The 55,580-nt window shown below is 53.0% G+C and carries 57 protein-coding genes (1 of these 57 running past the window's edge); 38 read left to right on the top strand and 19 right to left on the bottom strand.

The window, feature by feature from the left end; genetic code table 11:
* The 3 genes from OGY06_RS22875 to OGY06_RS22865 form a co-directional block, all read left to right on the top strand.
* Window positions 1-406, top strand: the 3' portion of a protein-coding gene (locus tag OGY06_RS22875) for a DUF1190 domain-containing protein (RefSeq protein ID WP_003830472.1). It extends 230 nt beyond the left edge of the window; only the last 406 of its 636 coding nucleotides appear in the window; the start codon falls outside the window, past its left edge; the stop codon is at window positions 404-406.
* Between the two features lie 2 nt (window positions 407-408).
* A complete protein-coding gene (locus OGY06_RS22870; protein WP_003830470.1) occupies window positions 409-1,575 on the top strand; it encodes a glutathionylspermidine synthase family protein in 1,167 nt (388 codons plus the stop codon).
* An 84-nt stretch (window positions 1,576-1,659) separates the two neighbouring features.
* Entirely contained in the window at window positions 1,660-3,282 is a 1,623-nt protein-coding gene (locus OGY06_RS22865; protein ID WP_286605978.1) for an isovaleryl-CoA dehydrogenase, read from the top strand.
* A gap of 86 nt (window positions 3,283-3,368) precedes the next feature.
* Here the strand turns inward: OGY06_RS22865 and yjfN are convergent, their stop codons facing one another.
* On the bottom strand, window positions 3,369-3,644 hold the full coding sequence (gene yjfN / locus OGY06_RS22860; protein ID WP_003830465.1) for a DUF1471 family protease activator YjfN: 276 nt from the start codon (window positions 3,642-3,644) through the stop codon (window positions 3,369-3,371).
* A 147-nt stretch (window positions 3,645-3,791) separates the two neighbouring features.
* Complete coding sequence (gene bsmA, locus OGY06_RS22855; protein ID WP_057066585.1) at window positions 3,792-4,121, bottom strand: biofilm peroxide resistance protein BsmA; 330 nt, start codon at window positions 4,119-4,121, stop codon at window positions 3,792-3,794.
* A 181-nt stretch (window positions 4,122-4,302) separates the two neighbouring features.
* On the opposite strand from bsmA, the gene yjfP reads away from it, so the two are divergent.
* Window positions 4,303-5,052, top strand: a complete 750-nt coding sequence (yjfP, locus tag OGY06_RS22850) for an esterase (RefSeq protein WP_063941654.1) — start codon at window positions 4,303-4,305, stop codon at window positions 5,050-5,052.
* Here yjfP and ulaR read toward each other — a convergent pair.
* Both ulaR and ulaG read right to left on the bottom strand, forming a co-directional pair.
* On the bottom strand, window positions 5,049-5,804 hold the full coding sequence (gene ulaR / locus OGY06_RS22845; protein ID WP_003025646.1) for an HTH-type transcriptional regulator UlaR: 756 nt from the start codon (window positions 5,802-5,804) through the stop codon (window positions 5,049-5,051). The two genes, yjfP and ulaR, sit on opposite strands and share 4 nt — an antisense overlap.
* A gap of 106 nt (window positions 5,805-5,910) precedes the next feature.
* Window positions 5,911-6,975 (bottom strand): L-ascorbate 6-phosphate lactonase, encoded by a 1,065-nt coding sequence (gene ulaG, locus OGY06_RS22840; protein ID WP_003025649.1) that lies wholly within the window; start codon window positions 6,973-6,975, stop codon window positions 5,911-5,913.
* A gap of 367 nt (window positions 6,976-7,342) precedes the next feature.
* On the opposite strand from ulaG, the gene ulaA reads away from it, so the two are divergent.
* The 6 genes from ulaA to OGY06_RS22810 are packed head-to-tail and all read left to right on the top strand — an operon-like array spanning window position 7,343 to window position 11,752.
* On the top strand, window positions 7,343-8,740 hold the full coding sequence (gene ulaA / locus OGY06_RS22835) for a PTS ascorbate transporter subunit IIC (protein ID WP_003830456.1): 1,398 nt from the start codon (window positions 7,343-7,345) through the stop codon (window positions 8,738-8,740).
* Window positions 8,741-8,755: 15 nt separating this feature from the next.
* The gene (gene ulaB / locus OGY06_RS22830; RefSeq protein ID WP_003025655.1) at window positions 8,756-9,061 is read left to right on the top strand and encodes a PTS ascorbate transporter subunit IIB; all 306 of its coding nucleotides are present in this window, start codon (window positions 8,756-8,758) and stop codon (window positions 9,059-9,061) included.
* A gap of 10 nt (window positions 9,062-9,071) precedes the next feature.
* Window positions 9,072-9,539, top strand: coding sequence for a PTS ascorbate transporter subunit IIA (gene ulaC, locus OGY06_RS22825; protein WP_003830454.1), 468 nt, complete (start codon window positions 9,072-9,074; stop codon window positions 9,537-9,539).
* Between the two features lie 12 nt (window positions 9,540-9,551).
* Window positions 9,552-10,202, top strand: coding sequence for a 3-keto-L-gulonate-6-phosphate decarboxylase UlaD (ulaD, locus tag OGY06_RS22820; RefSeq protein ID WP_003025660.1), 651 nt, complete (start codon window positions 9,552-9,554; stop codon window positions 10,200-10,202).
* Window positions 10,203-10,211: 9 nt separating this feature from the next.
* Window positions 10,212-11,066, top strand: coding sequence for an L-ribulose-5-phosphate 3-epimerase (locus tag OGY06_RS22815; protein WP_206160196.1), 855 nt, complete (start codon window positions 10,212-10,214; stop codon window positions 11,064-11,066).
* Window positions 11,066-11,752, top strand: a complete 687-nt coding sequence (locus OGY06_RS22810; RefSeq protein WP_063941652.1) for an L-ribulose-5-phosphate 4-epimerase — start codon at window positions 11,066-11,068, stop codon at window positions 11,750-11,752. The genes OGY06_RS22815 and OGY06_RS22810 overlap by 1 nt, the downstream gene beginning before the upstream one ends.
* A 131-nt stretch (window positions 11,753-11,883) precedes the next feature.
* Here the strand turns inward: OGY06_RS22810 and yjfY are convergent, their stop codons facing one another.
* Window positions 11,884-12,159, bottom strand: coding sequence for a DUF1471 family protein YjfY (gene yjfY / locus OGY06_RS22805; RefSeq protein ID WP_003025668.1), 276 nt, complete (start codon window positions 12,157-12,159; stop codon window positions 11,884-11,886).
* Between the two features lie 299 nt (window positions 12,160-12,458).
* Here yjfY and OGY06_RS22800 point away from each other — a divergent pair, with 299 nt between their 5' ends.
* From OGY06_RS22800 to OGY06_RS22770, 6 genes are all read left to right on the top strand, one after another.
* Window positions 12,459-13,223 (top strand): TSUP family transporter, encoded by a 765-nt coding sequence (locus OGY06_RS22800; RefSeq protein ID WP_003830447.1) that lies wholly within the window; start codon window positions 12,459-12,461, stop codon window positions 13,221-13,223.
* A 158-nt stretch (window positions 13,224-13,381) separates the two neighbouring features.
* Window positions 13,382-13,777 carry a 30S ribosomal protein S6 gene (gene rpsF, locus OGY06_RS22790; protein ID WP_003025672.1) on the top strand — a complete coding sequence of 132 codons (396 nt, stop codon included), beginning with the start codon at window positions 13,382-13,384 and terminating at the stop codon, window positions 13,775-13,777.
* Window positions 13,778-13,783: 6 nt separating this feature from the next.
* A complete protein-coding gene (gene priB, locus OGY06_RS22785) occupies window positions 13,784-14,098 on the top strand; it encodes a primosomal replication protein N (protein WP_003025674.1) in 315 nt (104 codons plus the stop codon).
* A gap of 4 nt (window positions 14,099-14,102) precedes the next feature.
* Window positions 14,103-14,330 (top strand): 30S ribosomal protein S18, encoded by a 228-nt coding sequence (gene rpsR / locus OGY06_RS22780; protein WP_000135199.1) that lies wholly within the window; start codon window positions 14,103-14,105, stop codon window positions 14,328-14,330.
* A 41-nt stretch (window positions 14,331-14,371) separates the two neighbouring features.
* Window positions 14,372-14,821, top strand: coding sequence for a 50S ribosomal protein L9 (gene rplI / locus OGY06_RS22775; protein WP_003025676.1), 450 nt, complete (start codon window positions 14,372-14,374; stop codon window positions 14,819-14,821).
* A 142-nt stretch (window positions 14,822-14,963) separates the two neighbouring features.
* Window positions 14,964-15,887, top strand: coding sequence for a DMT family transporter (locus tag OGY06_RS22770; RefSeq protein WP_008786017.1), 924 nt, complete (start codon window positions 14,964-14,966; stop codon window positions 15,885-15,887).
* Between the two features lie 64 nt (window positions 15,888-15,951).
* Here OGY06_RS22770 and OGY06_RS22765 read toward each other — a convergent pair whose 3' ends face one another.
* Window positions 15,952-16,602, bottom strand: coding sequence for a LysM-like peptidoglycan-binding domain-containing protein (locus tag OGY06_RS22765; protein WP_003830442.1), 651 nt, complete (start codon window positions 16,600-16,602; stop codon window positions 15,952-15,954).
* 219 nt (window positions 16,603-16,821) lie between these two features.
* On the opposite strand from OGY06_RS22765, the gene bamJ reads away from it, so the two are divergent.
* Entirely contained in the window at window positions 16,822-17,442 is a 621-nt protein-coding gene (gene bamJ / locus OGY06_RS22760) for a BamJ family beta-barrel-assembly machinery protein (RefSeq protein WP_032934269.1), read from the top strand.
* A gap of 308 nt (window positions 17,443-17,750) precedes the next feature.
* Window positions 17,751-19,160, top strand: coding sequence for a D-serine/D-alanine/glycine transporter (cycA, locus tag OGY06_RS22755; protein ID WP_003830438.1), 1,410 nt, complete (start codon window positions 17,751-17,753; stop codon window positions 19,158-19,160).
* Between the two features lie 158 nt (window positions 19,161-19,318).
* Here cycA and ytfE read toward each other — a convergent pair whose 3' ends face one another.
* On the bottom strand, window positions 19,319-19,981 hold the full coding sequence (gene ytfE, locus OGY06_RS22750; protein WP_003025690.1) for an iron-sulfur cluster repair protein YtfE: 663 nt from the start codon (window positions 19,979-19,981) through the stop codon (window positions 19,319-19,321).
* 244 nt (window positions 19,982-20,225) lie between these two features.
* Between ytfE and OGY06_RS22745 the strand changes: the two genes are divergently transcribed.
* Window positions 20,226-21,797, top strand: a complete 1,572-nt coding sequence (locus OGY06_RS22745; RefSeq protein WP_126957068.1) for a methyl-accepting chemotaxis protein — start codon at window positions 20,226-20,228, stop codon at window positions 21,795-21,797.
* A 68-nt stretch (window positions 21,798-21,865) separates the two neighbouring features.
* On the opposite strand, the gene OGY06_RS22740 is transcribed toward OGY06_RS22745, so the two are convergent.
* The 3 genes from OGY06_RS22740 to OGY06_RS22730 form a co-directional block, all read right to left on the bottom strand.
* A complete protein-coding gene (locus OGY06_RS22740) occupies window positions 21,866-22,831 on the bottom strand; it encodes a DMT family transporter (RefSeq protein WP_063941648.1) in 966 nt (321 codons plus the stop codon).
* A 76-nt stretch (window positions 22,832-22,907) separates the two neighbouring features.
* Window positions 22,908-23,732 carry an AraC family transcriptional regulator gene (locus OGY06_RS22735; RefSeq protein ID WP_126319443.1) on the bottom strand — a complete coding sequence of 275 codons (825 nt, stop codon included), beginning with the start codon at window positions 23,730-23,732 and terminating at the stop codon, window positions 22,908-22,910.
* A gap of 81 nt (window positions 23,733-23,813) precedes the next feature.
* Entirely contained in the window at window positions 23,814-24,662 is an 849-nt protein-coding gene (locus OGY06_RS22730) for an SDR family oxidoreductase (RefSeq protein WP_063941647.1), read from the bottom strand.
* A 90-nt stretch (window positions 24,663-24,752) separates the two neighbouring features.
* Here OGY06_RS22730 and OGY06_RS22725 point away from each other — a divergent pair, with 90 nt between their 5' ends.
* Window positions 24,753-25,133: a winged helix-turn-helix transcriptional regulator gene (locus tag OGY06_RS22725; protein WP_032934267.1), complete on the top strand. Its 381-nt coding sequence runs from the start codon at window positions 24,753-24,755 to the stop codon at window positions 25,131-25,133.
* A 47-nt stretch (window positions 25,134-25,180) separates the two neighbouring features.
* Here OGY06_RS22725 and cpdB read toward each other — a convergent pair whose 3' ends face one another.
* A complete protein-coding gene (cpdB, locus tag OGY06_RS22720; protein ID WP_286605977.1) occupies window positions 25,181-27,124 on the bottom strand; it encodes a 2',3'-cyclic-nucleotide 2'-phosphodiesterase in 1,944 nt (647 codons plus the stop codon).
* 188 nt (window positions 27,125-27,312) lie between these two features.
* On the opposite strand from cpdB, the gene cysQ reads away from it, so the two are divergent.
* On the top strand, window positions 27,313-28,053 hold the full coding sequence (cysQ, locus tag OGY06_RS22715) for a 3'(2'),5'-bisphosphate nucleotidase CysQ (RefSeq protein ID WP_003830423.1): 741 nt from the start codon (window positions 27,313-27,315) through the stop codon (window positions 28,051-28,053).
* On the opposite strand, the gene OGY06_RS22710 is transcribed toward cysQ, so the two are convergent.
* Window positions 28,043-28,600, bottom strand: a complete 558-nt coding sequence (locus tag OGY06_RS22710) for a YtfJ family protein (protein ID WP_003830421.1) — start codon at window positions 28,598-28,600, stop codon at window positions 28,043-28,045. The genes cysQ and OGY06_RS22710 overlap by 11 nt on opposite strands.
* Before the next feature lie 328 nt (window positions 28,601-28,928).
* Here OGY06_RS22710 and OGY06_RS22705 point away from each other — a divergent pair, with 328 nt between their 5' ends.
* The gene (locus tag OGY06_RS22705) at window positions 28,929-29,135 is read left to right on the top strand and encodes a DUF1107 domain-containing protein (RefSeq protein ID WP_003025710.1); all 207 of its coding nucleotides are present in this window, start codon (window positions 28,929-28,931) and stop codon (window positions 29,133-29,135) included.
* Window positions 29,136-29,201: 66 nt separating this feature from the next.
* On the opposite strand, the gene paeA is transcribed toward OGY06_RS22705, so the two are convergent.
* Window positions 29,202-30,542, bottom strand: a complete 1,341-nt coding sequence (gene paeA, locus OGY06_RS22700; RefSeq protein ID WP_003830418.1) for a polyamine export protein PaeA — start codon at window positions 30,540-30,542, stop codon at window positions 29,202-29,204.
* Window positions 30,543-30,814: 272 nt separating this feature from the next.
* Complete coding sequence (msrA, locus tag OGY06_RS22695) at window positions 30,815-31,453, bottom strand: peptide-methionine (S)-S-oxide reductase MsrA (RefSeq protein ID WP_003830412.1); 639 nt, start codon at window positions 31,451-31,453, stop codon at window positions 30,815-30,817.
* A 212-nt stretch (window positions 31,454-31,665) separates the two neighbouring features.
* Here msrA and tamA point away from each other — a divergent pair, with 212 nt between their 5' ends.
* The 3 genes from tamA to OGY06_RS22680 are packed head-to-tail and all read left to right on the top strand — an operon-like array spanning window position 31,666 to window position 37,519.
* On the top strand, window positions 31,666-33,399 hold the full coding sequence (gene tamA, locus OGY06_RS22690; RefSeq protein WP_003025718.1) for an autotransporter assembly complex protein TamA: 1,734 nt from the start codon (window positions 31,666-31,668) through the stop codon (window positions 33,397-33,399).
* Entirely contained in the window at window positions 33,396-37,172 is a 3,777-nt protein-coding gene (gene tamB, locus OGY06_RS22685; protein ID WP_286605976.1) for an autotransporter assembly complex protein TamB, read from the top strand. Before tamA ends, tamB begins: the two co-directional genes overlap by 4 nt.
* Window positions 37,173-37,174: 2 nt before the next feature.
* A complete protein-coding gene (locus OGY06_RS22680) occupies window positions 37,175-37,519 on the top strand; it encodes a gamma-glutamylcyclotransferase family protein (protein WP_003025723.1) in 345 nt (114 codons plus the stop codon).
* 57 nt (window positions 37,520-37,576) lie between these two features.
* Here OGY06_RS22680 and OGY06_RS22675 read toward each other — a convergent pair whose 3' ends face one another.
* From OGY06_RS22675 to ppa, 3 genes are all read right to left on the bottom strand, one after another.
* Entirely contained in the window at window positions 37,577-39,586 is a 2,010-nt protein-coding gene (locus OGY06_RS22675; protein ID WP_218667663.1) for a TonB-dependent receptor domain-containing protein, read from the bottom strand.
* A gap of 84 nt (window positions 39,587-39,670) precedes the next feature.
* Window positions 39,671-40,741, bottom strand: a complete 1,071-nt coding sequence (gene yncE, locus OGY06_RS22670) for a 7-bladed beta-propeller protein YncE (RefSeq protein ID WP_191221902.1) — start codon at window positions 40,739-40,741, stop codon at window positions 39,671-39,673.
* Between the two features lie 199 nt (window positions 40,742-40,940).
* The gene (ppa, locus tag OGY06_RS22665) at window positions 40,941-41,468 is read right to left on the bottom strand and encodes an inorganic diphosphatase (protein WP_003025726.1); all 528 of its coding nucleotides are present in this window, start codon (window positions 41,466-41,468) and stop codon (window positions 40,941-40,943) included.
* A 309-nt stretch (window positions 41,469-41,777) separates the two neighbouring features.
* Between ppa and ytfQ the strand changes: the two genes are divergently transcribed.
* From ytfQ to OGY06_RS22640, 5 genes are all read left to right on the top strand, one after another.
* A complete protein-coding gene (ytfQ, locus tag OGY06_RS22660; protein WP_003025728.1) occupies window positions 41,778-42,734 on the top strand; it encodes a galactofuranose ABC transporter substrate-binding protein YtfQ in 957 nt (318 codons plus the stop codon).
* A gap of 103 nt (window positions 42,735-42,837) precedes the next feature.
* Window positions 42,838-44,340 carry a galactofuranose ABC transporter, ATP-binding protein YtfR gene (gene ytfR, locus OGY06_RS22655; RefSeq protein ID WP_191221901.1) on the top strand — a complete coding sequence of 501 codons (1,503 nt, stop codon included), beginning with the start codon at window positions 42,838-42,840 and terminating at the stop codon, window positions 44,338-44,340.
* A 13-nt stretch (window positions 44,341-44,353) separates the two neighbouring features.
* The gene (gene ytfT, locus OGY06_RS22650) at window positions 44,354-45,376 is read left to right on the top strand and encodes a galactofuranose ABC transporter, ATP-binding protein YtfT (RefSeq protein ID WP_286605975.1); all 1,023 of its coding nucleotides are present in this window, start codon (window positions 44,354-44,356) and stop codon (window positions 45,374-45,376) included.
* A complete protein-coding gene (gene yjfF, locus OGY06_RS22645; RefSeq protein WP_003830394.1) occupies window positions 45,363-46,364 on the top strand; it encodes a galactofuranose ABC transporter, permease protein YjfF in 1,002 nt (333 codons plus the stop codon). Before ytfT ends, yjfF begins: the two co-directional genes overlap by 14 nt.
* Window positions 46,365-46,467: 103 nt before the next feature.
* Window positions 46,468-47,580, top strand: a complete 1,113-nt coding sequence (locus OGY06_RS22640) for a methyl-accepting chemotaxis protein (RefSeq protein ID WP_286605974.1) — start codon at window positions 46,468-46,470, stop codon at window positions 47,578-47,580.
* A gap of 76 nt (window positions 47,581-47,656) precedes the next feature.
* Here the strand turns inward: OGY06_RS22640 and fbp are convergent, their stop codons facing one another.
* Window positions 47,657-48,655 (bottom strand): class 1 fructose-bisphosphatase, encoded by a 999-nt coding sequence (gene fbp, locus OGY06_RS22635; RefSeq protein ID WP_003830390.1) that lies wholly within the window; start codon window positions 48,653-48,655, stop codon window positions 47,657-47,659.
* Window positions 48,656-48,830: 175 nt separating this feature from the next.
* On the opposite strand from fbp, the gene mpl reads away from it, so the two are divergent.
* Window positions 48,831-50,207 carry a UDP-N-acetylmuramate:L-alanyl-gamma-D-glutamyl-meso-diaminopimelate ligase gene (mpl, locus tag OGY06_RS22630; RefSeq protein ID WP_003830388.1) on the top strand — a complete coding sequence of 459 codons (1,377 nt, stop codon included), beginning with the start codon at window positions 48,831-48,833 and terminating at the stop codon, window positions 50,205-50,207.
* Window positions 50,208-50,306: 99 nt separating this feature from the next.
* Here the strand turns inward: mpl and yjgA are convergent, their stop codons facing one another.
* Entirely contained in the window at window positions 50,307-50,858 is a 552-nt protein-coding gene (gene yjgA / locus OGY06_RS22625) for a ribosome biogenesis factor YjgA (RefSeq protein ID WP_008786039.1), read from the bottom strand.
* A 95-nt stretch (window positions 50,859-50,953) separates the two neighbouring features.
* On the opposite strand from yjgA, the gene pmbA reads away from it, so the two are divergent.
* The 7 genes from pmbA (at window position 50,954) to OGY06_RS22590 (ending at window position 55,550) form a co-directional block, all read left to right on the top strand.
* Window positions 50,954-52,306, top strand: coding sequence for a metalloprotease PmbA (gene pmbA / locus OGY06_RS22620; RefSeq protein ID WP_003830385.1), 1,353 nt, complete (start codon window positions 50,954-50,956; stop codon window positions 52,304-52,306).
* Between the two features lie 86 nt (window positions 52,307-52,392).
* Complete coding sequence (gene cybC, locus OGY06_RS22615; RefSeq protein WP_003025756.1) at window positions 52,393-52,779, top strand: cytochrome b562; 387 nt, start codon at window positions 52,393-52,395, stop codon at window positions 52,777-52,779.
* A 331-nt stretch (window positions 52,780-53,110) separates the two neighbouring features.
* Window positions 53,111-53,419: a glycine dehydrogenase gene (locus tag OGY06_RS22610; RefSeq protein WP_003025758.1), complete on the top strand. Its 309-nt coding sequence runs from the start codon at window positions 53,111-53,113 to the stop codon at window positions 53,417-53,419.
* 10 nt (window positions 53,420-53,429) lie between these two features.
* Window positions 53,430-53,792 (top strand): SFCGS family glycine-rich protein, encoded by a 363-nt coding sequence (locus tag OGY06_RS22605; RefSeq protein ID WP_003830384.1) that lies wholly within the window; start codon window positions 53,430-53,432, stop codon window positions 53,790-53,792.
* A gap of 2 nt (window positions 53,793-53,794) precedes the next feature.
* The gene (locus OGY06_RS22600) at window positions 53,795-54,094 is read left to right on the top strand and encodes a DUF4312 family protein (protein WP_003025762.1); all 300 of its coding nucleotides are present in this window, start codon (window positions 53,795-53,797) and stop codon (window positions 54,092-54,094) included.
* Between the two features lie 23 nt (window positions 54,095-54,117).
* On the top strand, window positions 54,118-54,894 hold the full coding sequence (locus tag OGY06_RS22595) for a DUF4311 domain-containing protein (RefSeq protein ID WP_193134938.1): 777 nt from the start codon (window positions 54,118-54,120) through the stop codon (window positions 54,892-54,894).
* 11 nt (window positions 54,895-54,905) lie between these two features.
* Window positions 54,906-55,550: a DUF4310 family protein gene (locus OGY06_RS22590; RefSeq protein ID WP_003830379.1), complete on the top strand. Its 645-nt coding sequence runs from the start codon at window positions 54,906-54,908 to the stop codon at window positions 55,548-55,550.
* The last annotated feature ends 30 nt before the right edge of the window (window positions 55,551-55,580 follow it).

Here is a 55,580-nt window from a genome sequence, read left to right as displayed (position 1 = left end):
TGACGATGGCAATAGCGCCACCGTTTGTGCCGATGGCTGGAACAATGCGAAAGCAGAGTTCTACTCTAACCTGCCAAAGCAAATGAGCAAGCAGAGCTGTCAGACACAGTTTGGCGACTGTTATCTCGACAGCATCGATCAAAGCTGGGTGCCGATATTCTCCGGTTTTTTACTCAGCCGCGTCATTCGCAAAAATCGCGACGAACAATATGTTTATAGCAGCGGCGGTTCTTCCTATGCTTCGCGCCCGGTCTGGCGTACAACTTCCGGGGATTACAGTTGGCGTTCCGGTAGTGGAAAACATGATACTGCAACCAGCCATAGTTATACGACGAAGAAAGTCTCGACGGTTTCACGCGGCGGCTACGGGCGTTCGTCCAGCGCGCGTGGGCACTGGGGAGGTTAACGATGCTGCGACATGATGTCCCTGTTCGTCAGGATTTGGACCGGATCGCCTACGATCACGGCTTTGATTTTCATATTATCGATAACGAGATTTACTGGGATGAGAGCCGGGCATACCGCTTTACGCTCCGGCAAGTGGAAGAGCAGATCGAAAAACCCACTGCGGAACTGCACCAGATGTGTCTGGATGTCGTCGAACGAGCAGTTAACGACGAACAGATTATGCAGCAACTGGCGATCCCGCCGCTGTATTGGGACGTTATTGCCGAAAGCTGGCGCAATCGCGATCCCTCCCTGTACGGCCGCATGGATTTTGTCTGGTGCGGAAATAACGCCCCGGTCAAGCTGCTGGAGTACAACGCGGATACACCAACGTCGCTTTATGAGTCAGCGTATTTCCAGTGGCTATGGCTGGAAGATGCGCGTCGCAGCGGGGTGATCACACGCGACGCCGACCAGTACAACGCCATTCAGGAGCGGCTAATCTCCCGTTTTGCTGAGCTTTATAGCCCGGAGCCCTTCTATTTTTGCTGCTGCGAAGATACTGACGAAGATCGTACCACGGTGCTGTATTTACAGGATTGCGCGCAGCAGGCTGGGCAAGAGTCACGGTTTATTTACGTCGAAGATCTGGGGCTTGGCGTTGGCGGTGTTCTCACGGACCTGGATGATAACGTCATTCGTCGCGCCTTTAAGCTCTATCCCCTGGAGTGGATGATGCGAGATGAAAATGGCCCCTTACTGCGCCATCGCCGCGAACAGTGGGTTGAGCCGTTATGGAAGAGCGTACTCAGCAATAAAGGGCTGATGCCATTGCTGTGGCGATTTTTTCCCAACCATCCCAACCTGCTGCCCGCCTGGTTTGACGGTGAAACACCACAAATTGCAGCTGGTGAAAGCTATGTACGCAAACCGATATTTTCCCGTGAAGGGGGAAATGTCACCATTTTTGATGGTCAGCAGCAGGTCGTTGAGCATGCCGAGGGTGATTACGCCGAAGAACCGATGATCTATCAGGCATTTCAGCCATTACCGCGCTTTGGCGACAGCTACACTTTGATTGGCAGCTGGATTGTGGATGATGAAGCCTGTGGTATGGGGATCCGCGAGGATAATACTTTGATCACTAAAGATACTTCTCGTTTTATTCCTCATTATATTGCTGGCTAACCGTACTTTTGTGATCTCCCTCCGTCGCGAATAATGTGGTTCTGACCATACTTAAAGCGACGGCCATTGACGGAGGGAGACACAATGCACTGGCAAACGCATACCGTTTTTAACCAACCTGTACCGCTCAATAACAGTAACTTATATTTGTCCGATGGCGCGCTGTGCGAAGCGGTTATCCGCGAAGGCGCTGGTTGGGACAGCGATCTTCTCGCCAGTATTGGTCAGCAGCTAGGGACTGCCGAGTCGCTCGAACTGGGCCGTCTGGCTAATGCTTTTCCACCTGAACTGTTGCGCTACGACCCGCAGGGGCAGCGGCTGGATGATGTGCGTTTTCATCCTGCCTGGCATTTGCTGATGCAGGGATTGTGCGCCAACCGCGTACATAATCTGGCCTGGGAAGAAGATGCGAGGCAGGGAACATTTGTTGCACGGGCCGCGCGTTTCATGCTGCATGCGCAGGTTGAAGCTGGCACGTTGTGTCCGGTGACCATGACTTTTGCCGCCACGCCGCTGTTACTTCAAATGTTACCCGCCCCCTTTCACGACTGGCTTACGCCGCTGCTAAGCGACCGTTATGACTCGCATTTACTGCCCGGAGGGCAAAAGCGTGGGCTGCTTATCGGCATGGGCATGACCGAGAAGCAGGGTGGTTCAGATGTGCTGAGCAATACCACTCAGGCAGAATGTCTTGCTGACGGCTCGTATCGGCTGGTGGGACATAAGTGGTTTTTCTCCGTGCCGCAAAGCGATGCCCATTTAGTGCTGGCCCAGGCTAAGGGAGGATTATCCTGCTTTTTTGTGCCGCGATTTTTACCTGACGGGCAGCGTAATGCTATCCGTCTTGAGCGATTGAAAGATAAGTTAGGCAACCGCTCCAACGCCAGCTGTGAGGTTGAATTCCACGATGCGATTGGCTGGCTATTGGGTGACGAAGGGGAAGGTATACGCCATATCCTGAAAATGGGGGGGATGACGCGTTTTGACTGTGCGCTCGGCAGTCACGGTATGATGCGACGTGCTTTTTCCGTCGCGATTTACCATGCTCACCAGCGGCAAGTTTTTGGCAAGCCATTGATTGAACAACCGATGATGCGCCAAGTGTTAGGTCGGATGGCGCTCCAACTGGAAGGTCAAACGGCGTTACTGTTTCGACTGGCGCGGGCCTGGGACCGTCGTGCTGATGCTAAAGAAGCGCTGTGGGCCAGGTTGTTCACGCCAGCGGCGAAATTCTCCGTTTGCAAAAGCGGTATGCCATTTGTGGCAGAAGCGATGGAAGTGCCGGGTGGGATTGGCTATTGCGAGGAGAGCGAGCTGCCGCGTTTGTATCGTGAAATGCCGGTAAACAGTATCTGGGAAGGCTCTGGCAACATTATGTGCCTTGATGTATTGCGGGTACTGACCAAACAACCCGGCATATACGAGATGCTCAGTGAAGCCTTTGCGGAAGTCAAAGGGCAAGACCGACATTACGATCGAATGGTGCGTCAGCTCCAGCAGCGTTTACGTAAACCCAGCGAGGCATTGGGGCGGGAGATTACGCAGCAGCTTTTCCTGCTTGGTTGCGGAGCGCAGATGTTGCGCTATGCCTCTCCACCAGTGGCGCAGGCCTGGTGCCAAATTATGCTTGATACGCGGGGGGGACTACGATTGTCTGAGCAGGTGCTGAACGATTTGCTTCTGCGGGCAACTGGGGGATTACGGTAATAATATGCCTGATGGCGACGCTTTCGCGTCTTATCATGTCTACAGTTCACTGTAGCTCAGATAAGTTTACGCCATCCGGCAATGTGTTAAGCATAGAGTATGGCCTGTACGCGCCAGTTGTCGGGCTGCTGATCTTCGTACATTTGAATGATCCGATACCATGAGGCACCTTGTTCATCCGCTTTTAACGCGACAACACGTTCTACATCCTGCGGATTTCCTGCAATGTTACTGACAGATATCTGGCCAATTTCGTTCAGGCCAGTAACACAGTCAGCACTGGCGAATTCGGCAGACTGCGCCGTAGTACCTACCAGTCCGGCAGAAAGCAGCAGTGAGGATAAGGCAAGTGATTGTTTCATCGTCAGCTCCATTATTCGTACCCCTACACACGGCAGGGCATTCCATCGCGATAATAAACCTCAAGCTTCCTGCTGTTGGTTTATTGTGCACAGGTAAACGCATAGGGGCGCAAAGCAATGTAAAGCTGACTAAATTTCAACCCAATGTTATTTACGATACAAAATAGCCTGTGAATACCATTGGCCTGTCACGATAGTTTCATCCACTAATAAAACCACGTAGTAATCAGCTTTAGCCGCGGCGGCTTTGGCACGGATCTCTGCCAGCGCATCATCCGGAGAGCCTCTTACCAGCGCGCTAACCGTCCCTAATCGCTGTAACCCATTACTCTGGTCACGGCGGATCTCCTGCGGGTGGTCGGCAACGGGCGGTGCGGGTTGTGGCGTTCCCTGTAGCACGCTACAGGCGCTTAAAAACATAACCAACAACAAAGAGGCAAACCGACGCATAACTCTATCTCGTTTCCTGATAGCCATAGTGTAGTGCCTTATTAATTTCCCTTTAGGGGAATGTTCCCGAATTGTTATCTCTCACGCGATTTTCGAATGAAAATGTTGCGAAAGCGTAACCCAGTTCTCAACATTATGAATCATTGCCGAACACATTCGCTTGCGTTAAGTATTGCTGCATGGCATACCAGAAAGAAAGAGGCGACAAATGATCGAAATTGAAACACGACAGTTGGCGGGTATACCTGTCCTGCACGCCGTTCCGGCTGGCAAACGCGAATGTTCACTCCCTTGTGTTATCTTCTATCACGGGTTTACCTCTTCAAGCCTGGTTTACAGCTATTTTGCCGTTGCGCTGGCTCAGGCCGGGTTCCGTGTCGTCATGCCAGATGCGCCCGACCATGGCGCTCGCTTCAAAAGCGATGCCAGGGTGCGAATGCGCCGCTTCTGGCATATTTTGCAGCAAAATATGCAGGAGTTTACGACGTTACGTGCGGCGCTGGAGGCGGAAAATTGGCTTTCAGATGAGCGGCTTGCCGTCGGTGGGGCGTCGATGGGGGGAATGACAGCATTGGGCATAATGGCGCGCCATCCTGAGGTTAAATGTGTAGCCAGCCTGATGGGTTCAGGCTATTTTACCCGGCTTGCGCAGACGCTTTTTCCCCCTTTACTGGTTCAGACCCCAGAGCAGCAGGCGGAATTTGATGCCGTTATCGCCCCGCTTGCCGAATGGGATGTTACGCATCAGTTACCACGCCTCGCTGACAGGCCGTTGCTGCTGTGGCATGGACAGGATGATGATGTTGTACCGGCTGTTGAAACCTTCCGCTTACAGCAAGCGCTGATTCAGGCAGGTTTGGACAACAATCTGACCTGCCTGTGGGAAGCGGGCGTACGACATCGCATCACGCCAGAAGCGTTGGCCGCAACAGTGACGTTTTTCCGCCAGCACCTTTAAACGCGCATAATGCTCACGCCCTGAGCTTCAAGCTGTTGCAGAATCTCAGGGTTTGCATTTTTGCCAGTAATCAGCATGTCGATTTGGTCGGCGCGACTGAACAGCATTCCCGCACGTTCACCGACTTTACTGCTATCGACCAGTACCACCAGTTTGCCCACCACGTTAAGCATCTTCTGCTCGGCCATCGCAGTCAGCATATCCGTTTTATACAGTCCGTCCGCGGTCAACCCTTTGCCACTGGTGAACATCCAGTGCCCGGCATACAGGCTATTTTCACTGCCTTGCGGGCTAAGCGTGATGGATTGGCTTTTGTTATATTGCCCTCCCATGATGATCACGCTGTCATGCTCCTGGTCGATCAGATAGTTCGCCAGCGGCAGATAATTAGTGATGATCTGCACCGGCTTGCCGCACATTTCGCGACCCAGCAGAAAGGCGGTCGATCCGCAGTTGATCACCACGCTTTCACCTGCATTCACAAGCTGGGATGCCGCCTTGGCAATGCGAACTTTTTCATCGTGGTTCTGTGCCTGGTGCAGATTCATTGGCGTCCAGCGCGGTCGCTGCTGGGTAATAGCTTCTGCGCCGTTGCGGACTTTCTTGAGTTTGCCGCTTTCATCGAGTTTGTTGATGTCCCGGCGTGCTGTGGCGGGTGAAATCCCCAGACGCTCAATCACGTTCTCAACGGTAACAAAGCCCAACTGCGCCAGCATATCCAGCAATATTTGATGTCTTTGTGCTTCAGTCATGAGCTATTCCGATACAAATTGATTTGAAAAGATGATATTTGAAATAGCCTGGAAATACTAAAGTAAATGGGAAAAAATGCCGGGATGGCCCGGCATTTTGTGTGGATCACAAGAACGATTTAAACGGTAAATCCGGTTCAATCGTGAAGCAGTCGTCAAAGCCGCGCGGATAGTGATATTCAAAGTTATCTTTGTCCAGCGGCCAGGTGAACTTGCCACCCACCTGCCAGATAAAAGGCTTAAAGCCATACTTCAGCCGATCCTTTTTCATCTCCCACAGTACGCGGATCTCCTGAGGATCGGCCTGGAAGTTTGACCAGATATCGTGATGGAAAGGGATCACCACTTTTGTATTCAGGGCCTCCGCCATACGCAGCATGTCGGAACTGGTCATTTTGTCCGTAATACCCCGTGGGTTCTCGCCGTAGGATCCGAGCGCGACGTCGATCTGGTGCTCATTGCCATGCTTTGCATAGTAGTTGGAGTAGTGTGAATCACCGCTGTGATAAAGCGTACCGCCCGGCGTTTTGAACAGATAGTTTACGGCGCGGGCATCCATACCATCCGGCAGCACGCCTGCCGCTTTTTGATCGGCAGGAAGCGTGATCAATGCCGTACGATCAAACGCATCAAGCGCATGAATTTCAATATCTTTCACTTTCACCACATCGCCAGGTTTTACCACGATGCAGCGCTCTTTTGGTACACCCCAACCGATCCACAGATCCACACAAGTCTGCGGTCCAATAAACGGCACGTCGTCGGCACAGTTCTGCATGACGGCTGCCGCAACATTTACGTCGATGTGATCGTTATGATCGTGCGTGGCCAGCACCGCATCGATCTGACGAATGGCAAACGGATCAAGAACAAACGGCGTGGTGCGCAGGTTTGGCTGCAGCTTCTTCACGCCCGCCATGCGTTGCATCTGGTGACCGGTTTTCATCAGCGGGTTACCGTGACTCTGTTTACCCGTACCGCACCAGAAATCGACGCAGACGTTAGTTCCGCCTTCAGACTTTAGCCAAATACCGGTACAGCCAAGCCACCACATAGCGAAAGTGCCAGGTGCGACCTGTTCCTGCTCGATCTCTTCATTGAGCCAGCTTCCCCACTCCGGGAATGTGCTCAGAATCCATGATTCACGCGTGATGCTTTTTACTTTACTCATCGCAATTACCTTCATGTTTTTTCAAGTTGAATCAAATTGTGATTTGTTTTGATTGATACTGACATCATTTTATCAAGAAGGCAATGCGCTGATTTTTGGTGTTGAATGGAAATATGTGAACAAATTACAAAGTGACAAGATGGTTTATATGAAATGTATTTTTGTATTTTATTGTTTTAAATGAATTTATTTTGACGTGTATGAATTTGAAGTAAATCCACTCTGCAAGTAAGAGAATTATTTGCGTACTTCATCACATTTAATCAAATTCAATCTTGTTGTGATTACTTTTGAAAATTAGAGTGAGGGCACAACATCCTGGGCATCTGTAATGAATGTTCAGCAACTTCGTCTACTGGAGATCGTTATGGAGATCCTCTACAACATCTTTACCGTCTTTTTTAATCAGGTCATGACCAATGCACCGTTGCTGTTGGGTATTGTGACCTGCCTCGGCTACATCCTGTTGCGTAAAAGTGTCAGCGTCATTATCAAAGGCACGATCAAAACGATTATCGGTTTTATGTTATTGCAGGCAGGGTCGGGCATTCTGACCAGCACGTTTAAACCGGTGGTGGCGAAGATGTCTGAGGTTTACGGTATCAATGGCGCGATCTCCGATACCTATGCCTCCATGATGGCAACCATCGAACGAATGGGCGATGCATACAGTTGGGTAGGGTACGCCGTACTGTTAGCGCTGGCGCTGAACATTTGTTACGTACTGCTACGGCGTATTACCGGCATTCGAACCATCATGCTGACTGGGCACATCATGTTCCAGCAGGCGGGGCTGATTGCTGTCTCTTTCTACATCTTTGGTTACCCGATGTGGACCACCATCATCTGTACCGCGGTGCTGGTGTCGCTCTACTGGGGCATTACCTCCAATATGATGTACAAACCGACGCAGGAAGTAACTGATGGTTGCGGTTTTTCCATCGGTCACCAGCAGCAGTTCGCCTCCTGGATTGCTTACAAAGTCGCGCCGTATCTGGGTAAGAAAGAGGAGAGCGTAGAAGATCTCAAGCTGCCAGGCTGGCTGAATATCTTCCATGACAACATCGTTTCCACCGCGATTGTGATGACCATCTTTTTCGGGGCGATCCTGCTCTCTTTCGGCATTGATGTGGTTCAGGCGATGGCGGGTAAAACCCACTGGACGGTGTATATCCTGCAAACCGGTTTTTCGTTTGCTGTCGCTATCTTCATCATCACCCAGGGCGTACGTATGTTCGTTGCTGAACTTTCAGAAGCGTTCAACGGTATCTCTCAACGTCTGATCCCCGGCGCGGTGTTGGCTATCGACTGCGCAGCCATTTACAGCTTTGCCCCCAACGCGGTGGTCTGGGGCTTTATGTGGGGCACCATCGGCCAACTGATTGCGGTAGGTATTCTGGTTGCCTGCGGCTCTTCCATCCTGATTATCCCAGGCTTTATCCCGATGTTCTTCTCGAACGCCACCATCGGCGTATTTGCTAACCACTTTGGCGGCTGGCGCGCGGCGCTCAAGATTTGCCTGGTGATGGGGATGATCGAAATCTTCGGCTGCGTTTGGGCGGTGAAACTCACCGGTATGAGCGCCTGGATGGGCATGGCGGACTGGTCAATTCTGGCACCGCCGATGATGCAAGGCTTTGCCTCCATCGGCATCGTGTTTATGGCCGTCATTATTCTGATTGCACTGGCTTATATGTTTTTCGCAGGACGCACGTTGCGCGCTGAGGAAGACGCAGAAAAACAACTGGCAGAACACTCTGCTTAATAAGGAGTTCCGATTATGACCGTACGTATTCTGGCTGTGTGTGGCAATGGGCAGGGCAGTTCCATGATCATGAAAATGAAGGTGGACCAGTTTTTAACCCAGTCAAATATTGACCATACGGTAAACAGCTGCGCTGTGGGTGAATACAAAAGTGAACTGAGCGGCGCGGATATCATCATCGCCTCTACGCATATCGCCGGTGAGATTACCGTTTCTGGCAATAAATATGTCGTTGGCGTACGCAACATGCTGTCTCCTGCCGATTTTGGGCCAAAACTGCTGGAAGTGATCAAAGCGCATTTCCCGCAGGACGTGAAGTAAGGGGCGGTATATGAAATTACGTGACTCGCTAACAGACAATAATTCCATCCTTTTGCAAGCCGAGGCCAGTACCTGGCAGGAAGCGGTAAAGCTTGGTGTGGATCTGTTGGTTAAGGCCGATGTGGTTGAACCACGCTACTACCAGGCCATCCTTGATGGCGTTGAGCAGTTTGGCCCGTACTTTGTGATTGCGCCTGGCCTGGCAATGCCGCACGGCCGTCCGGAGGAAGGGGTCAAGAAAACTGGTTTTGCGCTGGTGACGCTGAAATCACCGCTGGTGTTTAACCACGAAGATAACGACCCGGTCGATATTCTGATAACGATGGCGGCAGTTGACGCCAACACACATCAGGAAGTGGGCATCATGCAGATCGTGAATCTCTTTGATGACGAAGCCAATTTCGACCGTTTACGCGCCTGTCGCACCGCGCAGGAAGTGTTGGATTTAATTGATAACGCCACTGCGGCGGCTGTTTAAAAGGATACCAAAATGTCATTACCTATGTTGCAGGTTGCGCTGGATAACCAATCAATGTCTTCTGCGTATGAAACGACGCGTCTGATTGCCGAAGAGGTCGATATCATTGAGGTGGGAACTATTCTTTGCGTGGCAGAGGGTGTGCGCGCCGTTCGCGATCTGAAGGCGCTTTACCCGCATAAAATTGTGCTGGCGGACGCCAAAATTGCCGATGCGGGAAAAATCCTCTCCCGCATGTGTTTCGAAGCCAACGCTGACTGGGTCACCGTCATCTGCTGTGCGGATATCAACACCACCAAGGGGGCACTGGAGGTAGCGAAAGAATTTAACGGCGACGTGCAGATTGAACTGACCGGTTACTGGACCTGGGAGCAGGCCCAGGAATGGCGTGACGCAGGGATTGGGCAAGTTGTGTATCACCGCAGCCGTGATGCGCAGGCGGCGGGCGTGGCGTGGGGAGAAGCGGATATCAGCGCGATCAAACGCCTGTCCGAGATGGGCTTTAAAGTCACCGTCACCGGCGGTCTGGCGCTGGAAGATCTGCCGCTGTTTCAGGGAATTCCGATTCACGTATTTATTGCCGGTCGCAGCATTCGTGATGCCGCCTCTCCGGTGGAAGCGGCCCGTCAGTTCAAACGTTCTATCGCCCAGCTGTGGGGATAAGGAGCGACTATGTTGTCGAAACAGGTCCCGCTCGGTATTTATGAAAAGGCACTCCCCGGCGGGGAGTGCTGGCTGGAGCGTTTGCAGCTGGCGAAGGAACTGGGCTTTGACTTTGTCGAAATGTCGGTTGATGAAACCGACGCTCGCCTGGCGCGTCTTGACTGGAACCGCGAGCAGCGACTGGCGCTGGTGGCCGCAATCGCTGAGACAGGGATACGGGTACCGTCCATGTGCCTGAGCGCTCATCGTCGTTTCCCGCTTGGTAGTGAAGATGATGCGGTACGCGAACAGGGGCTGGAGATCATGCGTAAAGCCATTCAGTTTGCGCAGGATATCGGTATTCGCGTTATTCAACTGGCGGGTTACGACGTTTATTACCAGCAGGCCAATAACGAAACGCGTCGTCGGTTTCGCGATGGGCTGAAAGAAAGCGTAGAGATGGCGAGCCGTGCACAGGTGACGCTGGCGATGGAAATCATGGATTATCCACTGATGAATTCGATCAGTAAGGCGCTGGGATACGCTCACTATCTCAACAATCCGTGGTTCCAGCTGTATCCCGATATCGGCAATTTGTCGGCGTGGGACAACGATGTGCAGATGGAGCTGCAGGCGGGAATGGGCCATATCGTTGCCGTACACGTGAAGGATACCAAACCCGGCGTATTCAAAAATGTGCCGTTTGGTGAAGGGGTTGTCGATTTCGAAAGTTGTTTTGCGACGCTCAAACAGAGTGGGTATTGCGGGCCATACCTGATTGAGATGTGGAGTGAAACGTCGGACGACCCGGCACGTGAAGTGGTGAAGGCGCGCGACTGGGTGAAAGCGCGTATGGCCAGCGCCGGTCTGGTGGAGGCGGTATAATGCAAAAACTCAAACAGCAGGTTTTTGAGGCCAATATGGATCTGCCGCGCTACGGGCTGGTGACGTTTACCTGGGGTAATGTCAGCGCCATCGACCGCGAACGCGGGCTGGTGGTGATTAAGCCCAGCGGCGTCGACTACCATACAATGACAGTGGACGACATGGTAGTTGTGGATCTGCACGGCAACGTGGTGGAAGGACGCTATCGTCCTTCTTCCGATACCGCCACCCATCTGGCGCTGTATCGTCGCTATTCCTCTCTTGGCGGCGTGGTGCATACTCACTCAACCCACGCGACGGCATGGGCGCAGGCAGGTCTGGCAATACCCGCGCTCGGTACGACGCATGCGGACTACTTCTTTGGTGATATTCCCTGCACCCGGGCGTTAACTGAAGCGGAAGTTCAGGATGAGTATGAGCTAAATACCGGCAGGGTGATTGTTGAAACGCTGGGGGAGGTGGAACCTTTGCATACGCCAGGCGTAGTGGTGTACCAGCATGGCCCGTTTGCCTGGGGCAAAGATGCTCACGACGCGGTACATAACGCGGTGGTGATGGAAGAAGTGGCAAAAATGGCATGGATTGCGCGCGGTATTAATCCGGCGCTCAGCCCCATCGACAGTTATCTGATGAATAAGCACTTCATGCGTAAGCACGGCCCAAATGCCTATTACGGGCAGAAGTAGGAATAAACGTTCCGGAGCCAACTCTTCATGGGGATGAGATCGGTCTGGCTTCGGGATTGTTTTGCAAAAAAAGCCCCCAGTGAAGGGGGCAAGTCAAACTGTGGCAATGTTCTCGTTGGTTATTTCTGGTGTTAACGATAAATATCTGCACTGGCGTGCATATTTCCGTTACTACCGGGTTCCCTGGTGAGGATCACGTGGTAGTAGGTTGCGCCTTGCGCATCGGTCTCTTCATTCAGGGCCTGAGTGGCTTCACTTTCAGTGGCGAAGTTATGATTTATGTAAATGACGCCTAAGCTCTGCACATCATCCATGTTCCTGGCCTGATGGTTATCAATTTTGATGGCTGCCGTTGCATTTGCACTGAGCAAAAGCACAGCCAGAAGGGTCAAAACACGGGCTCGCATATGTACCTCCTCGACTGCGGTCTCTGGTTGCCTCTCTCCTGTGAGTGATTAACTTCTGATGTAATTTTAACCGCTACCAGCGCAGTCGATAGCGACCATTTCTGATGCAGTTGTTCAAAAAATTACCGCATAGCCATCTTTTCTTTAATTAACAGTCTGCTGGTGTATACCGCTGCGGTGAAAAAATACCTGCCTTTCGCGCATAAGCTCTTACCAAATAGTCAATTTAATCGGTTGAGTACGCCGTTTATAGTGAGCCGGATAATTAATGTAACTTTATGATAATAAGGCAAAAACTTATGGATACTTCATTCATGGATTTCAGCTATTTCGTGGTTATGTTTATGGTCGCGCTGGTGGCTGGCTTTATTAACGTGGTGTCGGGCGGTGGTGGATTTCTCTCTATTGGCGCACTCTTAATTTCTGGTTTACCCCCGGCTAATGCGCTGGCAACCAATAAAATTCAGGCTCTGGGTAGCTCTCTGACCTCTGGAATTTACTTTTTACGCCGGGGACATATCAACGTGCAGGAGCACAAGTATGTGTTTTTATCTGCCTTTATCGGTTCTGCGCTGGGAACGACGCTTATCCAGTTCATTGAACCGGAACTGCTGAAGAAACTGCTCCCAATCCTGATTATCGCAGTCGCCATTTACTTTATTTTTGCGCCAAACCTTAGCGAACCGAAAAGAAAGCAGCAGGTATCCCTGTTTCTCTTCTCGTTGATCGGTGGGGGATGTATTGGTTTTTATGATGGTTTTCTCGGTGCTGGGGCAGGTTCCTTTTATACCCTCAGCTATATCCTGCTGTGGGGATACAGTATTGATAAAGCGCAAATCCACTCGAATTTTATTAACCTGGCGTCGAACATCGCCTCGATTTTGTTCTTCATTTTCGGTGGTAAAATGATCTGGTCGCTTGGGCTGGTGATGTTTGCAGGGCAATCCCTTGGCGCACGTCTTGGTGCGACAGTCGTACTGACGCGCGGTAAGAAAGTCATCCGACCCATGATTGTCATTGTCTCCATTTGTATCAGCATCAAAATGCTGCTGGATATGTATTAATAGCGACATGATAAATAATCGTACAAGCACCTTGAGTTTACCTGCTGACCCCAGTATTATGACGCGTCATTTTTCAGCCGACCTTTAACACGTTCCTTGCCTCCATGGGCCTCGGCTGACCCAGACAGGAGGCTGAATAATCCGTAAGGAGCAATTCGATGCGTCATTACGAAATCGTTTTTATGGTCCATCCTGACCAGAGCGAACAGGTTCCGGGTATGATCGAACGCTACACTGCTGCCATCACTGGTGCAGAAGGTACGATCCACCGTCTGGAAGACTGGGGTCGCCGTCAGCTGGCTTACCCGATCAACAAACTGCACAAAGCTCACTACGTTCTGATGAACGTTGAAGCGCCGCAGGAAGTGATCGATGAGCTGGAAACTACCTTCCGCTTCAACGATGCCGTTATCCGCAGCATGGTTATGCGTACTAAACACGCTGTTACCGAAGCATCTCCGATGGTTAAAGCGAAAGACGAGCGTCGTGAACGTCGCGATGATTTCGCTAACGAAACCGCAGATGATGCTGAAGCTGGGGATTCTGAAGAGTAATTTCTGATGACCAACCGTCTGGCGTTGTCCGGCACTGTGTGCAGGGCCCCCCTTCGAAAGGTCAGTCCATCAGGAATTCCTCATTGCCAGTTCGTGCTTGAGCATCGTTCTGTGCAGGAGGAAGCCGGGTTTCACCGGCAGGCGTGGTGCCAAATGCCCGTTATTATTAGCGGACACGAAAACCAAGCCATTACTCACAGTATAACGGTCGGTAGCGCAGTGACCGTTCAGGGGTTCATCTCTTGCCACAAAGCAAAGAACGGCCTGAGCAAAATGGTTCTGCATGCCGAGCAGATTGAATTGATAGATTCTGGAGACTAGCCATATGGCACGTTATTTCCGTCGTCGCAAGTTCTGCCGTTTCACCGCGGAAGGCGTTCAAGAGATCGACTATAAAGATATCGCTACGCTGAAAAACTACATCACCGAAAGCGGTAAGATTGTCCCAAGCCGTATCACCGGTACCCGTGCAAAATACCAGCGTCAGCTGGCTCGCGCTATCAAACGCGCTCGCTACCTGTCCCTGCTGCCGTACACTGATCGTCATCAGTAATCGGTCACGGTCCATTAATACGACTTTGAGAGGATAAGGTAATGCAAGTTATTCTGCTTGATAAAGTAGCAAACCTGGGTAGCCTGGGTGATCAGGTTAACGTTAAAGCGGGCTATGCTCGTAACTTCCTGGTACCACAGGGTAAAGCTGTTCCTGCTACCAAGAAAAACGTTGAATTTTTCGAAGCGCGTCGCGCTGAGCTGGAAGCTAAATTGGCTGACGTTCTGTCCGCTGCTGAAGCTCGTGCTGAGAAAATCAACGCACTGGAAACCGTAACCATCGCGTCTAAAGCTGGCGACGAAGGTAAACTGTTCGGTTCCATCGGTACTCGCGACATCGCTGACGCTGTAACTGCAGCTGGCGTTGAAGTAGCTAAGAGCGAAGTTCGTCTGCCGAACGGCGTTCTGCGTACCACTGGCGAGCACGAAGTGAGCTTCCAGGTTCACAGCGAAGTGTTTGCTAAGCTGACTGTAAACGTAGTTGCAGAATAAGTTTTTATTCTGATGACCGCGTAAAAGCGCCGGCCCTGTGCCGGCGTTTTGCTTTTCTGTTCCCCCGCTTTTCTCTCTGGCTATTCTTTATCCTTTTCGGGATAATCACAAAAATAAAACATTATTTCAAAGTGGTGATGGAATGGAACCAACGCACCAACCTCTGTTTGCACGTAAAAATGTTGTCTACCTGAGCGCGGCGTTCTGCTGCCTGCTGTGGGGGAGTGCCTATCCGGCGATCAAAAGCGGATATGAGATCTTCCAGATTGCCACGGATGACATTCCCTCAAAGATTGTCTTTGCCGGATATCGCTTTCTGTTTGCGGGATTATTGCTGCTACTGCTGGCGGTAGCGCAGCGTAAACCGATTGGCCGGTTAAGTCCGCGTCAGTACGGCCAACTCACGCTGTTGGGGCTAACGCAAACCTCGCTGCAATACATCTTCTTCTACATTGGCCTGGCGTTCACGACGGGAGTGAAAGGGTCCATCATGAATGCGACCGGGACCTTCTTCAGCGTGCTGCTGGCCCATTTTATCTACCATAACGACAAACTGAGTTACAACAAAGCGCTGGGCTGTATTCTCGGCTTTACCGGCGTAATGGTGGTGAACTTTAGCAGCGGAATGGATTTTAGCTTCAGCCTGTTAGGTGACGGCTCAGTAGTGATGGCAGCTTTTATTCTCTCTGCTGCCACGCTATATGGAAAACGTATTTCTCAGACGGTGGACCCGACGGTAATGACAGGGTACCAGTTGGGCGGTGGCGGCCTGGCGTTGGTTATCGGCGGCTACGCTTTTGGCGGCACGCTAACCGTACACGGTGCATCTTCGGTGGCGATTCTCGGCTACCTGACGTTACTCTCTTCGGTCGCTTTCGCCTTGTGGAGTATTCTGCTCAAGCATAATCGCGTGGGGATGATTGCGCCGTTTAACTTCCTGATCCCGGTTTCGGGAGCAGTACTGTCGGCAATATTCCTCGGTGAAAACATTCTCGAATGGAAATATGCGGTAGCGCTGGTGCTGGTGTGTTCGGGGATCTGGTGGGTGAACAAGGTGAAACGCTGACGTTTCACCTTGATGCCTGATGGCGCTATCGCTTATCAGGCCTGGAATCGCGGGGTCACAGCGCTTAACGGGCGCGGATAAAACTGCCGTTAGGCTGGCGGGTAAACAGTACTTGCTGACCATTCCCGGTATCAATGGTTAATCCCGTCACCACGCCATTGGCATTCTGCCTGATCTGTATCATCTGACCGTCTTTCAGATTGCTCAGTGGTTTTCCGGCGCCTTCAACCTGTGCCATCGCATAGACATCGGTTGGCGGGAGGTTATGGTCACGGAATACCTGCGCCAGCGTTTTACCTGAGTCTACGCGGTAGGAGCGCCACTGCTGGTCAATTCCGCTATCCTGTTGGAAAGGTTGTGTCTGCGGCTGAGATTGCTGGACCTGAGGCTGCGCATCAGGTTCTCCTTCCTGGATTGGCTCTGGCGCAACCGGAGCGACCTGGCCGGGATCATTTTGCGGCGCGACGAGCTGTGCCTGCAGTTGAGCCTCGGTCGGTGGCTGCGACTGTGACTGTAAATCCAGCTGGGCAGTACGCGTCACCACAGGGGCATCGCTGGTGTCACTGGAAGGGAGCAGGAAACCTATCACCAACACAATAGCGGCAATAATAATGCCGCGGCGGTGCATAGGCGGTAGCGGGTCCATAATGCGAAAATTGTCCGGTGCATGCCAGATTTTCGCCAGGGTTGGTTTTAATTCAAAGCGCCCGGGCATGGCTTTCCTCCTGCTCCGCGTCTCGTTCCTCGATCATAGAGTATAGATGGCTAACGCTATGATGTTCGTCATATTACCCGCTTTCGTGACGTCAACGCGGGATATTCCTATTGTTTATGTTTCCTCGCGATTTGTCATCTGTTCCCGAGACAAAGTTTTACCGGATGCGGCATGGCTGATATGCTGCCCGCTACTTTACATCCGATGAAAGGAAATATGATGGCTAACCCGACTTTTGACACTATCGAAGCGCAAGCAAGCTACGGCATTGGTTTGCAGGTAGGACAACAGCTGAGCGAATCCGGACTGGAAGGACTGTTGCCTGAAGCGCTGGTAGCGGGTATCGCTGACGCGCTGGAAGGTAAGCACCCGGCAGTGCCGGTTGATGTTGTGCATCGCGCACTGCGTGAAATCCACGAACGCGCTGACGCAGTACGTCGCGAGCGTTTCCAGGCTATGGCGGCTGATGGCGTCAAATATCTGGAAGAAAACCGTGAGAAAGACGGTGTGAACAGCACTGAATCTGGTTTGCAGTTCCGTGTTCTGACCCAGGGTGAAGGTGCTATTCCGGCACGTACTGACCGCGTTCGCGTGCACTACACCGGTAAACTGATCGACGGTACCGTGTTTGACAGCTCTGTCGCACGTGGCGAACCAGCTGAATTCCCGGTTAACGGCGTAATCCCAGGCTGGATTGAAGCGCTGACCCTGATGCCGGTAGGTTCCAAATGGGAACTGACTATTCCTCAGGAACTGGCTTACGGCGAGCGTGGCGCTGGCGCGTCCATTCCTCCGTTCAGCACGTTGGTGTTCGAAGTTGAGCTGCTTGAGATCCTGTAAGCAGTGACTTCTGTTCCCCCCAAGGCCGGGGGGAACAAAAAAATAGCGTGAAAAGCTATAGTTACGTCGTTGTCGATATTTTATCTTGCAAATGCCCCATCAGCGTGTATTTTTGTGAGCTGATTCGCGCTATCAGAGTGATATGACACTCACTTTAAACATTAAATTAACATTATATCTAAATCTTAGTATTCATCCCGCCAATTCTTACCTAATATCGATGAGTCCTGATAACAGGATCGTCGTATCATAGACACACTAAAGGCCGTAGAGCCTGAACAACACAGACAGGTACAGGAAGAAAAAACATGGTAGATCAGGTAAAAGTCGACACCGCTGAAGAGGCGTCGTCTGAACAGTCGCTACGGCGCAATCTCACAAACCGTCATATTCAACTTATTGCCATTGGTGGCGCTATCGGTACTGGCCTGTTTATGGGCTCCGGTAAAACCATCAGTCTCGCCGGACCGTCGATCATCTTTGTGTATATGATCATCGGTTTTATGCTGTTTTTCGTGATGCGTGCAATGGGTGAATTGCTGCTCTCGAATCTGGAGTACAAATCGTTTAGTGATTTCGCCTCTGACCTGCTCGGGCCATGGGCCGGGTATTTTACCGGTTGGACCTACTGGTTTTGCTGGGTCGTTACCGGGATGGCAGACGTGGTCGCGATTACCGCGTATGCGCAATTCTGGTTCCCCGAACTGTCAGACTGGGTCGCCTCGCTGGCGGTGATCGTGCTGCTGCTGAGCCTCAACCTTGCCACTGTAAAAATGTTTGGTGAGATGGAGTTCTGGTTTGCGATGATCAAAATCGTTGCCATCATCGGCCTGATTGTCGTCGGTCTGGTGATGGTGCTGACGCACTTCCAGTCGCCAACCGGCGTTCAGGCATCTTTCACGCACTTGTGGAATGACGGTGGCTGGTTCCCGAAAGGTCTGAGCGGCTTCTTTGCCGGCTTCCAGATAGCGGTGTTCGCGTTTGTGGGTATTGAGCTGGTGGGTACGACCGCAGCGGAAACCAAGGATCCGGAAAAATCGCTGCCGCGCGCCATTAACTCGATTCCAATCCGTATCATCATGTTCTACGTGTTCGCGCTGATCGTGATTATGTCCGTTACGCCGTGGAGCTCGGTAGTGCCAACCAAGAGCCCATTCGTTGAACTGTTTGTGCTGGTTGGTCTGCCTGCTGCGGCGAGCCTGATCAACTTTGTGGTACTGACTTCAGCTGCCTCTTCTGCAAACAGCGGCGTGTTCTCTACCAGCCGTATGCTGTTCGGTCTGGCGCAGGAAGGCGTTGCGCCTAAAGCGTTTGCCAAGCTGTCTAAACGCGCAGTTCCGGCGAAGGGTTTAACCTTCTCCTGTATCTGTCTGCTGGGCGGCGTGGTGATGCTGTACGTGAACCCGAGCGTGATTGGCGCCTTCACCATGATCACCACCGTATCGGCGATTCTGTTCATGTTCGTCTGGACCATCATTCTTTGCTCATACCTGGTGTACCGCAAGCAGCGTCCTCACCTGCATGAAAAATCAATCTACAAGATGCCGTTAGGCAAGCTGATGTGCTGGGTATGTATGGCGTTCTTCGTCTTCGTACTGGTACTGCTGACGCTGGAAGATGATACCCGTCAGGCGCTGATCGTCACGCCGCTGTGGTTCATCGCGCTGGGTCTGGGCTGGTTGTTCATCGGTAAGAAACGTATGGCAGGTACGCGATAATCGCTAAGCAGTGAGATGTAGGCCGGATAAGGCGTTTACGCCGCATCCGGCATATGCCGCCGGCGCTGCGTTTATCAGGTCTACGTTCTGACACAAAAAAGGCCACATATGCAGTGGCCGAATTCGGACTTCAGAAAGGCGCTCTCGGGCGCCTTTTTTTATTCACCTGCGAGGGCACGCGGGAACAAAACATTGTTTTCCAGGCTGATGTGTTCCATCAGGTCGTCGATCATCTCGTTAATGCCGTTATACATGGCTTTCCAGGTAGTGCAGGCCTCTGGTGGCGGCGTTACGTTATGGGTGATGTGTTTGATCACTTCTACCAGTTCACCCGCATCGTCATGTTCGCTTTCCATCACGCTGATTGGCCCCATCGCCTGGCTACCCATGCCCTGTTTGATCATCGGGAACAGGATCTGTTCTTCTTTCATCATGTGGCTGGACAGCTCTTCATGCAGCATGGTCAGGTTTTTCGCCAGACCGCGCGGTACGTTCGGTTTGTCTGCGTGAACGCGTTCAACTTTAGTGGCCTGCAGGATCAGCTCCGGCAGCTGTTCGCGGTGTCTGTCGTGATAACGCACGATGATATGGTCGATGATTTCAGCCAGAGCCACGGTACGCCAGTCTTTCTCCAGCGGCTGTTCAGCCAGCTGCGCAAGCTGCGCCTCAATAACGTCTAAATCCAGCTCTTTACGCGCGGCAGCGCGTGCCAGCGTTTGCTTACCGCCGCAGCAGTAATCCATATCGTATTTACGAAACAGGGCCGAAGCGCGAGGAATAGAGAGCGCCAGTTCACCTAAAGGTTGATCGCGATATGACATTGCCGTTACCTCATTCTCAATAATATAAGATGTATTTTAAATACAACTTATGGCAAAGGATATAACCCTTTCGGGGTGGGGTGTTTTGTGATGGATGTCACGAAAATTTCTTATCTCGTTAAGATGCTGAATCTTATTGGAAAGGAGAGGTACGGTGAAAAAAGCCGCACGACAGGATTAAATAAGCGCACGCCGCTGCCGATAGTTAGACCTCAGACAATACCTGCATAATAAAAGGCTACAGATGTTCAAACGAATCAAAGTGATAACCTTACTTATCACCGTGTTACTCGCGCTGGGCGCAATGCAGCTCATCTCCGCGGGCGTCTTTATTGGCGCACTCAATAACGATAAGCAGAACTTTAACGTGTCTCAACTTTCCAGCCAGAACGTGGCCGAGTTTACCGATGCGTGGATTAGCCTGAACCAGGCTCGCGTCACGCTCAACCGGGGCATGCTGCGTTTACAGGGAACGATGGCCAGCGAGATTAACGGCGGTCAGTTGCAGGAGCTGGTGAACACGGCAAATCGCCTGTTGGCCGAATCGAAAGATCATTACGATAAATACTACGCTCTGCCGGAAACGCCTGGGCTGGATGAGCATCTGGCCGATCGACTGGAAGAGCAGTACGGCATCTATTCTGCGACGCTGGCAAAAATGAACGTGCTGCTGGCTGAAGGAAAGCTGGAAGAGATGTTCAAGCAGAATGCCGAGCAAAAGCAAACGGCCATGCAGGAAGTTTATCGGCAATGGCGTAGTGCGCAAACGGCGCTGGCCACTGCCGGAGTGCAGGACAATGAGAGTGATTACCAGAAGATAATCTGGCTGCTGTCCGCGGTGATGCTGATTGTCGTCACCGTGATTATCGCCAGTTGGCTGGCGATGCAGCGAGTGCTGCTCAAGCCGCTCCACGAGGTGATGGGACATATTCGCCACATTGCCGCAGGCGATTTGACGCACCCCATCAGCGCCGATGGCAGTAATGAAATGGCGCTGCTGGCAAGCAACGTCCGTGACATGCAGCAGGCGCTGGCGAATACGGTCAGCGTGGTGCGTGACGGGGCCGATACCATCTATACCGGCGCGGGTGAAATCGCCGCAGGCAGTAACGATCTCTCTTCACGTACCGAGCAGCAGGCCGCCTCTCTGGAAGAGACTGCTGCCAGCATGGAACAACTTACCGCAACCGTGAGACAGAACGCAGATAACGCGCGTCAGGCGACCAGTCTGGCAAAAAATGCTTCACAAACGGCGCAAAAAGGCGGAAACGTGGTCGATGGCGTGGTGCGTACGATGGATGAAATCGCCACCAGTTCCAGCAAAATCGCGCAAATTACCAATGTTATCGACGGCATTGCCTTCCAGACCAATATCCTTGCGCTAAACGCGGCGGTGGAAGCGGCGCGTGCGGGCGAGCAGGGACGCGGATTTGCCGTGGTCGCAGGCGAGGTTCGGACGCTGGCGCAGCGTAGTGCCCAGGCGGCGAAGGAGATCAAAGCGCTGATTGATGACTCGGGGTATCGGGTCAATGCCGGCACGGCGCTGGTGCATGAAGCGGGCGAAACGATGGCGGAAATAGTTAGCGCCGTGACCCGCGTGACCGACATCATGGGGGAGATTGCCTCAGCTTCTGATGAACAAAGTCGGGGTATCGATCAGGTAGGCCAGGCGGTTGCCGAAATGGATCGCGTGACCCAGCAAAACGCCTCGCTGGTAGAAGAGTCCGCTTCCGCCGCTGCCGCGCTTGAAGAGCAGGCCGCGCGGTTGAACCAGACGGTAGCGGTGTTTAAAGTGTCGCGCCGGATGGCGGCGTAAACGCCTTATCCGGCCTACATGAGATCGTACAATCCTTGTAGGCCGGATAAGCAGCGCCATCCGGCACATTATGATTGTGAAACCACCACGACGCTCGGTTTCTGTGGCTTGGCTCTGACGGCTATCACCACCCCAACCATCAGCAGCGCAATTCCGCTAACCGTCAGCAGAGGTGGAAATTCCTCGCGCAGAATAAAGGTGTACAACAGGCCAGCCAGCGTTTCGAAGACAATCAGCGGGCCGAGGATCACCGTCGGTAATTTTTGGCTGGCGACGTTCCAGCACAATGCGCCAACCCACGAACACAATACCGCAATGGCTATCATCAGACCGATAAACACGCCCGGACGCGGACCGAAGGGCAGAGCGAAGTCCGGCGTTTGCCCGTTAAGCCACAGGCAGGCGGCAATGTAACCGACCAGAGAAACAGGCAACGTTACCAGAGCCTGGGCCGTCGCCCACATCATCGGGTGCTTATCCGGATTCTCGCGCAGCCAGCGGGCATTACGCAGCGCATACCATGCCCAACACACCACCGAGACAAGCGCCAGCGCGATGCCGGAACCATAACGCCAGCCACTAAAGTCTGGTAACCCCTGATTCAGCTCCGAGATATTCACGCACAGCAGTCCTATACCAATCAATACCAGCGCAGGCGACAGACGCCACCATGATAATTTGCCGTCACGCTGGCTGTAGAGCAGGTTAGCGAAGACCGGGATCACCACCGGTAATGTACCAATAATCATCGTGGAGACCGGTGCGCCGGTGCGCTGGATGGCGCTTGCCAGGCAAACGTAATAAATCAGATTCCCCATCATTGTTAGCGTCAGCGCAGTTACCCAGTCTTTCCGCACAAGTTGACGCAGGCGCGCACGTCCCAGCCAGGCAATCGGCAATGCGATCAGCCCCAGCGCCAGATAACGCCCCATCGACTGCAATACCGCCGGGTATTCCGGTACGATCAGCGGTCCAACAAAAATTAATCCCCACATCAGCCCGGCCAACAGGGCATACAACACACCGCTAATCATTTTTGACATCCACATCGTTTAACAATGAGTCGAGTGTAGGCAGGAAAAATGCCGCCGTATTGTATGAGATTGCTGATCAACGCCGGACGACTTGTTTCTGATAACGTACCGGCGTAATGCCGTAGCGATGAGTAAACGCGCGGGTGAGATGCGACTGGTCGGTGAGGCCGGTTGCGGCGGCGACCTCTGCGGCGGGCATACCGTAAGTGAGAAAACCTTTGGCTCGCCATAGGCGGATCGCCATCAGCATCTGGTGCGGCGTGACGTGGAAATGAGATTTAAACTGGCGCTGAAAATGCCAGGGACTCAGCGATGCAACCCGCGCCAGCTCGTCGAGCGTGACCGGATGCATATAATTATCGTGCAGATACTCGCGTACCCGTTCAAAGCGATGCGCCCCCTCCGTCAATACCGGCGCATGGCGGGCCAGTGGCTGGAACGTGTCGATCAGATCGAGTAGGAGTCCTTTTTGCGCCAGCGGATCTTCCGTGTTCCACAGGCTGTGGATCAGCGAGCAGATCTGGCGCGAGCGCAGCGGATCGTGACGCGTTACGTCATGAAACCACCAGTGGCGGATCCCGGTGACCTCTTCCAGAAGGTAGGGTTCAAGATAAATCATCCGATAGCGCCAGCCGTCGGCGGTTTCGGCTTCGCCGGTATGCAGCTCATCGGGATTCATGGTGACGACGGAATGGGCGGGGGCAACATACTGCGTGCCGCGATAGCGAAAACGTTCGGCTCCGGCTTCTATCGCGCCAATGCCAAACGCTTCATGGGTGTGCGGCTCGAAAGCGTAACGCGAGATGTGCGCATGATACAGCTCAACGCCCGGCACCTGCGCCAGATGGCGAAAGCGGGCGCTGTCTTTCTCATCAATAAACTGCTCAGGTACACCTTGCACGTTTTCTCTCCCCACGCATCATCCTGTCATTATCAGAGAGGATGCGCGGGGATGCCACCACAATTAACTAATTTTTAACACTTACACGATGCCTTTGACACTGTCAGCCAACGAGGTGGTCGGGCGACCAATCAGTTTGCTCAGCGTATGGCTGTCGTCGAACAGACCGCCTTTGGAGGCGCCAGTGTCTGAGTCAGCCAGCATGTCCGCCAGCCCGGCAGGCAGGCCTACACCTTTAAGTGCGGCGGCAAAATCTGCTTCGCTCAGGTTCTGATACACCACTTTTTTACCACTCTGTTTTGCCAGCTCGGCAGCCAACTGGCTCAGGGTCCAGCCTGCGTCGCCCGCCAGCTCATAAGTTTTACCGGAATGAACGTCTTCACTGATGACGCGCGCGGCGGCAGCGGCATAGTCGGCGCGGGTCGCTGAGGCGATTTTGCCTTCACCTGCAGCCCCGATAAACACGCCGTGTTCCAGTGCAGCCGGTGCGCTGGCGAGATAGTTTTCGGTGTACCAGCCGTTACGCAGCAGCGCGTATGCGATACCGGATTCAGCCAGCATCTTCTCGGTTGCCACATGCTCATCAGCCAGCCCCAGCGGGGAGGTGTCGGCGTGCAGCAGGCTGGTGTAGGCGATGAATTTCACGTGCGCGGCTTTCGCTGCGTTAATCACGTTGCGATGCTGCGAGGCGCGTTGTCCCACTTCGCTGGAGGAGATTAGCAGTAGCTTATCGATACCCTGTAAGGCAGCCGTCAAGGCGGCTTCATCGCTGTAATCCGCCTGACGAACGGTAATGCCCTGCTGGCTAAGCGCCGTCGCTTTAGCGGGATTACGCACAATTGCCACAATCTGGCTGGCAGGAACGGTTTTCAGCAGAGATTCAATAACATGTTGGCCCAGTTGGCCGGTGGCGCCGGTAATTGCGATCATGGAGTGACTCCTTGGTATTGGTCTTGTGTTTAATCACGCTAACACCTAAACTTACTTTTAGTAAGTACGCACAAAAAGGTTAGTATGAAAATGACAGCTTCGACGCTCTCCCAGCAGTTACGCGATGGCAACTTGTTTGCCGAACAGTGTCCCTCCCGCGAGGTGTTAAAACATGTCACCAGCCGCTGGGGCGTGTTGATTCTGGTGGCGCTGCGCGACGGTACGCACCGTTTCAGCGATTTGCGCCGTAAGATGGGCGGGGTCAGTGAAAAGATGCTGGCGCAATCCCTGCAAGCGTTAGAGCATGACGGGTTTATCAATCGGGTGTCGTATCCGGTGGTACCGCCGCACGTGGAGTATAGCCTGACGCCGTTGGGTGAGCAGGTGAGCGATAAAGTTGCCGCGCTGGCGGACTGGATAGAACTGAATTTGCCGCAGGTTTTAGCGCAGCGGGACGAACGGGCTGCGTAGTTTTGTAGGCCGGATAAGACGCTATTGCGCCGCATCCGGCACGAAAATTACTTACTTAAATCCAGCTGATAAATAGCGAAACCGATGTCATCGGTCGCGACTTTCTTCAGCGGATACTGGCCTTTCTCTTTAATAAATGCCGCGGCTTTATCAGACGGTGATGTTTCAAAGCGAATATCCAGTGGTGTGTCGCTATGAATTGGCGCCAGACGCCAATTGTTATCTGCCGCCGGGTGAATTTCACCGGTACGCTTCGTCTCTGCACCAATCCACGCCGCCAGCACCGAGCGGTTTTCATCCGGAGAGGCAAACGCGATGTGGCTGTCGCCGGTTCCGGCAAACTTACCGCCGTAGGCGCGGTAGTTGTTGGTCGCGACGAGGAAGGTGGCATTCGGATCGATTGGTTTGCCGTTAAAGGTCAGATTTTTAATACGTTCCGCTTTCGGGTTAATGGTCTGACATTCACCGTCGTAGCGGGCGGGTTGTGAAACATCAATCTGATAATTCACGCCGTCAATCACGTCGAAGTTATAGGTACGGAAGCCATCCCAGTTAATCAACGACTGTGGTTTGCTGCTGTGGATATCAATCTGATTGAACTGCCCGGCGGAACATTCCAGCCATTCTTTCACCTCTTTACCGCTGGCTTTCACCACCACCAGAGTGTTGGGATAGAGATACAAATCAGCGGCGTTACGGAAGGTTAACTGACCTTTTTCGACTTCTACGAAGCTTGCCGGATCGTTCTTGCGTCCACCGACCTTAAACGGCGCGGCGGCGGAAAGTACCGGCAGTTTTGCCAGATCCGGATCGCCCTGAATAAAGTGTTCCACATAGGCTTTCTGCGCGTTGTTCACCACCTGTACGGTCGGGTCATCCTGTACCAGCGCCAGATAGCTGTACATGTTGTCGGCGGATTTACCGATCGGTTTGCTGACAAACTCACGCGTGGCGTCGTGATCGGCTTTCAGGATCTCAACGATTTTTTTGTCTTCTGCTGCCAGTGATTTTTTTGCTGCGGCGTCATAGATCGGGCGCGCCTCGGCTTTCGCCTGAGTGACCTGCCATTTACCGCTGTCGTTATTCAGCACTAAATCCACCACGCCCAGGTGATCGCCCCACATACCCGGCATCACCGCAGGAACCCCATTCAGCGTACCTTTTGTGATATCTGCGCCTTTAATATTGGCAAAGTCTTTACCCGGGAAGACGGCGTGAGCGTGACCAAACATAATGGCATCCACGCCCGGTACTTCACTGAGGTAATAAACGGAGTTTTCCGCCATCGTTTGATATGGGTCGGCAGAAAGCCCGGAGTGAGCAACCACCACCACGACATCGGCGCCTTTTTCTCTCATTTCCGGAACGTATTTGCGTGCAGTTTCCGTAATGTCGTTCACCGTGACTTTGCCGCTGAGGTTGGCTTTATCCCAGGTCATAATCTGCGGTGGCACAAAGCCGATATAGCCAATCTTCAGCGTTTGCTTGTTCCCTTCCTTGTCGACCACCTCAGTGTCTTTGATCAAGTAAGGCGTAAATAGCGGCTTCTTGGTCTTAACGTCGATGATATTGGCGTTAACGTAAGGGAATTTCGCCCCGACCAGCGCGTTGTGCAGATACTCCAGACCGTAGTTGAATTCATGGTTGCCGAGGTTACCCACCGCGTAATCCAGGGTATTCAGCGCCTTATATACCGGGTGTGTTTCGCCCGCTTTCAGCCCCTTGGCCGCCATGTAATCCCCGAGCGGGCTGCCCTGAATCAGATCGCCATTATCAACCAGCACGCTGTTTTTGACTTCACCACGCGCAGCGTTGATCAGACTTGCCGTACGTACCAGACCGAATTTTTCAGTCGGTGTATCTTTGTAATAATCGAAATCCATCATATTGCTATGCAAATCAGTGGTTTCCATTATACGCAGATCGACGGTCGCGGCATTGACGCTGGCTGCAATCAGCGTTGCCAGAAGCGTTGCACTAAACTTAATCATCAGGGGCATCCTTTTAAGATCTAAACCACAAAAGAAAATGTATATAAATCTTCTTGCTTACAGAACTGTGAATCATGACATGAATATAGCGTTTAAAACCGCAGACGCTATCACAGTTGGCGGATCCCCTGACGATCGGGTATAAGTAAAACAACGAGTTAACACCACTGACAGAAACGAGGTGGAGAATGCTAGAACATGTATGCCAGCTTGCACGGAACGCGGGCGATGCCATTATGCAGGTCTACGATGGAATCAAACCGATGGAGATTACCAGCAAGCAGGATGATTCTCCGGTCACGGCGGCAGATATCGCCGCGCATACGGTGATCCTCGAAGGATTACTGGCGCTGACGCCGGATATTCCGGTTCTGTCTGAAGAGGCGCCTCCTGGCTGGGATGTTCGCCAGCATTGGCAGCGCTACTGGCTGGTGGACCCGCTGGACGGGACCAAAGAGTTCATTAAGCGTAACGGTGAATTTACCGTCAATATTGCGCTAATCGAGAAAGGAAAGCCGGTTCTGGGCGTGGTTTACGCGCCGGTAATGAAAGTGATGTACTGCGCAGCAGAAGGTAAAGCGTGGAAAGAAGAGTGCGGCGTACGCAAACAAATTCAGGTTCGTGACGCGCGTCCGCCGCTGGTGGTCATTAGCCGCTCGCATGCCGACAATGAGTTAAAAGAATATCTGCAACAGTTGGGTGAGCACCAGACCACCTCGATTGGCTCATCGCTGAAGTTCTGCCTGGTGGCGGAAGGGCACGCACAGCTGTATCCGCGTTTTGGGCCAACCAACGTGTGGGACACCGCCGCTGGCCATGCCGTTGCCGCCGCAGCCGGAGCGCACGTTCACGACTGGCAGGGGAAACCTCTGGATTACACCCCACGTGAATCGTTCCTCAACCCCGGCTTCCGCGTCTCTATTTACTGAGTAATTTGTGCAGCAGGGCAATTACCTGCTGCACCTCTTCCTGCGTTAATGCGCCATCTTTTGCCCACTGCACGCGTCCGTCCTTGTCGAGTACGACGATAGCGGAGCTCTCTTCATCCAGTTGCCAGGCTTTACGCGCAATGCCATTACTGTCGACAATGAATTGCGACCACGGGTAGAGCTTCTTATTGCTCTCCAGACTGCTGCGCACAAACATACCGGAGCCGGGAATGGCGTCATCCGTGTTGACGATAGTGGTGGTCTGGTATTTGTCGTGAGGCAGGTTGGCGGCTTTGATTGCCTCGATCAGCGTCGCATTTTTCTCTTTGGCGGAGGTGCGTCCGGCAATGTGTTGCACAATTCGCACTTTGCCTGGCAACTGCGCGCTATTCCAGCTTTTGTAGCTAAACTTATCGTTATCGAGAATCAGTTCGCCGCGATCGGCGATCCCCACCGGCGGTACGCGCTGGTCAGTCTCAAACTTATGTGCGGAGGCAATCATCGGCAGTAGCAGGCACGACAGCGCCAGCAGTTTTCGTAAGGTCATAGTTTTTCCTTCTTTCTTTTATTTTGCAGGTGATCCGACCACTTGGGTCTGGAATTTAATCATATGTGCGAATGATGCTTTTTCCCGCAAGCGCGATGCCAGTTTGCGGACGGGCGCACAAATCCTGCGAAAAATGAAGGCTTATACTGAAGACAGCGAAGCGTTGAAAAGATAATTCTGAATAATTGTAACTTGAAGGTAAATAAACTTATACACGCTGGAAACATCAACGAGATAGTCTATAGTCATAGGGCATTAAAATTTGCGCCTGAGGATTGTCGGACCGATTGTGGTACCGCAAAGGCGTAATGCTCAGCAGGAGACAACAATGAAAATTTTCCAACGATACAACCCGCTGCAGGTGGCGAAGTACGTGAAGATCCTGTTTCGTGGACGGTTATATATCAAGGATGTAGGCGCTTTTGAATTTGATAAGGGTAAGATTCTTATCCCAAAAGTGAAGGACAAACTGCATTTTTCCGTGATGTCCGAAGTTAACCGTCAGGTCTTGCGTCTGCAAACTGAGATGGCTTGATCAAAGTGCTATGCAGTAGTTAAAAAAACGGCTCCTGATGGGAGCCGTTGATGTTTCTGTAGGGCGTTAAGACGCCTTTGCCTCTTCTTTTGCATCTGGCAGTTTTGGTACCAGAACAGTAGGTTTGCTGTCCAGACGCGTCACCAGCAGCTGATCGATCTTGTAGTTATCGATATCCACCACTTCAAATTTGTAGCCTGAATACTTCACCGAGTCGGTGCGTTTCGGGATTTTACGCAGCATGAACATCATAAAACCACCAATGGTTTCATAGTTGCCAGACTGCGGGAATTCGTCGATATCCAGCACGCGCATCACGTCATCAATCGGTGTACCGCCGTCGACTAACCATGAGTTTTCATCACGTGCCACAATCTGCTCTTCCAGACCCTGACCTACCAGATCGCCCATCAGCGTCGTCATAACGTCGTTGAGGGTGATAATCCCCACCACCAGCGCGTACTCGTTCATGATGACGGCAAAGTCTTCGCCTGCGGTTTTGAAGCTTTCCAGCGCTTCAGAGAGCGTCAGCGTGTCCGGGACGATCAGCGTATTGCGGATCTGTACGCCGCTGTTCAGCGCCATGCTTTGGTTCGCCAGTACGCGGTTGAGGAGATCCTTTGAATCAACATAACCAATGATGTGGTCGATATCTTCGTTACACACCAGGAATTTGGAGTGCGGATGTTCCGCCACCTTGTTTTTCAGGCTTTGCTCATCTTCATGGAGATCGAACCAGATAATATTCTCGCGCGAGGTCATTGAAGACGGGACGGTACGGGATTCCAGTTCGAATACATTTTCAATCAGCTCATGCTCCTGCTTGCGCAGAACACCCGCCAGCGCACCCGCTTCGACCACGGCGTAAATGTCGTCCGAGGTGATGTCGTCTTTACGCACCATTGGGATCTTAAACAGACGGAAAATGTTGTTTGCCAGACCGTTAAAGAACCATACCAGCGGGCGGAAGACCAGCAGGCAGAAGCGCATCGGGTTGATGATACGCAAAGCCACAGCTTCTGGCGCAATCATACCGATGCGTTTCGGGGTTAAATCCGCGAACAGGATGAACAGGCCAGTAACCAGCGAGAACGACAGAATAAAGCTTAACTGTTCGGACAGCTCTGGAGTGAAGTACTTCGAGAAAAGGCTGTAAAACGCCGGGGAGAATGCTGCATCACCGACGATACCGCCGAGAATGGCGACCGCGTTAAGGCCAATTTGCACGACGGTAAAAAACATGCCGGGGTTTTCCTGCATCTTCAAAACACGTTGTGCGTTTACGTTGCCTTCATCGGCAAGCAGTTTAAGTTTTATTTTGCGTGATGCAGCAAGCGAGATCTCAGATATCGAGAAAAACGCACTCACGGCGATCAGGCAGAGAATGACTAAAATACTGTTTAACATATCTTATCCGACCGTTCGGGTCAGATCCTCGGAAGGGAGAAGTTGATACTCGTCGTCTTTCAAGCTGCAGGTGCGTTAGCTGCACTCATTCACCCCAGTCACATAGTTCTCTATGCTCCTGGGGATTCACGAGTTTGCCGCCTGCCTGCAACTCGAAATCCTTAGAGTATAAATCCAATGGAATATTCATTGAAAACCGGCTCGTGGAAGTGAGCCGGTAAATTCAGAAGCTAGTATAGCGTAAGGCACTGTAAAGTCGCCAGAGGGGGAAATTATCCTTGTGGCGGCAGGCAAACACCAATACCACCAATGCCACAATATCCGTAAGGATTTTTGTGCAAATACTGCTGGTGATCGTCCTCGGCATAATAGAACGGGGTTGCCGTAGTGATTTCCGTGGTAATGGTGCGCTCGTCGCCTGCGGCGGTCATTGCTGCCTGAAAACGCTCAAGGCTGGCCTGTGCGGCGGCGGTTTGTTCCGGCGTTAACGGGTAAATGGCGGAGCGATACTGCGTGCCCTGGTCGTTCCCCTGACGCATGCCTTGAGCCGGGTCGTGATTTTCCCAGAACACCTGCAGCAGTTGTTCGTAGCTGATAACATGCGGGTCATAGACGATGCGTACCGCTTCGGCATGCCCGGTATCGCCAGAACACACTTCCCGATATGTTGGGTTTGGGGTGTAGCCGCCGGTGTACCCGGCCGCCGTGCTGTAGACCCCTGGCAATGACCAAAATAAACGCTCAACGCCCCAGAAGCATCCCATGGCGAAATAAGCTATCTCCATACCGTCGGGCACATTGGTCATCGAATGTTGGTTAACCGCATGCAGCGTTGCCACTGGCATCGGGGTGTTGCGTCCAGGTAGCGCATCTGCTTGAGTAACAAGATGCTTTCTATCAAATAAACTCATGGCCGTTCTCCCGAAATCAGTCATTTGGGTTAAGGTTGTAACGAGACGCGTCTTTGCCCACAATAAACGGCGTGAATACGTCTAGAGTTAAACATAAGAAATATTTGGGTTGTCGTCTGTTTTTCAACTCTTATTGTTGATTTTTTGTTAAGCCGAGGAACGGCATAGTATTTTTTTCCAGGGGTGGGAAAAAAGGATATTCAGGAGAAAATGTGCCACATATCCGTCAGTTATGTTGGGTGGGATTACTGTGCTTAAGTGGCTCCGCCGCCGCCGCGAATGTACGCTTACAGGTCGAAGGATTATCAGGACCGCTGGAGAAAAACGTCCGTGCGCAGCTGTCCACGATTCAAAGTGATGAAGTCACTCCAGACCGACGCTTTCGTGCGCGCGTTGATGATGCCATCCGCGAAGGGCTAAAAGCGCTGGGCTACTTTGAGCCGACCATTGATTTTGAACTGCGTCCACCGCCGGCGAAAGGCCGCCAGGTGCTGATTGCCAAAGTGACCCCCGGCGAGCCGGTGCTGATTGGTGGCACTGAGGTGATTTTGCGCGGTGGCGCGCGTACGGATAAAGATTATCTGGATCTGCTGAAAACGCGCCCGGCAATCGGCACCGTGCTGAATCAGGGGGACTATGACAACTTCAAAAAGTCACTCACCAGCGTGGCGCTGCGTAAAGGTTATTTCGACAGTGAATTTAATAAAAGCCAGCTTGGAATAGCGCTTGAGCGTCGCCAGGCGTTCTGGGATATCGATTACAACAGCGGCGAACGCTATCGCTTTGGGCATGTCACTTTTGAAGGCTCGCAAATTCGCGATGAGTATCTGCAAAATCTGGTGCCCTTTAAAGAAGGTGAAGAGTACGAGTCGAAAGATCTGGGCGAACTGAACCGTCGTCTGTCGGCGACCGGATGGTTTAATTCCGTGGTCGTCGCACCGGAGTTTGATAAAGCCCGCAAAACCAAAGTGCTGCCGCTGAAAGGCGTGGTCTCACCGCGAACCGAAAACACCATCGAAACCGGGGTCGGCTATTCAACTGACGTCGGGCCACGGGTGAAGACCTCGTGGAAAAAGCCGTGGATGAACTCCTACGGCCATAGCCTGACGACCAGCGCCAGTATCTCGGCGCCAGAGCAGGTGCTTGATTTCAGCTATAAAATGCCGCTGTTAAAGAACCCGCTGGAACAGTATTACCTGGTACAGGGCGGCTTTAAGCGTACCGATTTAAACGACACCGAGCAGGATTCCACAACGCTTGCGGTTTCCCGCTACTGGGACCTCTCCAGCGGCTGGCAGCGCGCGATTAACCTGCGCTGGAGCCTCGACCACTTTACCCAGGGTAACGTCACCAACACCACTATGCTGCTCTATCCGGGCGTGATGATCAGCCGGACGCGCTCACGCGGCGGCCTGATGCCTGTCTGGGGCGACTCTCAGCGTTATTCCATTGATTACTCCAACACGGCCTGGGGTTCAGACGTTGATTTCTCCGTCTTCCAGGCGCAAAACGTTTGGATCCGCACGCTGTACGACAGGCATCGCTTTGTGATGCGCGGCAACCTCGGCTGGATTGAAACCGGAGACTTCGACAAAGTACCGCCGGACCTGCGTTTCTTTGCCGGGGGCGATCGCAGTATTCGCGGCTACAAATACAAATCTATTTCGCCGGAAGGCAGCGACGGCAAGCTGAAAGGGGCCTCTAAGCTGGCAACTGGCTCGCTGGAATACCAGTACAACGTGACCGGTAAATGGTGGGGCGCGATGTTTGTCGATAGCGGTGAAGCGGTCAGCGATATTCGCCGAAGCGATTTCAAAACCGGTGCCGGGGTCGGCGTACGCTGGCAATCACCAGTGGGACCTATCAAGCTCGACTTTGCCGTCCCGGTCGGCGACAAAGATGAACATGGTTTACAGTTTTACATCGGTCTGGGGCCTGAATTATGAGTTTATGGAAGAAGATAAGCCTCGGCGTGCTGATTTTTATCCTGCTGTTGTTAGGCTCGGTGGCGTTCCTCGTCGGTACCACCTCGGGCCTGCATCTGATCTTCAAAGCAGCTAATCGGTGGGTTCCGGGTCTGGAAATTGGTCAGGTCACCGGCGGCTGGCGGGATCTATCACTGAAAAATATTCGCTACGACCAGCCAGGCGTGGCGGTGAATGCTGGTGAAGTGCATTTGGCCGTGGGGCTTAACTGTCTGTGGGACAGCAGCCTGTGCGTCAACGATCTGGCGCTGAAAAACATCAACGTGGCAATCGACAGCAAAAAGATGCCGCCATCCGCGCCGGTAGAGGAAGAAGAGAGCGGTCCGCTTAATCTTTCCACGCCTTACCCCATCACGCTTTCGCGCGTGGCGCTGAACAACATCAATATCAAAATCGATGACACCACGGTTTCAGTGCTGGATTTTACTTCCGGCCTGAACTGGCAGGAAAAAACGCTGACGTTGAAGCCAACGTCATTACAGGGGCTGCTGATTGCTCTGCCTAAAGTGGCGGAAGTGGCACAGGAAGAGGTTGTCGAACCGAAGATTCAAAACCCGCAGCCGGATGAAAAGCCGCTCGGCGAAACGCTAAAAGATCTGTTCTCAAAGCCGGTACTGCCGGAAATGACCGATGTCCATCTGCCGCTCAATCTCAATATTGAAGAGTTTCGCGGCGAGCAGCTGCGCGTGACTGGGGATACGGATTTAACGGTACATAGCATGCTGCTGAAAGTGAGCAGCATAGACGGCAACATGAAGCTCGACGCGCTGGATATCGACTCGAATCAGGGAACGGTAAAAGCCAGCGGCACGGCGCAACTGACCGACACGTGGCCGGTTGATATTACGTTAAACAGCACGCTAAACATCGACCCGTTAAAAGGCGAAAAGGTGAAGCTGAAGGTTGGCGGCGCGCTGCGCGAACAGCTGGAAGTCGGCGTCAATCTGTCTGGTCCGGTGGATATGGACCTGCGTGCGCAGACGCGCCTGGCAGAAGCCGGATTGCCGCTAAACATTGAGGTGGTGAGTAAGCAGGTTTACTGGCCGTTTACCGGTGAGAAACAGTTCCAGGCCGATGACATCAAGCTCAAACTGACCGGCAAGATGACCGACTATACGCTGTCGATGCGTACCGCCGTGAAAGGTCAGGATATTCCTCCGGCTACTATCACGCTGGACGCCAAAGGCAACGAGCAACAGATCAATCTCGACAAACTCAGCGTTGCGGCGCTGGAAGGGAAAACCGAGCTGAAAGCGCTGGTGGACTGGCAGCAGGCGATCAGCTGGCGCGGGGAGCTAACGCTGGATGGTATCAATACCGTGAAAGCGATCCCGGACTGGCCGTCAAAACTGAATGGCCTGGTGAAAACGCGCGGCAGTCTGTACGGCGGAAGCTGGCAGATGGAGGTTCCGGAGCTGAAGCTGACCGGCAACGTGAAACAGAACAAGGTCAATGTGAACGGTTCGCTGAAGGGGAATAGCTACCTGCAGTGGACGATCCCGGGCCTGCATCTGGAGCTGGGACGTAACAGTGCGGACGTAAAAGGCGAACTGGGGGTTAAAGACCTTAACCTCGACGCGACGATTGATGCCCCAAGCCTGGATAACGCGCTGCCGGGTCTGGGCGGTACGGCGAAAGGGCTGGTAAAAGTTCGCGGTACGGTTGAAGCACCGCAGCTGCTGGCGGATATTACCGCCCGTGGTCTGCGCTGGCAGGAACTTTCCGTTGCTCAGGTGCGCGTCGAAGGCGATGTGAAATCGGCCGAGCAAATCGCCGGTAATCTCAACGTTCGCGTAGAGCGGATTGTACAACCTGACGTGAATATTGGTCTGGTGACGCTCAACGCCAAAGGCAGTGAAAAGCAGCATGAGCTGCAGTTACGCATTCAGGGTGAGCCGGTTTCCGGGCAACTGGATCTTGCCGGGAGCTTTGATCGCAAAGAACAGCGCTGGAAAGGAGAGTTAAGCAATACCCGTTTCCAGACGCCGGTCGGTCCGTGGTCGCTCAACCGGGCTATCGCGCTGGATTATCGTAATCAGGAACAGAAAATTAGTATCGGGCCGCACTGCTGGAACAACCCGAATGCGGAGCTGTGCGTACCACAAACCATTGATGCCGGTGCAGAAGGTCGCGCGGTGGTGAACCTTAACCGCTTCGACCTGGCTATGCTAAAACCGTTTATGCCGGAGACAACCCAGGCCAGCGGTGTGTTCACCGGCAAAGCTGATGTGAGCTGGGACACCACCAAAGAGGGGCTGCCACAGGGGCAGGTCACCCTGAGCGGACGTAACGTCAAGGTCACGCAAAGCGTGAATGATGCCCCGCTCCCCGTAGCGTTTGAAACGCTGAATCTGACCGCCGACCTGCACAATAACCGTGCCGAGTTGGGCTGGCTGATTCGTCTGACCAACAACGGGCAGTTTGACGGGCAGGTTCAGGTAACGGACCCGCAAGGGCGTCGTAATCTGGGCGGTAACGTCAATATTCGCAACTTCAATCTGGCGATGGTGAACCCCATCTTCTCGCGCGGTGAAAAAGCGGCAGGGATGATCAACGCCAACCTGCGGCTGGGCGGAGATGTGCAAAGCCCGCAGTTGCTCGGACAGCTGCAACTGAGCGGTCTGGATATTGACGGTAACTTCATGCCATTTGACATGCAGCCAAGCCAGTTAGCTGTTAACTTCGCCGGAACACGCTCAACGCTGGCGGGCGTGGTGCGTACGCAGCAGGGCGAAATTAACCTGAGCGGCGATGCCGACTGGAGTCAGATAGACAACTGGCGGGCGCGCGTTGCGGCTAAAGGCAGCAGGGTACGTATTACCGTACCGCCGATGGTCCGCCTGGACGTATCGCCGGACGTGGTCTTTGAAGCTACACCAAGCCTGTTTACTCTCGATGGCAACGTGGATGTGCCGTGGGCGCGTATCGTGGTACATGACCTGCCGGAAAGCGCGGTTGGGGTTTCCAGCGATATGGTCATGCTTAACAACAATCTGCAGCCCGAGAAACCGCAGACCGCCGGTATTCCGATCAACAGCAATCTGAACATCCACGTTGGTAACAACGTGCGTCTTGACGCCTTTGGTCTGAAAGCGCGTCTGACGGGCGATCTGAAAGTGGTGCAGGATAAGCAAGGTCTGGGGCTTAACGGGCAAATTAATATCCCGAGCGGTCGCTTCCACGCCTATGGTCAGGATCTGATTGTGCGTAAGGGCGAGCTGTTGTTCTCCGGTCCGCCGGATCAGCCGTTGCTCAACATCGAAGCGATTCGTAACCCAGATGCCACCGAAGACGATGTGATCGCTGGTGTTCGCGTCACCGGTACCGCCGATGAACCGAAGGCGGAGATCTTCTCCGACCCGGCAATGTCGCAGCAAATGGCGCTTTCCTACCTGCTACGTGGACAAGGGCTGGATAGCGAACAAAGCGATAGCGCAGCGATGACTTCAATGCTTATTGGTCTGGGGGTTGCACAAAGTGGTCAGGTTGTGGGTAAAATCGGGGAGACATTTGGCGTAAGCAATCTGGCTCTGGACACGCAAGGGGTGGGCGACTCATCTCAGGTGGTTGTCAGCGGATACGTACTGCCAGGTCTGCAGGTGAAATATGGTGTGGGTATATTTGACTCCTTAGCGACACTCACGCTACGTTATCGTCTGATGCCTAAGCTATATCTGGAAGCAGTGTCTGGCGTAGATCAGGCACTTGATTTGCTCTATCAGTTCGAGTTTTAGCAATGCGAATATTTGTCTACGGCAGTTTACGAACCAAACAAGGCAACAGCCACTGGATGACCAATGCCCTGTTGCTGGGAAATTTCAGTATCGATAACTACCAGTTGTACAGCCTGGGCCACTATCCAGGCGCGGTTCCGGGAAATGGAACAGTACACGGGGAAGTTTATCGTATTGATAACGCCACGCTGGCAGAGCTTGACGCTCTGCGTACCCGCGGCGGTGAATACGCACGCCAGTTAATTCAAACGCCGTACGGAAGTGCATGGATGTACGTGTACCAACGTCCGGTTGATGGCTTAACGCTGATTGAAAGCGGTAACTGGTTAGACAGAGACCAGTACTGATATATCGCCTACCAGAATAAACAACGCCGCCTTCGGGTGGCGTTGTTTATTAAAGGCTTAAAACTCCACGCGCGCGCCGAGGTTATAGCGGCGGCCTTCCACCTGCGCGGATTCATTCCATGCAGTCGTCAGTTTCGGATCCTCATCCAGCACGTTGTAGATCCCTGCCATCAGCTGCGTGTGCTTATTGAGCTTATAACGTACGCCTACGTCGACCATCGTGTAGTCATCATACTTATAGTTATTGCCGCTGTTGCGGTTACTGCTGCGGTAATTCACCGTACTCCATACGTCCAGACTCTGCGTTGCCGCCCAGTTCAGCGACAGGTTCGCCATATGGCGCGGATAATCGTTGAGCGCGTAGCCTTTGTTTACGCCGCTTTTCTGTTCGCTGTGGTTCCAGGTGTAGTTAGCGTTGGCTTTCACATCGGCGCTAATCTGCCAGTCGGCATTCAGTTCTATACCGTACACGTCCGCCTTGCTGACGTTGAAGTATTTACTGACGGAGTCCGCCTTGTAGCCATTCACGGAGCACTGATTCGTCGATGTGGTTTCGCAAATGGTTTGTTCAGCAATTTTGTCTTTGAACTGCGTATAGAAGACGGTGCTATCCAGCGACAGCGCATTCCCCGTCCAGTAGAGGCCCAGCTCAGAGTTAACGCTTTGTTCTGGTTTCAGATCGTCGTTACCGACGGTCAGGAAGGGATAAGGTACAGTCGAGCCGTATGGGGTGACAAAGTCGCTGGATGTCGCACGCAGCTCAGGTTTTTTATAACCTGCGGAAACGCCGCCCTTCAGCGCCCAGTCATTGCTGAAGGCCCAGTTACCGTACATTTTCGGCGTAATATGTGTGCCAAAGTTATCATCCTGGTCCATACGCGCTGATGTGGTCAGGATGAAGTCGTCAATGCTCCAGCCGTCTTCAGCAAACAATGCCCAACCGTTACGGCTGATTTTTGTCACTGGCTCAGATCCGGGCAGCGTTTTGTTGGCCACATCAAAGCGGTCATTCAGCTCTTCGCGGGTGAAATTCGCCCCAACGGTCAGTTTATGGTTGTCGAGCGTGAAGGTGGTTTGCGAATTGGCGACGTAGTTCTCCATCTGCACATACTGCGGCGACTGGCTGTCATAAACGTACTTCGAACGGCCTTTTTCATAGTTTATGTAGTTGGTCGTTGCGATGGTGTCGTCGGCATACCAGCCGGTATGCGTTAGGGTGGCGGCGTTACGATCGAACAGCCATGACCACGGCGCGCCGCGCTTCTGGGTACGGTTTTTCTCCTGCTCACCGGTGACCACATTGAGGTCGAACAGGTTATTTTCGCTAGCGGCCAAGCCCAGCGTCATATCAACGGATTTACGGTTGTGTTTGCCGAAATAGTTATTGCGATCGTCATCGCGACGGTCGAGCCAGTCGGCCGCTACGCTAAGGCCGAGAACATCGGGCACAATCGGCCCCATGGTAAACAGATTCATCTGGCTGGTATTACCCAAATACTGGTGTTCCTGAAGCCAGGTATTGGCGGCAATTGCCGTTGTCCACTCTTTTGCACCATACGGTTTTTTAGTAATCACGTTGACCACACCGCCGATGGCATCTGATCCGTACAGCGAGGACATGGGCCCGCGGATAACTTCGATACGCTCAATGGCCTCCATCGGCGGTAAGAAGCTGGCTTCAGTACCGATGTCATGTCCGTAAGGGCGAGATTCACCGGTATTTTGTTTGACGCTGTTGACCATAAACGCGGTATAGGACGGGTCCATGCCGCGGATCATAATGCTGCCAGCGTTCATGCCGCTGCTGTTAGTGACCGAGACGCCTGGAAGGTTTTTAATCGCTTCACCAATGCTACGGTCCGGCTGAATATCCAGCGTTTTACGATCGATAACGGAAATGGTGGCTGGCGCTTCGCGCTTTTGCTGCGAGAACCCGGATGCGGTGATCACCATTTCATCTTCGCTATTGCGTGAGGTTTCGGTGAGTTCTTCTGCCTGAGTGGGGAAAATAACACCGCCTGAGAATGCAACGATCCCTGTCAGCGTAATAAGTTGACGCGTTTTCATAATATAGACACCTGAAAAGTAAAAAATAAAAGCATCACCTTGCAGCCCAGAAAAGCTGCAAGGTGTCAGAAGCGTTTTTAATTATTAATATTTGGAGAGGTCGATTTTCAGCACGTAGTCGGGCTTCACACCTGCCATTTTTTCCGGCTGTTTGACGCTGACATACAGGGTGTTGGCATCAGACGAGAGCGCCAGGCTGTTAGGTAACGCATTGGTTTCAATGCTTTGTTTTACCTGATAAGTCTTGCTGTCCACAATGCTGATGCGTTTTGCATTTCGGTGGGTGATATACACTTCCTGGCGTTTTTCGTTATATATCACCGCCAGCGAGTTGATAACCTTAATGGGGGCAATAACCTTACCGGTATTAATATCAACAACCAGTACATCCGCTAAATCAGGATCGGTCAGGAATGCGCGATTATTTTTTGCATCCAAAGCAATATTCAGGAAAAAATGTTTTTTGCCGGGCTCAATGCTAAAGCGGCTAATAATTTGATGGTTGGTGGTATCCAGTGTAATAAGTTCGTTGCGGCCATTTACGACATACAGGCGGTTCTTATTTGCATCGACCGCCATGCCGGTCGGATACTGGCCCATGTTTTCAAGGGTAGCGATTTTCTCGCGCTTTTGCGTATCCACCACCCAGACAATGCCTTTTTCAGCCACGCCGGAAACGTACAGGCGGTGATGCTGTTTATCAAGCACCATTTCGCGGGTATGGACAATTTCTTTCGGGTTTTTGGCTTCGCTCAGTTGCAGTATCGCCAGCTCTTTACCGCTGCGGGTATCAATGAGTGTGACGGAACCCTCCAGCGTGTTACCCACGTACAGCACCTGATTTTCTTCATCCAGGGCAGTGGCAAAGGCACGACGGCTGGTTTCGATAACTTCAGTCGTGGTGAGTTTCTCCAGATCGAGTTTATAGATAAGCCCGCTGGTTTTATCTTTATCAAACGACGGCGACGAGGCAGCAAAAAGCGTATTCTGCTGGCTATCAACCGCCAGTTCATACACGCCGTTGCCAACGTCGCGGGTCAGAAAATCTTTCTCAGGTAGCGTCTGTGCCACGCTGGACAGGCTGGTAAATAACAGTGCTATGGCGAGAGCCACGCAGGAATAGCGTTTCAGGGACTTCACATTGTGGAGGTTCATTGACTTTTATTCACATTTATTTACATGCTGAGAATGATAATGAGATCTAATCTCATTCGCAATTAACATAAATGAAATGTGACTACCCAATCTGGTAGGTCAAAAAGAAAACAGCGAAGGGGAGGGGGAAAAGAAAGTAGAAATTAAAAAACCCTTACTAACCAGGGGCTGGCGTTCAGGGCTTTACGCTAACGCGAACTTACTTCTTCGCGCGCTCGAAGGAAGCAACGATTTCAGCTTTAGCAGCTTCAGCGTTGTCCCAACCGTCAACTTTCACCCATTTGCCCGCTTCGAGATCTTTGTAGTGTTCGAAGAAGTGGGTGATCTGCGCTTTCAGCAGTTCCGGCAGATCGGTCACATCTTTGATGTGATCGTATTCTTTGCTCAGCTTGGTGTGCGGTACAGCAACCAGTTTCGCATCTTCACCGGATTCGTCGGTCATTTTCAGTACGCCAACCGGACGGCAGCGGATCACTGAACCTGGCTCCAGCGGGTACGGAGTCGGGACCAGAACGTCTACCGGGTCACCATCCAGAGACAGGGTGTGGTTGATGTAACCGTAGTTGCACGGATAGAACATCGCGGTGGACATGAAGCGGTCAACGAACAGGGCGCCGCTCTCTTTGTCAACTTCGTATTTGATCGGATCTGCGTTCGCAGGGATCTCGATAACAACGTAGATATCTTCCGGCAGGTCTTTACCGGCAGGGACGTTGAGTAAGCTCATGTCTGTTTCCTTTAAATAAGCTATGGCAAACAAGTGGCGGGTATTATAGCCAACTCGCGCGGAATGTCTCCGCTTGTTTTCGCTTTCTCTGCGTGCATTTTCTTCTTTTTACCTCTCTCTCGTGACAGAAAAATCCATATCTTCAGCCGCATTTTTCATAGTGAGATGAAAGCGATTACAAAGTTGTGATTAACGTTTTATTTACTTTTTTGAAGTGTGATGTAACGCAATCCGTTACATGCTCAATTGTCTATAGTTTTTTCGCAACGGTTAATTAACCAACAATAATCACCCTACGAGGACGCACTTATGTGGAAGCGCTTACTTTTAGTCACAGCAGTTTCGGCAGCCATGTCGTCTATGGCAATGGCAGCCCCTTTAACCGTAGGATTTTCGCAGGTTGGCTCTGAATCCGGCTGGCGCGCCGCAGAAACCAACGTCGCGAAAAGCGAGGCCGAAAAGCGGGGAATTACGCTGAAAATCGCTGATGGCCAGCAAAAGCAGGAAAACCAGATTAAAGCAGTCCGCTCATTTGTTGCGCAGGGCGTCGACGCCATCTTTATTGCGCCGGTCGTGGCAACGGGTTGGGAGCCGGTGTTAAAAGAAGCTAAAGATGCCGACATTCCGGTCTTTTTGCTCGATCGTTCCATCGATGTAAAAGACAAATCTCTCTATATGACCACGGTCACCGCCGACAACGTGCTGGAAGGTAAATTGATCGGCGACTGGCTGATTAAACAAGTGGACGGCAAGCCGTGTAACGTCGTTGAGCTGCAAGGGACCGTTGGGGCCAGCGTGGCGATCGATCGTAAGAAAGGCTTTGCTGAAGCTATTGCCAGTGCGCCAAACATCAAAATTATTCGCTCTCAGTCCGGTGACTTCACCCGCAGTAAAGGGAAAGAAGTGATGGAGAGCTTTATCAAAGCGGAAAACAACGGCAAGAACATCTGTATGGTTTACGCCCACAACGATGACATGGTGATCGGTGCGATTCAGGCGATCAAAGAAGCGGGCCTGAAACCTGGCAAAGATATTCTCACCGGTTCTATCGATGGCGTACCGGATATCTACAAAGCGATGATTGACGGCGAAGCCAACGCCAGCGTCGAACTGACGCCGAATATGGCCGGCCCGGCATTCGACGCGCTGGAGAAATTCAAAAAAGACGGCACGATGCCTGAGAAGCTGACCATTACCAAATCGATCCTCTATCTGCCGGATACGGCGAAAGAAGAGTTAGAGAAGAAGAAAAACATGGGCTACTAAGCCTTCATGAAAATGCCGGGGGCGCTGCGCTTGCCCGGCCTACATTACGCTCTTTTGTAGGCCGGATAAGCGTAGCGCCATCCGGCGTGATGCAGGGGGAACCATGACCACCGACCAACATCAGGAAATCCTCCGCACCGAAGGATTAAGCAAATTCTTTCCCGGCGTCAAAGCGTTGGATAACGTGGATTTCAGCTTGCGTCGCGGTGAAATTATGGCGCTGCTGGGAGAAAACGGAGCCGGCAAATCGACGCTCATCAAAGCACTGACCGGCGTTTACCATGCCGATCGTGGCACTATCTGGCTCGAAGGCCAACCGATTTCCCCCAAAAACACCGCCCATGCCCAGCAACTGGGGATTGGCACAGTGTACCAGGAAGTGAACCTGCTGCCCAATATGTCGGTTGCCGATAACTTATTTATTGGTCGTGAACCGCGGCGTTTTGGCCTGCTTCAGCGCAAGCAAATGGAAAAACGCGCGACGGAGCTGATGGCGTCATACGGTTTTTCCCTCGACGTGCGCGAGCCGCTGAACCGCTTTTCCGTGGCGATGCAACAAATCGTCGCCATCTGTCGGGCGATCGATCTCTCCGCGAAAGTGCTGATCCTCGATGAGCCGACCGCCAGCCTTGATACCCAGGAAGTTGAAATGCTGTTTGGCCTGATGCGACATCTGCGCGATCGGGGCGTCAGTCTGATCTTCGTCACCCACTTTCTCGATCAGGTTTATCAGGTCAGCGATCGCATTACCGTTCTGCGTAACGGCGGCTTCGTTGGCTGCCGTGAAACCCGAGAACTGCCTCAGATCGAACTGGTCAAAATGATGCTGGGCCGTGAACTGGATACCCATGCACTACAGCGTGCGGGCCGCACGTTGCTGAGTGATAAACCGGTGGCGGCATTCAGCGGCTTTGGCAAAAAAGGCACCATCGCGCCATTTGATCTACAGGTGCGTCCCGGTGAGATCGTCGGTCTCGCCGGACTACTGGGATCCGGGCGAACGGAAACGGCGGAGGTGATCTTCGGTATTAAACCCGCCGACAGCGGAAGTGCGCTGATCAAAGGCAAATCGCAGACTTTGCGCTCGCCACATCAGGCTTCGTGTCTGGGGATCGGTTTCTGTCCGGAGGATCGCAAAACGGATGGCATTATTGCCGCCGCTTCGGTGCGGGAAAACATCATTCTGGCATTGCAGGCGCAGCGCGGCTGGCTGCGGCCTATTCCCCGTAAAGAGCAAAACGAGATTGCCGAGCGGTTTATCCGCCAGCTTGGTATTCGTACTCCAAACGCGGAGCAACCGATCGAATTTCTTTCCGGCGGCAATCAGCAAAAAGTATTGCTCTCGCGCTGGTTACTGACCAAACCGCAGTTCCTGATCCTCGATGAACCCACGCGTGGGATCGACGTTGGCGCGCATGCGGAGATCATCCGCCTGATCGAAACGCTGTGCGCGGATGGTCTGGCGCTGCTGGTGATTTCATCCGAACTGGAAGAGTTAGTGGGCTATGCCGATCGGGTCATTATTATGCGCGATCGCAAACAGGTAGCAGAGATCCCACTGGCTGAACTGTCCGTACCGGCAATCATGAACGCCATTGCGGCCTAAGGAGACTATGGTGATGCCTCAATCTCTCCCTCAATCCAATCCGTCTAAACGGCGGTTCCGTTGGCCAAAGGGGATGCCACAGTTGGTGGCGTTACTGCTGGTGCTGCTGGTGGATAGCCTGGTCGCCCCGCATTTCTACCAGGTGATTTTGCAGGATGGTCGGCTGTTCGGTAGCCCGATTGATATTCTCAACCGCGCCGCTCCCGTGGCGCTGTTGGCGATTGGTATGACGCTGGTGATTGCTACCGGTGGCATCGACCTTTCCGTGGGGGCCGTTATGGCTATTGCCGGTGCCACTACTGCGGCGATGACGGTGGCCGGGCACAGTCTGCCGGTGGTTCTGCTTGCCGCCTTAGGCTCCGGCATTCTGGCTGGGCTGTGGAACGGTATTCTGGTGGCCATCCTCAAGATTCAACCGTTCGTCGCCACGCTAATCCTGATGGTGGCCGGGCGTGGGGTGGCGCAGCTTATCACTTCCGGGCAGATCGTCACCTTTAACTCGCCCGAACTGTCATGGTTTGGCAGCGGCTCGCTTTTACTATTCCCCACGCCGGTAATTATTGCACTGCTCACGCTGGTGGTGTTCTGGCTGCTGACGCGGAAAACGGCGCTGGGTATGTTTATCGAAGCGGTGGGTATCAACATTCGTGCGGCAAAAAACGCCGGGGCGAACACCCGCATTATCGTGATGCTCACCTATGTGCTGAGCGGCCTGTGCGCGGCTATCGCTGGCATTATCGTCACGGCGGATATCCGGGGGGCAGATGCCAATAACGCCGGATTATGGCTGGAGCTGGATGCCATCCTGGCGGTGGTTATCGGCGGCGGCTCGCTGATGGGCGGGCGCTTTAACCTGCTGCTGTCGGTGGTAGGCGCGTTGATTATTCAGGGCATGAACACCGGGATTTTGCTGTCGGGCTTCCAGCCGGAACTGAATCAGGTGGTCAAAGCCGTGGTGGTGTTGTGTGTGCTGGTCGTGCAGTCGCAACGCTTTATCAGCCTGATAAAAGGAGTGCGTGGTCATGATAAAACGTAATTTACCGCTGATGATCACCCTCGGCGTGTTTGTGCTGGGTTATCTCTACTGCCTGACGCAGTTTCCCGCTTTTGCTTCCACCCGGGTCATTTGCAATATCCTGACCGATAACGCCTTTCTGGGCATCATTGCCGTAGGCATGACCTTCGTGATCCTCTCTGGCGGGATCGACCTTTCCGTTGGCTCGGTGATCGCCTTTACCGGCGTATTTCTGGCAAAGGCCATTGGTTATTGGGGCATTTCCCCGCTGCTGGCGTTCCCATTGGTTTTGCTGATGGGCTGCACGTTTGGCGCGTTTATGGGGTTACTGATTGATGCGCTGAAGATCCCGGCATTTATTATCACCCTGGCGGGAATGTTCTTCCTGCGCGGCGTCAGCTATCTGGTCTCTGAAGAATCTATCCCAATTAATCATCCGGTTTATGACACGCTCTCAAGCCTGGCATGGAAAATTCCCGGCGGTGGTCGCCTGAGCGCGATGGGATTGCTGATGCTGGCGGTTGTCGTCATCGGCATATTCCTGGCGCACCGTACGCGCTTTGGTAATCAGGTTTACGCGATTGGCGGCAACGCCACCTCTGCCAACCTGATGGGCATCTCAACTCGCAGCACCACCATCCGCATTTATATGCTGTCTACCGGGCTTGCGACGCTTGCCGGCATTGTCTTTTCCATTTACACCCAGGCGGGCTATGCGCTGGCGGGCGTTGGCGTCGAACTGGATGCGATAGCCTCAGTGGTGATTGGCGGAACGCTGCTCAGCGGTGGGGTCGGTACAGTGTTAGGGACGTTGTTTGGCGTCGCCATTCAGGGGCTGATCCAGACCTACATTAATTTTGACGGCACATTAAGTTCCTGGTGGACGAAGATCGCGATTGGCATTTTATTGTTTATATTTATAGCGTTACAACGCGGTCTGACGGTGCTTTGGGAAAATCGGCAAAGCTCGCCGGTGACCCGAGTGGGTACGGCGGCAACACCAAAGTAACATCCTGATTTTGCACAAAACATTTAAATACCTAAACTTTTTCCGGTTGTAGTCGATAGGTTCTGTACAGGTCTGTTTTAACCCTACAACCGGAAATATAACGATGCCAAAATCCCTTTCAATTCGATCAAGTTTGTTGGTGTTATTGTCTCTGCTGACGTTCCTTCTGTTACTGACCGGTGGTATGGGGCTATATGCTTCTACCCGTGTCATTACATCGTTGATTTATCACGGTATTATGAGCGCTGCGATGTTGGCTGCTATCGCATTGCTGGCGGTCACTTGGTTTATGCTGCGAAATAAGTTTCTCAAACCGTTGGATAACATGGTTGAGCAACTGGAACGTCTGGCAACGGGGGATTTGTCGCCGGTTACCGCGTTGTCGGCCAGCGCCGAATTCAACCGCCTGAATGCGGCAATGGATGATATGCGCCATGCGCTGGGCGACTCGGTACAGCGCGTACGCGATGCCAGCTCGCAAATTGATATTGGCAGTCGTGAACTGACGGCCGGGAACCAGCATCTGGCGCAACGCACTGAATCGACAGCCACTTCGCTGGAGCAGACCGCCGCCAGCATGGAAGAACTCACGGCGACGGTGAAACAGAATGCGCAGAATGCGGAACAGGCGCACCAGCTGGCAAAATCGGTGTCGGATACCGCCGATCGCGGCAGCGAGATGGTGTGCTATGTGATCGAGAAAATGCGCGATATTTCCGGCAGTTCCAGTCGAATCGCCGACATCCTCAGCGTGATTGATGGCATTGCTTTCCAGACCAATATTCTGGCGCTCAATGCTTCCGTTGAAGCGGCGCGAGCTGGTGAGCAGGGGCGGGGCTTTGCGGTTGTTGCTGGTGAAGTGCGTAATCTGGCCAGTCGCAGCGCCGAGGCGGCCAAAGAGATCCGTACGCTAATCAGCGATTCGCACACCCATGTGGGGGAAGGCAGTGAACTGGCGCAGCAGGCGGGCGAAACCATGGATGAAATCGCGACCGAGGTTATGCGTATGACCAAACTGATGCGTGAAATTGCCAGTGCGTCCCAGGAACAGAGTCGCGGCATAGAGCAGGTGAATATCGCGGTGATTCAGATGGATGAAACGGCGCAGCAAAACGCGGCGCTGGTACAGCAGTCTTCAGCGGCTACCCGCTCGCTGGAAGAGCAGTCTTCAGCGCTAATCGAAGCAATGGCCGTATTTAAGCTACAGAAAGCGTAACCGGACGATGGATTTTGTAGGCCGGATGGCAACGCTACGCGTTTTATCCGGCCTACGTCCGCGCGATGAATGATACTTACGCGTCCGGGAACTCGCGGATAAAGCGTTCTACATCTTCAACCATATGGTCGTTACCCACGAAGAAGGAGCGGCGCTGGTGCAGACTTTCTGGGGTGATATCCAGAATGCGTTCTTTACCATCGCTGGCTTTGCCGCCCGCCTGCTCGGCCAGGAAGGCCATCGGGTTGCATTCATACAGCAGACGCAGTTTCCCTTGCGGGTGGCTGGCGGTGCTTGGGTACAGGTAGATCCCGCCTTTCAGCAGATTGCGATGGAAATCCGCAACCAGAGAGCCAATGTAGCGTGAGGTATACGGGCGCTGGGTTGGCTTATCTTCTTCCTGGCAGAATTTAATGTACTTCTTCACGCCGTTCGGGAATTTGATGTAGTTACCTTCGTTGATGGAGTACGTGCTGCCTTTCGCCGGGAAGCGCATACGTTCCTGGCTGAGGCAGAATACGCCCAGAGAAGGATCGTAGGTGAAGGCATGTACGCCACAGCCAGTGGTATACACCAGCATGGTGGAAGAACCATAAACAACGTAACCTGCAGCAACCTGCTTGTTGCCCGGTTGCAGGAAATCCTCTTCCGTGACCGGTGTGCCGACTGGGGTTACGCGGCGGTAAATAGAGAAAATCGTACCGACAGAGACGTTAACATCGATGTTGGATGAGCCATCCAGCGGATCCATTAGCACAACGTATTTAGCGTGTTCACAGCCTTCAAAGACGACGATTTCATCTTCTTCTTCTGAGGCAATGCCCGCCACAATGTCGCGCGCCTTCAGTGCAGCTTTCAGTTTTTCGTTCGCGAACAGATCGAGTTTTTGCTGAACCTCTCCCTGCACGTTCTCAGCACCGCTGGCACCCAGGATATCGACCAGACCGGCCTTATTGATATCGCGGTGGATGATCTTGGCGCCCAGCTTTATTGCCGACAACAAAGCAGTGAGTTCACCGGTAGCATGAGAAAACTCGTGCTGCTTTTCGACAATAAATTCACCTAACGTTTTCATAACACTTTCCCTGCAATTTATGTGGAGTAAAGCGACCGCAACAATATTAACAAATATTTCCATTGCTGCGCTTAGGTGAATCGCGCCAGCAAACTGCGGAATATCCTGAAATGCGTTTCTCACTTGCCGGACATGTGCGTAAAATGGCCCCCAGATTAAAAAAGGATAGTGACGTATGCGCATTCATATTTTGGGAATTTGTGGCACTTTCATGGGCGGTCTGGCGATGCTGGCGCGCTCGCTCGGTCATGAAGTAACCGGTTCGGACGCCAATGTGTATCCGCCGATGAGTACCTTACTTGAGAAGCAAGGCATTGATCTGATTCAGGGTTACGATGCCAGTCAGCTCGACCCACAGCCGGACCTGGTGATCATCGGCAATGCCATGACCCGTGGTAATCCATGCGTGGAAGCGGTACTGGAAAAGAACATTCCGTACATGTCCGGCCCGCAGTGGCTGCATGACTTTGTCTTGCGCGATCGCTGGGTACTGGCGGTTGCTGGTACGCACGGCAAAACCACCACCGCCGGGATGGCGACCTGGATCCTCGAAGCCTGCGGCTATAAACCTGGCTTTGTGATTGGCGGCGTTCCGGGCAACTTTGAGGTTTCCGCACGCCTCGGTGAGAGCGACTTCTTCGTGATTGAAGCGGATGAGTACGACTGTGCGTTCTTCGACAAGCGTTCTAAATTCGTGCATTACTGCCCGCGCACGCTGATCCTCAATAACCTTGAGTTCGATCACGCGGATATCTTTGACGATCTGAAAGCTATTCAGAAACAGTTCCACCATCTGGTGCGTATCGTGCCGGGCCAGGGACGCATCATCTACCCGGAAAACGACATCAATCTGAAACAGACGATGGCGATGGGCTGCTGGAGCGAACAAGAGCTGGTGGGCGAACAAGGTCACTGGCAGGCGAAAAAACTGACCACCGATGCCTCCGAGTGGGAAGTGTGGCTGGACGGTGAAAAAGTCGGCGAAGTGAAGTGGGGCCTGGTGGGCGAGCACAACATGCACAACGGCCTGATGGCGATTGCAGCCGCGCGTCATGTTGGCGTCGTGCCTGCGGATGCGGCCAATGCATTGGGCTCGTTCATCAACGCCCGTCGCCGTCTTGAGCTGCGCGGTGAAGCCAATGGCGTGACGGTGTATGACGATTTTGCCCATCACCCGACGGCCATTCTGGCAACGCTTGCGGCACTGCGCGGTAAAGTGGGCGGCACGGCGCGCATCATCGCTGTGCTGGAACCTCGCTCGAACACCATGAAAATGGGCCTGTGCAAAGATGACCTGGCGCCGTCGTTAGGGCGTGCAGACGAAGTGTTCCTGCTGCAACCCCCGCACATTCCGTGGCAGGTAGCAGAAGTCGCTGAAGCCTGCGTTCAGCCGGCACACTGGAGCGGCGATGTGGATGCACTGGCAGATATGGTGGTGAAAACCGCACAGCCTGGCGATCACATTCTGGTGATGAGCAACGGCGGGTTTGGCGGTATTCATCAAAAACTGCTGGATGGTCTGGCGAAGAAAGCTCAGGCAGAAGAAGAGTAAAAAAATGCCCGGTGGCGCTACGCTTACCGGGCCTACAACGGATCGTAGGCCGGATAAGGTATTTGCACCGCCATCCGGCACTTTCGGCGGACGAAGAGGTTAGGCCTCGTTTTCCGCCAGTTCACGCAGATACTGGAAGATCTGGCGGGAAGATTTTGGCGGCTTGTTGCCCGCTTTTTCTTTCCTGGCGTTACGCACCAGCGAACGCAGTTGCTGACGGTCGGCGTCAGGCCACAGGTTCATCACTTCTTCGATAGCTTCATCGCTACCGTCAACCATACGGTCACGCAGTTGCTCCAGCTTATGGAAGACAACGACCTGTTGGTTGTGACGGTTTTTCAGCTTGTCCAGCGCCTGACGGATAGGATCAACATCGCGCTGGCGCAACATTTTGCCAATCAGCTGCAGCTGACGACGGCGACCTTCCATCTTAATACGCTGGGCCAGCTCAATCGCGGCACGTAAATCCGCATCGAGCGGGATTTTATCCAGCGCGTTTTTCCCCAGTTTTACCAGTTCCACACCCAGGTGTTTTAACTCCTCGGCGTCACGTTTTATTTCACTTTTACTGACCCAGATAATTTCATCGTCTTCGTCTTCGATGTCATCACCGGGAACGTCGTCGAGCCAGTCTTCGGGCTGCTTAGTCATGTCAGGCTCCTTAAAAAAAGAGGCTAATGTTACCAGTTAAGATGCGCACTGAAAAACGGTTCTCTGTTAGACTTCAGAGAAACTCTCTCTACATTATGGCATTTGCGATGAAAGTAATCTCACAAGTTGAAGCGCAGCGTAAGATTCTGGAAGAAGCAGTCTCGACGGCACTGGAATTAGCGTCAGGTAAGTCGGATGGCGCGGAAGTCGCTGTGAGCAAGACCACGGGTATTAGCGTCAGCACCCGTTATGGTGAAGTGGAGAACGTCGAATTCAATAGCGATGGTGCACTGGGGATTACGGTTTATCACCAAAACCGTAAGGGCAGCGCATCGTCCACCGATTTAAGCCCGCAGGCGATTGCACGCACCGTGCAGGCCGCGCTGGACATTGCACGTTACACTTCGCCGGACCCGTGTGCGGGCGTGGCAGATAAAGAACTGCTGGCCTTTGATGCGCCCGATCTGGACCTGTTTCACCCGGCGGAAGTTTCCCCTGATGAAGCTATCGAACTGGCTGCTCGTGCAGAACAGGCGGCGTTGCAGGCTGACAAACGTATCACCAACACCGAAGGCGGCAGCTTTAACAGCCACTATGGCATCAAAGTGTTTGGCAACAGCCACGGCATGCTGCAGGGCTATTGCTCCACGCGCCATTCCCTTTCCAGCTGCGTAATCGCAGAAGAAAATGGCGATATGGAGCGTGATTACGCCTACACCATTGGCCGGGCGATGGGCGATCTGCAAACGCCGGAGTGGGTGGGGGCTGACTGTGCTCGCCGTACCTTATCTCGCCTGTCTCCGCGTAAACTTTCCACCATGAAAGCACCAGTGATTTTCGCCAATGAAGTGGCGACCGGACTGTTCGGACACCTGGTTGGCGCGATTGCTGGTGGCTCGGTGTACCGCAAATCCACCTTCCTGCTCGACTCGCTGGGCAAGCAAATTCTGCCGGAATGGCTGACCATTGAAGAACATCCGCACTTGCTGAAAGGGCTGGCGTCGTCGCCGTTCGACAGCGAAGGCGTACGGACCGAACGCCGCGACATTATTAAAGACGGTGTGCTGACTCAGTGGCTGCTGACCAATTATTCTGCACGTAAGCTGGGGCTTAAGAGCACCGGTCATGCAGGCGGGATCCACAACTGGCGAATTCCGGGACAGGGTCTAAGCTTCGAGCAGTTGCTCAAAGAGATGGGCACAGGTCTTGTGGTTACCGAGCTGATGGGACAGGGCGTAAGCGGCATTACCGGCGATTACTCGCGCGGCGCGGCGGGCTTCTGGGTCGAAAACGGTGAAATTCAGTACCCGGTGAGTGAAATTACCATCGCCGGTAACTTAAAAGAGATGTGGCGTAATATCGTCACCGTCGGCAACGATATTGAAACGCGCAGTAATATTCAGTGTGGTTCGGTCCTGTTGCCGGAGATGAAGATCGCCGGGCAATAATATCCGTCATACTTCAAGCTGTGGCGTGAATTATTGAGGGTATCTGGCGTTTGTTTATTTTTGAATAATAAAAAAGGAAGTGAGCAATGCGTAAACACCTGTTAGCGATCGTCGCAGCTTCAACGCTGGTTCTTGGTTCTTCTGCGTTTGCAGCCGATCTTGAAGACGATATGGGGATCCTCAACGACAACCTGAAAATCGTCGAAAAAACGGATAATGCGACTGAACTGAAAGATGCGTTAACCAAAATGCGTGCAGCTGCGCTGGACGCGCAAAAGGGAACGCCGCCGAAGCTGGAAAACAAATCCCCGGATAGCCCGGAGATGAAGGATTTTCGTCACGGTTTTGACACGCTGATCGGTCAGATCGACGGTGCGTTGAAGCTGGCGAACGAAGGTAAAGTTAAAGAGGCGAAAGCCGTTGCGGAAGAGCTGAAAACTACGCGCAACGAAAACCACAAGAAGTTCCGCTAATCTGCGCTATCCGGCCTGCATACCCGTAGGTCGGATAAAACCCCCGCTACTGCACGTCCCATAAGTAAACGCTATCCCCATCACATTTTTTCATTTTTATCGTCCATTCATTGTTCGCACTTCCTTCCATTTTGCTGCTCGCTCTTGCGATCTCAATCACATTCTTCCAGTGATAAATCGTGGTTCCAGCCCTTTTTGCGGCACAGATCACTATCGCTGCACACCTTTCCACTTCGAAGTGGAAAACAACTCGCTACAAACTTATAACCTCCGTCGCTAATTTACCCTCAGAGACATTAACGGGGTAAGACGAGTGAATAACGGAGCTGTAATGAATGACATGGGGGAATCGGTGGAACTGGCCGACCGCATGCTGGCGCAGGTGTATGCCTTGCTGCGTGAACGCAACATTATTCCCAACGCCGTACAGGAACAGATGCTGACGTCGCATGTTCGCGCCATGGCGCACCGCTCGGTAACGGGTGAACCCTTACCAGAGGTCGATGCCAGCTTGTTTGATGAAATATCTGCCGAATCAATGGCGCTTGCCCGCGACGTGGTCGCCGAGTTTGGCAATCTTCCTGAGGAAGAGGCCTGGCTGCTGTCGGTGCACTTCGAAGTCGCGAAAGACAACCTTTAAGGAGCAAAAGATGGAACAGATTACCGTAGTGATTGGCGATCGTCTGGGTAAAGGCCAGAAAGTGGCGGCAGGCGTAGAGAAAGCGGGTGGCCGTGCCGTTGTGGTGCCGGGCGTTGCAGCAGATATGAAGCTGGGTGACGTGATGAAAGCGGAAAACGCCACCTTTGGTATCTCGTTTTGTGGCAGCGGTGGTGCGGGTGCGATTACCGCGCAGACCAAATACGGCTACAAGGCGAAATACGGCATGCGCTCGGTCGATGAAGGGGTAACCGCCATCAACGAAGGGTGCAACGTACTGGGATTCGGCTTTATGGATAAAGAAGAGCTCGGCGAGCGCCTGGTGCAGGCGTGGCAAAAGAAACACGGCGCTTAAGCATGAAAGAGCAATTCACCACCACGGTGAGAGTCACGGGTAAGGGCGAGACTAAAGCTCGCGCCTTTGCCGATGCCCTGAACCACGTTCAGGCTGCGGTGATGAAAGCGTCGCCGCATATCTTACTGCGTATTGAGCCACAGGATGTGCAGGTTGTTCAAGCGCGTGAATCGGTGCGTAAAGAGGCATTTTTATTCCTCTTTTTGCGCCGGGAAAGACGCACTTTCAGCGTGGAGCTGGACGTGACCGTCAACGTGACTGCCATCAATCTCGACAAGGTGGATTTCGTTACGCAACGCTGATTTTTCTATTAAAAGGCATAATTATGTTCCTGATAATATTAATAAAATCGCTCATCATCGGCGCGTTGGTTGGCGTTGGTGTCGGCGCTGGGGCTGCACGCATGTTTCATGCGCCTACCACTCAAGGGATGGGCGCGTTTCGTACTCTGGGAGAACTGAATTCCTGCGAAGGGGATCCGGCTTCTCACTTCTCGTTCGGCCTGGGTTTCTTCTTTAACGCCTGGGCTTCCTCTGTTGCGGCGGGGGCGTTCACGCAGGACGTCGACCATCGCATCATCCCCAACTGGGGCGCCGCCGCGCTGATGATTAAAAATCGTAACGTCAGTGAAACGCTGCACGACCCCAAACGCATGGCAATTGCCTGCGGCGTTATCGGGATGATCGTAGTGACCTTCCTGAACCTCACCGCATCATCCGTACCGGAAGCGTTGCAAGTTACCGCCGTCAAGGTGCTGGTGCCCGCGGCTAACCTGCTGGTTAACACCGTGATGCCAGTGATCTTCTGGCTGGCGGCGATCGACGCTGGTAAGAAATCCGGCTTCTGGGCCACCGTTTTTGGCGGCGCGGCGCAGCTGATTATGGGCAACGCCGTTCCGGGTCTGGTTCTCGGCATTCTGATCGGCAAAGGTGTTGAAGAGAGCGGCTGGAACCACGTCACTAAAGTGATGATGGTGGCTATCGTCGCGCTGTTTGTCCTGAGCGGCTTCTTCCGTGGCTTCGACATGAAGATGATCGAATCCTTCCATCTGACCGTGCCTAACTGGCTCGAACTTATCCACAACTCGCTCAGCGGCAAATAACGGAGGTCATTATGGAACAGAATAAAGGTTTTTGGTTCGCTGACTGGTCGTTCCCGATCTTCGTGGGCCTGCTCTCCTCTGGCGTATTTGCCGGAACACACATGTACTACCTGTACGGTATTGGCGCATTTAACGAAGTGGCTTTTGTGGCGATGCTGAAGGCGGGAATGGATACCGGCTCCTACGGGGCGGTGGCGGCATTTGGCGCAAGCTTCCTGTTTGCCCGCATCATTGAAGGTTCGCTGGTGGGGATTTTGGATATCGGCGGGGCGATTCAAACCGGGGTTGGGTTAGGTGTTCCGGCGCTGCTGCTGGGCGCGGGCATTATCTTCCCGGTCGCCAACTTCGCCGCCTCGCTGGTCACCGGTCTGGTGATTGGTCTGGCGATTGGCTACATCATCATTCTGGCGCGTAAGTTCACCATCAACCAGAGCGACTCGACCTACGGTGCGGACGTCATGATGGGGGCCGGTAACGCCTCCGGCCGCTTCCTCGGACCGTTGATTATCCTTAGCGCGATGACGGCTTCTATTCCTATCGGAATCGGTTCTCTGGCGGGCGCGCTGCTGTTTTATCTGTGGCAAAAACCGATTACTGGCGGGGCGATCCTCGGCGCAATGATCCTCGGGTCCATCTTCCCGATTGCTATTAGCTGATGGTGTGTCGTTGTAGGCCGGATAAGGCGC

It is taken from the genome of Citrobacter sp. Cpo147 (assembly GCF_030332405.1).
GTDB classification, from domain to species: domain Bacteria; phylum Pseudomonadota; class Gammaproteobacteria; order Enterobacterales; family Enterobacteriaceae; genus Citrobacter; species Citrobacter portucalensis.
Note: the sequence above shows the minus strand (reverse complement) of the source record. Positions and strands in the feature narration are given on the sequence as shown.

What these genes read in the sequence shown, in the direction of transcription:
- OGY06_RS22870 (WP_003830470.1), top strand. Translation starts at nt 409, where the DNA reads ATGCTGCGACATGATGTCCCTGTTCGTCAGGATTTGGACCGGATCGCC.
- OGY06_RS22865 (WP_286605978.1), top strand. Translation starts at nt 1,660, where the DNA reads ATGCACTGGCAAACGCATACCGTTTTTAACCAACCTGTACCGCTCAAT.
- yjfN (WP_003830465.1), bottom strand. Translation starts at nt 3,644, where the DNA reads ATGAAACAATCACTTGCCTTATCCTCACTGCTGCTTTCTGCCGGACTG.
- bsmA (WP_057066585.1), bottom strand. Translation starts at nt 4,121, where the DNA reads ATGGCTATCAGGAAACGAGATAGAGTTATGCGTCGGTTTGCCTCTTTG.
- yjfP (WP_063941654.1), top strand. Translation starts at nt 4,303, where the DNA reads ATGATCGAAATTGAAACACGACAGTTGGCGGGTATACCTGTCCTGCAC.
- ulaR (WP_003025646.1), bottom strand. Translation starts at nt 5,804, where the DNA reads ATGACTGAAGCACAAAGACATCAAATATTGCTGGATATGCTGGCGCAG.
- ulaG (WP_003025649.1), bottom strand. Translation starts at nt 6,975, where the DNA reads ATGAGTAAAGTAAAAAGCATCACGCGTGAATCATGGATTCTGAGCACA.
- ulaA (WP_003830456.1), top strand. Translation starts at nt 7,343, where the DNA reads ATGGAGATCCTCTACAACATCTTTACCGTCTTTTTTAATCAGGTCATG.
- ulaB (WP_003025655.1), top strand. Translation starts at nt 8,756, where the DNA reads ATGACCGTACGTATTCTGGCTGTGTGTGGCAATGGGCAGGGCAGTTCC.
- ulaC (WP_003830454.1), top strand. Translation starts at nt 9,072, where the DNA reads ATGAAATTACGTGACTCGCTAACAGACAATAATTCCATCCTTTTGCAA.
- ulaD (WP_003025660.1), top strand. Translation starts at nt 9,552, where the DNA reads ATGTCATTACCTATGTTGCAGGTTGCGCTGGATAACCAATCAATGTCT.
- OGY06_RS22815 (WP_206160196.1), top strand. Translation starts at nt 10,212, where the DNA reads ATGTTGTCGAAACAGGTCCCGCTCGGTATTTATGAAAAGGCACTCCCC.
- OGY06_RS22810 (WP_063941652.1), top strand. Translation starts at nt 11,066, where the DNA reads ATGCAAAAACTCAAACAGCAGGTTTTTGAGGCCAATATGGATCTGCCG.
- yjfY (WP_003025668.1), bottom strand. Translation starts at nt 12,159, where the DNA reads ATGCGAGCCCGTGTTTTGACCCTTCTGGCTGTGCTTTTGCTCAGTGCA.
- OGY06_RS22800 (WP_003830447.1), top strand. Translation starts at nt 12,459, where the DNA reads ATGGATACTTCATTCATGGATTTCAGCTATTTCGTGGTTATGTTTATG.
- rpsF (WP_003025672.1), top strand. Translation starts at nt 13,382, where the DNA reads ATGCGTCATTACGAAATCGTTTTTATGGTCCATCCTGACCAGAGCGAA.
- priB (WP_003025674.1), top strand. Translation starts at nt 13,784, where the DNA reads ATGACCAACCGTCTGGCGTTGTCCGGCACTGTGTGCAGGGCCCCCCTT.
- rpsR (WP_000135199.1), top strand. Translation starts at nt 14,103, where the DNA reads ATGGCACGTTATTTCCGTCGTCGCAAGTTCTGCCGTTTCACCGCGGAA.
- rplI (WP_003025676.1), top strand. Translation starts at nt 14,372, where the DNA reads ATGCAAGTTATTCTGCTTGATAAAGTAGCAAACCTGGGTAGCCTGGGT.
- OGY06_RS22770 (WP_008786017.1), top strand. Translation starts at nt 14,964, where the DNA reads ATGGAACCAACGCACCAACCTCTGTTTGCACGTAAAAATGTTGTCTAC.
- OGY06_RS22765 (WP_003830442.1), bottom strand. Translation starts at nt 16,602, where the DNA reads ATGCCCGGGCGCTTTGAATTAAAACCAACCCTGGCGAAAATCTGGCAT.
- bamJ (WP_032934269.1), top strand. Translation starts at nt 16,822, where the DNA reads ATGGCTAACCCGACTTTTGACACTATCGAAGCGCAAGCAAGCTACGGC.
- cycA (WP_003830438.1), top strand. Translation starts at nt 17,751, where the DNA reads ATGGTAGATCAGGTAAAAGTCGACACCGCTGAAGAGGCGTCGTCTGAA.
- ytfE (WP_003025690.1), bottom strand. Translation starts at nt 19,981, where the DNA reads ATGTCATATCGCGATCAACCTTTAGGTGAACTGGCGCTCTCTATTCCT.
- OGY06_RS22745 (WP_126957068.1), top strand. Translation starts at nt 20,226, where the DNA reads ATGTTCAAACGAATCAAAGTGATAACCTTACTTATCACCGTGTTACTC.
- OGY06_RS22740 (WP_063941648.1), bottom strand. Translation starts at nt 22,831, where the DNA reads ATGATTAGCGGTGTGTTGTATGCCCTGTTGGCCGGGCTGATGTGGGGA.
- OGY06_RS22730 (WP_063941647.1), bottom strand. Translation starts at nt 24,662, where the DNA reads ATGATCGCAATTACCGGCGCCACCGGCCAACTGGGCCAACATGTTATT.
- OGY06_RS22725 (WP_032934267.1), top strand. Translation starts at nt 24,753, where the DNA reads ATGACAGCTTCGACGCTCTCCCAGCAGTTACGCGATGGCAACTTGTTT.
- cpdB (WP_286605977.1), bottom strand. Translation starts at nt 27,124, where the DNA reads ATGATTAAGTTTAGTGCAACGCTTCTGGCAACGCTGATTGCAGCCAGC.
- cysQ (WP_003830423.1), top strand. Translation starts at nt 27,313, where the DNA reads ATGCTAGAACATGTATGCCAGCTTGCACGGAACGCGGGCGATGCCATT.
- OGY06_RS22710 (WP_003830421.1), bottom strand. Translation starts at nt 28,600, where the DNA reads ATGACCTTACGAAAACTGCTGGCGCTGTCGTGCCTGCTACTGCCGATG.
- OGY06_RS22705 (WP_003025710.1), top strand. Translation starts at nt 28,929, where the DNA reads ATGAAAATTTTCCAACGATACAACCCGCTGCAGGTGGCGAAGTACGTG.
- paeA (WP_003830418.1), bottom strand. Translation starts at nt 30,542, where the DNA reads ATGTTAAACAGTATTTTAGTCATTCTCTGCCTGATCGCCGTGAGTGCG.
- msrA (WP_003830412.1), bottom strand. Translation starts at nt 31,453, where the DNA reads ATGAGTTTATTTGATAGAAAGCATCTTGTTACTCAAGCAGATGCGCTA.
- tamB (WP_286605976.1), top strand. Translation starts at nt 33,396, where the DNA reads ATGAGTTTATGGAAGAAGATAAGCCTCGGCGTGCTGATTTTTATCCTG.
- OGY06_RS22680 (WP_003025723.1), top strand. Translation starts at nt 37,175, where the DNA reads ATGCGAATATTTGTCTACGGCAGTTTACGAACCAAACAAGGCAACAGC.
- OGY06_RS22675 (WP_218667663.1), bottom strand. Translation starts at nt 39,586, where the DNA reads ATGAAAACGCGTCAACTTATTACGCTGACAGGGATCGTTGCATTCTCA.
- yncE (WP_191221902.1), bottom strand. Translation starts at nt 40,741, where the DNA reads ATGAACCTCCACAATGTGAAGTCCCTGAAACGCTATTCCTGCGTGGCT.
- ppa (WP_003025726.1), bottom strand. Translation starts at nt 41,468, where the DNA reads ATGAGCTTACTCAACGTCCCTGCCGGTAAAGACCTGCCGGAAGATATC.
- ytfQ (WP_003025728.1), top strand. Translation starts at nt 41,778, where the DNA reads ATGTGGAAGCGCTTACTTTTAGTCACAGCAGTTTCGGCAGCCATGTCG.
- ytfR (WP_191221901.1), top strand. Translation starts at nt 42,838, where the DNA reads ATGACCACCGACCAACATCAGGAAATCCTCCGCACCGAAGGATTAAGC.
- ytfT (WP_286605975.1), top strand. Translation starts at nt 44,354, where the DNA reads ATGCCTCAATCTCTCCCTCAATCCAATCCGTCTAAACGGCGGTTCCGT.
- yjfF (WP_003830394.1), top strand. Translation starts at nt 45,363, where the DNA reads ATGATAAAACGTAATTTACCGCTGATGATCACCCTCGGCGTGTTTGTG.
- OGY06_RS22640 (WP_286605974.1), top strand. Translation starts at nt 46,468, where the DNA reads ATGCCAAAATCCCTTTCAATTCGATCAAGTTTGTTGGTGTTATTGTCT.
- fbp (WP_003830390.1), bottom strand. Translation starts at nt 48,655, where the DNA reads ATGAAAACGTTAGGTGAATTTATTGTCGAAAAGCAGCACGAGTTTTCT.
- mpl (WP_003830388.1), top strand. Translation starts at nt 48,831, where the DNA reads ATGCGCATTCATATTTTGGGAATTTGTGGCACTTTCATGGGCGGTCTG.
- yjgA (WP_008786039.1), bottom strand. Translation starts at nt 50,858, where the DNA reads ATGACTAAGCAGCCCGAAGACTGGCTCGACGACGTTCCCGGTGATGAC.
- pmbA (WP_003830385.1), top strand. Translation starts at nt 50,954, where the DNA reads ATGGCATTTGCGATGAAAGTAATCTCACAAGTTGAAGCGCAGCGTAAG.
- cybC (WP_003025756.1), top strand. Translation starts at nt 52,393, where the DNA reads ATGCGTAAACACCTGTTAGCGATCGTCGCAGCTTCAACGCTGGTTCTT.
- OGY06_RS22610 (WP_003025758.1), top strand. Translation starts at nt 53,111, where the DNA reads ATGAATGACATGGGGGAATCGGTGGAACTGGCCGACCGCATGCTGGCG.
- OGY06_RS22605 (WP_003830384.1), top strand. Translation starts at nt 53,430, where the DNA reads ATGGAACAGATTACCGTAGTGATTGGCGATCGTCTGGGTAAAGGCCAG.
- OGY06_RS22600 (WP_003025762.1), top strand. Translation starts at nt 53,795, where the DNA reads ATGAAAGAGCAATTCACCACCACGGTGAGAGTCACGGGTAAGGGCGAG.
- OGY06_RS22595 (WP_193134938.1), top strand. Translation starts at nt 54,118, where the DNA reads ATGTTCCTGATAATATTAATAAAATCGCTCATCATCGGCGCGTTGGTT.
- OGY06_RS22590 (WP_003830379.1), top strand. Translation starts at nt 54,906, where the DNA reads ATGGAACAGAATAAAGGTTTTTGGTTCGCTGACTGGTCGTTCCCGATC.